This is a genomic window from Candidatus Kinetoplastibacterium oncopeltii TCC290E, assembly GCF_000340865.1.
Classification (GTDB): domain Bacteria; phylum Pseudomonadota; class Gammaproteobacteria; order Burkholderiales; family Burkholderiaceae_B; genus Kinetoplastidibacterium; species Kinetoplastidibacterium stringomonadis.
In genome coordinates this window covers 749,730-807,400 of the sequence record NC_020299.1, presented here as the reverse complement: position 1 = coordinate 807,400, position 57,671 = coordinate 749,730, and the positions used below count along the sequence as shown (strand labels likewise).

The following is a 57,671-nucleotide window of genomic DNA, read 5'->3' as shown; positions in this document are numbered from 1 at the left end:
ATAATTTCAATAAATCCAAATCAAAAATGTTAAAAGACTTACCAATTATAGCTATAGCTACTGCGCATGGACCTGGTGGAATAGGAATAATAAGGATTTCCGGAAAAGAATTATTACCGTTGATGTTAAATCTTTTTAAAAAAGAACTTGAAGAAAGGATAGTACATTATCTGACTCTTAGAGACATTGATCAAGAAATTATCGATAAAGTAATAGTAATTTTTTTCAAATCACCCAGATCATTTACTGGTGAAGATGTACTCGAAATCCAATGTCATGGTGGTATGGTTATTCAACATCAAATTCTTGACACATGTATAATAAAAGGAAAAAATATTGGAGTCAGATTAGCTGATCCAGGAGAGTTCACTAGAAGAGCATTTTTAAATGGGAAGATTGATTTAATACAAGCAGAAGCAATATCTGATTTGATTAACTCCTCTTCTATAGCTGCAGCAAAAAGTGCTATAAAAACCTTATCCGGGTCATTGTCTTCTATAATAAAAGACATATCTAACGAGATTATAGATCTCAGAGTTTTGATAGAGGCAAATTTAGATTTTCCAGAAGAGGATATTAGCAATCTTCAAAAAAAAGATATAAGTATTTCGCTAGAATCAATAAAACTAAAGCTAAATAAATTAATATCTAAAGTAAAAGATAATCTTATACTAAAAAATGGTATAAATGTAGTTTTAGCAGGGCAGCCTAATGCAGGAAAATCAAGTCTATTGAATGCTTTATCTGAAGAAGAAATAGCAATAGTTACTCCATTAGCAGGAACTACTAGAGATAAAGTTTCCAACACTATCTACATAAAAGGAATACTAGTAAATATTACAGATACTGCTGGAATAAGAAATAGCAATGACATAATAGAAAAGAAAGGAATAGAGAAATCTTTGGATGCAATAAATAGTGCTGATATAGTATTGCATGTTATAGATTCAAGTAAAAGAAACGAGACCATGGAATTATATATAAATAAAAAAATTCCAAATAATACAAACATTATAAAGATATATAATAAATCAGACATTTTGGACAAAAAAAATCAAAATTGTTGTGATGGAATTTTAGTATCGTCAAAAAACGGCAATGGGTTAGATTTGATAAAAAAAGAAATATTAAAAAAAATAGAATCCAAGTCGTCAAACGAAGATGCTTTTTCAACTAGAGAAAGACATTACCATGCTATACAAGAATCAATAGAACACATAGAAATAGCAATATCTTACACACAAGAAAATTTTTTATTAGACATTTTAGCTGAAGAATTAAGGTTATCTCATCTGAATTTATGCGATATAACAGGACAATTCACTTCAGAAGACATGTTAGAAAAAATATTTTCTAGCTTCTGTATAGGAAAATAATTATTGTTAATAACATACGGAAAAAATATGAATAACTCAATAAAAAACAGCAAACTATTTTTTTATCCAAAAAGTATCATGAAATAAAACAGGCTTATTACAAAAGTTATCAATACATGCAACATATTGAATATTAATGATAATGAGAGGTTATGCACATAAAAACCTCTCTCTAATTATCATAATCATTTAAATAAACAATTAAATAATAAAAGATAATTAATGAATAATCCTTTTAATTTTGACGTAATAATCGTAGGAGGTGGGCATGCTGGAACAGAAGCTGCTTTATCTTCTGCAAGATCTGGTTCTGTTACTTTACTCATAACAGGAAACTTAGATACATTAGGACAAATGTCTTGTAATCCATCAATAGGAGGAATTGGTAAAGGTCATTTAGTAAAAGAAATAGATGCTCTTGGTGGATCTATGGCTTTATCTGCAGATTATGCCGGAATTCACTTTAAGATATTGAATTTATCAAAAGGTCCTGCTGTTAGATCTACTAGAGCTCAAATAGATAGATTTTTGTATCGTCAAATTGTTAGGAAAAAACTAGAAAATCAAGCGAATCTTTATATTATTCAGGAAACAGTAAATAGTATTTTAATAAAAAATAACAATATTTGTGGCGTTAAAACTAGCCTTGGAATAAGCATAAAAGCCAAATCCGTTGTGTTAACAACAGGTACTTTTCTTAATGGTATTATCCATATGGGAGAAAGTAGTTTTTCTGGAGGCAGATCTGGAGATCAAGCTGTAATATCTCTAGCTGAAAATCTAAAGGATCTTGGACTTCCACAAGGAAGATTAAAAACAGGCACTCCTCCTCGTATAGATGGAAGAACTATTGACTTTAATATGCTTCAGATTCAAGAAGGAGATTATCCTTTACCAATATTCTCGTTTATAGGAGATAGTAGCATGCATCCTAAGCAGCTACCATGTTGGATTACAAGGACAAACTCAATATCTCATGAAATAGTTAGAGATGCATTTTCCAGATCACCTTTATATAATGGATCAATCGAGTCTAGAGGTCCAAGATATTGTCCTTCTATCGAAGATAAAGTTACTAGATTTTCTGATAAAGATTCTCACCAAATTTTTCTAGAACCAGAGGGTTTGCATACTAATGAGTTTTATCCTAATGGCATATCTACAAGTTTACCTTTTGATGTTCAGGTAAATTTAGTTCGTTCTCTTCCTGGTTTGCATAATGCTCATATATTAAGATATGGATACGCAATTGAGTATGATTATTTTGACCCTAAGTTTTTAAAAGCTACACTAGAGACAAAGAATATAGAAGGTTTGTATTTGGCTGGTCAAATCAATGGAACTACTGGTTACGAGGAAGCAGCAGCACAAGGTTTATTAGCAGGATTAAATGCATCAAGAAGATGCTTGGATTTAGAACAATGGTCCCCTCATAGAAGTGACTCATATATAGGTGTAATGATTGACGATTTAATAACAAGAGGCACTACTGAGCCATATAGGATGTTTACATCCCGTGCAGAGTATCGCTTAACTCTAAGAGAGGATAATGCGGATTTAAGGCTTACTGAGCTTGGTAGAAATCTAGGTATTGTAGATGATAATAGATGGAATCTTTTTAATAAAAAACGTGATTCGATAAATCAAGAATTACAAAGATTAAAAAATACATCATTAAATTTTAATTCCTTAATTAAACATTACGACTATAATACATTAGGAAAAAATCTTGATAAGGATTTATGTATTTTCGATATATTGAAAAGACCAGGAATCAAATACAAAGATCTGATGTCTATTAAGGATTCAGGTTGTTATTTAGTAGGACCTGGCGTTTCTTACGATGATATTTTGTCAGATCAAATTGATATTCATATAAAATATTCTGGGTACATTTCTAAACAATTAGATGAAATAAAGAAAATGTCTGATAATGATTCCTATAAGATACCTAATAATATCGATTATCTTTCTATGGGTAATTTATCAATCGAGGTTAGGCAAAAGCTGAACGAATACAAACCTGAAACAATAGGTCAAGCTAGTAGAATTCCTGGCGTTACTCCAGCATCGGTATCTGTTCTGTTTGTTTATGTTAAAAAACTGAAGAGCTCAAATAATGGATCTATATAAAAATAAAGTCTTAGATGAATTTTTATCTGATGCTTGTTCTATTCTTAATATTAAAATATCTACTGATCAGAAAATATTATTGAGTAATTATTTATCAATGATTCAAAAATGGAACAGATACTCAAACATAACATCTATGAATGATTATGAATATATGCTAATACATCATATTATAGATAGTCTGTCTGTTCTGCCTTTTTTAGATTTTTTCTATAAAAAAAAAATAACAATTTGTGATGTTGGTTCTGGAGCTGGTCTTCCTGGAATTGTTTTGGCTATAATGCGACCAGATTGGAGTGTTATTTGTGTAGATTCTGTTTTTAAAAAAACATCTTTCATGAGGCATGTTGCGAGCACTAATTTATTATCAAATATTTTAATTTATCACTCTAGGATAGAAAATCTTAAGTCTCTAGAATGTGATATTGCAATATCAAGAGCTTTTTCTTCTTTGTCCAAGTTCACTGAGACTTCAGGTTTTCATGTTAAAGAAGATGGTATGTTATGTTCAATGAAAGGAATAGTTCCAAAAAAGGAAATTGATGATTTTTCATCTATGAAAGATTGGTGTATTAGTAGAATGGAGAAACTTATTATTCCTGGAATTTGTTCTCAACGTTGTTTAGTCATAATAAGAAGATTAAATAATAAGAAAATTTAGTTATTTAATTTAAAGATTATTAATCTCAGTCGTATTCTGTGAGTTGATTATAAATATAATGTTGTATAATTGCTTATCTATTTATTGTGATTTCATATTAATTTGTTATTTTTGTCACTATAGTTTGACTTTTAGAAAGAAATTCTTCACAATTTCAGATACTGTATAGGAGGGGTGCCCGAGTGGTTAAAGGGGGCAGACTGTAAATCTGTTGGCCTTGCGCCTACGTTGGTTCGAATCCAACCTCCTCCACCATGTTTATGTCGATATGGTTACCTATGAATCTTTAAATCTATATTTTTAGATTATTGTTGGTGAATGCGCGTATCTGTGCGGGTGTAGCTCAATGGTAGAGCAGAAGCCTTCCAAGCTTACGATGAGGGTTCGATTCCCTTCACCCGCTCCATAATGCCCATGTGGCTCAGTGGTAGAGCACTCCCTTGGTAAGGGAGAGGTCACGCGTTCGATCCGCGTCATGGGCACCAATATAATTTTTGGTACTACTTAACTTCACTTTTATTTTGGGGTTGTATATGGCGAAAAGCAAGTTTGAACGTAGCAAGCCGCATGTAAATGTAGGTACGATTGGTCACGTTGATCATGGTAAAACAACTTTAACAGCTGCTATTACTACGGTTTTGGCTACTAAATTTGGTGGAGAAGCACGAGCTTATGCTCAGATTGATGCGGCTCCAGAAGAAAAGGCTAGGGGTATTACTATAAATACCGCTCATGTCGAATATGAAACATCAGCACGTCATTATGCTCACGTTGATTGTCCTGGGCATGCTGATTATGTCAAGAATATGATAACTGGTGCTGCACAGATGGATGGTGCTATATTAGTTGTTTCTGCTGCTGATGGTCCAATGCCTCAAACCAGAGAGCATATATTATTATCTCGTCAGGTCGGTGTACCTTATATTGTTGTTTTTCTTAATAAAGCAGATATGGTCGATGATGAGGAGCTCTTAGAACTTGTTGAAATGGAAGTTCGAGAGTTATTATCGAAATATGATTTTCCTGGTGATGATACTCCTATCATAAAAGGTTCTGCAAAGTTAGCTTTAGAAGGCGATAAGGGCGAGCTTGGAGAGCAGGCAATTTTAGCTCTAGCAGATGCTTTAGATACTTACATCCCAACTCCAGAACGAGCTATAGATGGAGCGTTTTTATTACCTGTAGAAGATGTATTTTCAATTTCTGGACGTGGAACTGTTGTTACTGGTCGCATAGAGCGTGGAGTAGTAAAAGTAGGCGAAGAAATAGAGATAATAGGTATCAAGCCTACAGTAAAAACTATATGTACTGGTGTTGAAATGTTTCGTAAAATGCTTGATCAAGGTCAAGCAGGCGATAATGTAGGTATCTTGCTTAGAGGAACTAAGAGAGAGGATGTAGAAAGAGGTCAAGTACTAGCCAAGCCAGGATCTATTACTCCACATACGGAATTTACTGCTGAAGTATATGTTTTATCTAAAGAAGAAGGTGGCAGACATACTCCGTTTTTCAAGGGATATCGTCCTCAATTTTACTTTAGAACTACAGATGTAACAGGAACTATAGAATTACCAGAAGATAAAGAAATGGTATTACCTGGTGATAATGTTGCTATGAAAGTAAAATTATTATCACCTATAGCAATGGAAGAAGGATTACGTTTTGCCATACGTGAAGGTGGTAGGACTGTTGGCGCTGGTGTAGTATCTAAGATTATTGCTTGAAAATATAAATAACTCAGGCTCTTTCTAAAATGTTAGAGCTGAATTTTTAGTTGTATAAATTATTTATCTATTTGGATATAGGGGTATAGCTCAATTGGCAGAGCGTCGGTCTCCAAAACCGAAGGTTGTAGGTTCAATTCCTACTGCCCCTGCCATTATATAATATCCTTTTGAAGTTTTAAAATGTCTATATCGAATGTGGATAACTGTTTTAGTTATTTTGATAAAGTTAAATTTTTTTTAGCTTTATTTTTATTTTTTTTGGGATTAGTTTCGCTTTTTTGGTTTTCAGAAAGATCTATAACTTTTAGAATAATTGGTTTCTCTATTATTTCTTGTTTGTCTTTTGTATTGTTTATTTTTAATGAGATAAGCAGAAGTTTTTTTTCGTTTGGTAAAGAATCTTTTTCTGAGTTAAAGAGAGTTAGCTGGCCAGATCGTAAATCAGCTGTAAGAATGACAGGTACTGTATGTGTTTTTGCAGTTTTAATAAGTGTTTTTATTTGCTTGATTGATAAAATTATAGATTTTTTTCTTTATGGTGTTTTGTTAGGCTGGAGATAAGAGCATTTAATGGATAATAAGCGTTGGTATGTTGTTCATGTTTCTTCTGGTATGGAGAAAAATGTTTTAAAAACGATAAATGATAGAATTGATCAATCTGGATTGAGTTCATTTTTTGGTAAAATTTTGATCCCATCAGAGGAAGTTATTGACATAAAAAATGGGCAAAAATCTATTAGTGAACGTCGTATTTTTCCAGGATATGTTCTTATAGAAATGGAATTGACTGATGAAACATGGCATTTAATAAAAAGCACCAATAGGGTAACTGGTTTTCTAGGTAGTTCTGGAAATAAGCCTACACCTCTTTATAAAGGTGAAGTAGAAAAAATATTATCTCAGATTGAAGAAGGATTTGAAAAACCTCGTCCTAAAATCTTGTTTGAGGTAGGTGAAACTGTTAGAGTAAAAGACGGTCCTTTCGCAGATTTCAATGGCAATGTTGAAGAAATCAATTACGAAAAAAATAAAATTAGAGTTTCTGTTACTATATTTGGCAGGTCAACGCCGATAGAGTTGGATTTTGGACAAGTCGAAAAAACTTAATTTATTGATTTTGTTTTTTGGGGAGCTTTTCGAGCGTTATTACCCTTTGGGAGAATTTTGTGGCAAAGAAAATTGTTGGTTTTGTTAAACTTCAAGTGCCTGCTGGGAAGGCTAATCCTTCACCACCGATAGGTCCTGCTTTGGGTCAGCGTGGTTTGAATATAATGGAGTTTTGTAAGTCTTTTAATGCGAAGACTCAAGGTTTAGAGCCAGGATTACCAATTCCAGTTGTTATCACAGCTTTTGCTGATAAAAGTTTTACGTTTATATTAAAAACCCCACCAGCTTCTATTTTGATCAAAAAAGCTGCTGGAGTACAAAAAGGATCAGCTAAGCCTCACGTCGATAAAGTTGGTATTTTGACTCGTGCTCAGGCTGAAGAGATTGCAAAGATGAAAGAGCCTGATTTGACTGCTTCAAATATAGATGCAGCTGTACGTACTATTGCTGGTAGTGCACGTAGTATGGGTATTAAAGTTGAAGGAGTTTAATAATGGCATCTTATAAACGTGCTAAAATAATCAATAGTAAGTTAGATCGTTCTAAATACTATCCTATAGAAGATGCTGTTTCTTTAATAAAAGAAACAGCTAATGCTAAATTTGATGAATCTGTAGATGTTGCCATAAAACTTGGCATCGATCCTAAAAAGTCTGATCAATTAGTGCGTGGATCTGTAGTATTGCCTGAAGGTACTGGCAAGATTGTTCGTGTTGCGGTATTTGCTCAAGGAGAGAAAGCTGACTCTGCTAGACAAGCTGGTGCTGATGTGGTTGGTTTAGATGATCTTGCTGATTCAATTAAGGCTGGCCAAATGAATTTTGATGTTGTTATTGCATCACCAGACACTATGAGAATTGTTGGTACCCTAGGCCAAATCCTAGGGCCTAGAGGATTAATGCCTAATCCAAAAGTTGGTACTGTAACTGCTGATGTAGCTGAAGCTGTTAGAAAGGTTAAAGCAGGTCAAGTGCAATTTCGCACAGACAAGTCTGGTATAATACATTCTGTCATAGGTCGCGCTTCTTTTTCTGTTCAACAATTATATTCAAATCTGGTTGCACTAATGAGTTCGTTGCAGAAAAATAGGCCTGTTACAGCAAAAGGCATTTATTTGCGCAAATTATCCATTTCTTCGACTATGGGAATAGGAGTTAAAGTGGACATTGCTTCGGTAAATTATGATTTATTTAAATAAAGTGCTTTGGGCGCTATGTTTTGTATTTACAAGACATTTCTGTCAAAGATCGTTGGAGCAGAAATTTGCTTAATATTGTTTTAATTCCAACGTAGACGGCGTTCTGAGAGATTCTTGTTTTTTGATGAACTCAGTTAGACGCCGATTCCGGGTGACGTGAAAGATTATTTCATTTTTCTTAAACGTTTTTTTTATGGAGTATCCGTGAGTCTTAATCGTCAAGAAAAAGCGATAGTTATTGAAGAGATAACCGCAAAAATAGGTGATGCACAGTCAATAGTTGTTGCTGAATATCGTGGTCTTGATGTCGCTTCTGTTTATTTGTTGCGTAAATCTGCTCGTGATGCTGGTGTATATTTAAAAGTTTTAAAAAATTCACTTGCTCGTAGAGTTATTGCAGATTCAAGATTTAAGTCTTTATCAGATAAACTGGTAGGTCCATTAATTTACTGTATTAGTTATGATCCTGTAGCTGCTGCTAAGGTTTTGGCTAGCTTTGCAAAAAATAATGACAAATTGGTCATTAAAGCTGGTGCTTTATCTAGCTGTTTATTGGATTATGATGACATAATGGAATTAGCTATTATTCCTTCACGTGAAGATTTAATAGCTAGATTAATGGCAACAATGCAAGCACCAGTTGCTAAACTTGTGCGTACTGTTAATGAGGTTCCTACATCTTTTGTCAGAGTGCTGTCGGCTATTCATGACCAAAAGAATTTATCTTCTTAATATTTTTGCTTATTCATTAGCAAGACAATTTTGTCTAGCTTATAATTTTGGAGTTCTTTAAATGTCTTTAAATAAAAATGAAATTCTAGAAGCTGTCGCTAATATGACAGTATTAGATCTTTCTGAGCTTATTAAAGCTATGGAAGAAAAATTTGGTGTTTCTGCTGCAGCAGCTGTTGCAGTTGCCGCACCAGCTGGTGGTAATGCTGCTGCAGTTGAAGAGCAAACAGAATTTAATGTAATGCTTTTAGAAGCAGGAGCTAACAAGGTTAGTGTTATTAAAGCTGTTCGTGAATTAACAGGTTTAGGGTTAAAAGAGGCTAAAGATTTAGTTGATGGTGCACCTAAAGCAGTTAAGGAAGGTGTTTCTAAGTCTGATGCTGAAAGTATCAAGAAAAAACTTGATGATGCCGGCGCAAAATCTGAAATAAAGTAATTAGCTATAACGCTACCCGGAGTTGGTATGTAACTATCTCCGGGTTTTTGCGTTTCCAGGAGATTTTTGTTTCTAAGAGTTTCCTGGAAACGTGTTAACCTAGAACCGTGGTGGACGGTTCATGCAACTTCGAGTCGGAGTGTTCATGCCTTATTCGTATACCGAAAAAAAGCGTATTCGTAAAAGTTTTGCTAAGCGTGAAGATGTACAAAAAATCCCATGCCTTCTTGCTACTCAATTGAAATCTTATCAATCATTTTTGCAGGCTGGTGTTAATCCATCTATGCGTTCTGTTGATGGGTTACAAGCAGCTTTTTTGTCAATTTTCCCAATAATCAGCCATAATGGATCAGCTTTCCTAGAGTTTGTTAGTTATTCTCTAAGTGATCCTATGTTTGATGTAAAAGAGTGTCAGCAGCGTGGTTTATCTTATGCTTCTCCTTTAAGGGCGAAATTACGTTTAGTTCTAATAGATAAAGATTCAAATAAATCTAATGTAAAGGAAGTGAAGGAACAGGAAGTTTATATGGGAGAAATCCCTCTTATGACATCTGCAGGTTCTTTCATTATTAACGGCACTGAGCGGGTTGTGGTTTCTCAATTACATAGATCCCCCGGAGTATTTTTTGAACATGACAAAGGTAAAACTCACAGCTCAGGAAAATTATTATTTTCAGCTAGAATTATACCCTATCGTGGTTCATGGTTAGATTTTGAGTTTGATCCTAAAGATATATTATTTTTTAGAATAGACCGTAGAAGGAAGATGCCTGTAACAATTTTACTTAAGGCAATTGGTTTCCTAGATGAATTTATACTTTCTTATTTCTTTGATTTTGATACTTTTGAGTTAAAAAGCAGTGGTGCTATCTTAGAATTTGTCCCTGAAAGATGGAAGGGTGAAGTTGCTAGCTTTGATATTGTTGATAAAGAAGGTAATATTATATTAGAAAAGGATAAAAGAATTAGTTCCAGAGGTATAAAACTAATTTCTCAATCTAATATAAATACAATTACCGTATCGGATGATTTTTTGCTTGGCAGAATTATTGCAGAGAATATTATTGATTCTGAGACTGGCGAGATTTTGATTCGTGCTAATGAGGAGATATCAGAACAAACTTTAGAGACTTTAAGGAATTCTTGTATCGAAAATATTAAGACCTTGTATATAAATGATTTAGATAGAGGTGCTTATATTTCTCAGACTCTTAGAATAGACGAAACTGTTGATCAGATGTCTGCTAGAATAGCCATATATCGTATGATGAGACCAGGTGAGCCTCCCACGGAAGAAGCTGTTGAGTCTTTATTCGATCGGTTATTTTTCAGTGATAATACATATGATTTATCTCGTGTCGGAAGAATGAAGATAAATAGTAGGCTTGGCCGTGAAGATTCAATTGATAAAACTATCTTAACTGGTGAAGATATTCTTGACATTATAAAGTTATTGGTCAATTTGCGCAATGGAAACGGAAACATAGATGATATAGATCATCTTGGAAATCGTAGAGTTAGATGTGTAGGAGAGCTAACCGAAAATCAATTTAGATCTGGTTTGGTAAGAGTTGAGAGAGCGGTTAAGGAAAGACTAGGCCAAGCAGAGGTTGATAATTTAATGCCTCACGATTTGATAAATTCTAAACCAATTTCTGCTGCTATAAAAGAATTCTTTGGTTCAAGTCAGTTATCTCAATTTATGGATCAAACGAATCCTTTATCTGAGGTTACACACAAGCGTCGTGTTTCTGCTCTAGGCCCTGGTGGCTTAACAAGAGATAGAGCTGGATTTGAGGTGCGTGATGTCCATCCAACACATTACGGCAGAGTTTGCCCAATAGAAACTCCTGAAGGTCCTAATATTGGTCTTATAAACTCAATGTCTTTATATGCCCGTTTAAATGAATATGGTTTTTTGGAAACTCCATACAGAAAAGTTGTTAGTGGCAAGGTTAGTGATCAAATTGATTATCTATCAGCTATAGAAGAGAGTAATTATGTTATTGCTCAAGCGAATGCTGAATTAGATGATAATGGTGTTTTTATAGATGAACTCGTTGCCTGTAGAGAGTCTGGAGAAACTTTGTTAACAGCTCCAAGCAACGTTCATTATATGGATGTTGCTCCTTCTCAAATAGTATCTGTTGCTGCTTCCTTAATTCCTTTCTTAGAACATGATGATGCTAATAGGGCCCTCATGGGTGCAAATATGCAGAGGCAAGCTGTTCCTTGTTTATCTCCAGAAAAACCTATTGTTGGTACTGGCCTTGAACGTATAGTCGCTGTTGATTCCGGAACGATTGTTCAAGCTTTAAGAGGTGGTGTAGTTGATTATGTTGATGCCGAGCGTATAGTTATCAGAGTTAATGATGCAGAAAATATAGCTGGAGAGGTAGGCGTTGACATATATAATCTAATTAAATATACAAGATCAAATCAAAATACAAATATAAACCAACGTCCTATAGTAAAACTCGGTGATAATGTTGCAAAAGGCGATGTTCTAGCTGACGGTGCCTCAACAGATCTAGGTGAACTAGCTTTAGGTCAGAATATGCTGATTGCATTCATGCCATGGAATGGTTATAACTTTGAAGATTCTATACTTATTTCTGAAAAAGTTGTTTCTGATGATAGATATACCTCAGTTCATATAGAAGAATTAACTATTGTTGCTAGAGACACTAAGCTTGGTCCAGAAGATATTACTAGAGATATCAGCAATCTTTCTGAAGTTCAATTAAATAGATTAGATGATTCCGGTATTATCTGTATAGGAGCTGAAGTAGGTCCTGATGACGTTTTAGTTGGTAAGGTGACTCCAAAGGGAGAAACTCAATTAACACCAGAAGAAAAATTACTTAGAGCTATCTTTGGGGAAAAAGCATCTGATGTAAAAGACACTTCTTTGAGAGTTCCATCTGGTATGAGCGGTACTGTAATAGATGTTAGAGTTTTTACCAGAGAGGGTGTTATAAGAGATAATCGTGCTCAATCTATTATTGATGATGATCTTAAAAAATATCGTCAAGATCTAAATGATCGTTTACGCATAGTTGAGAAAGATCTATTCGATAGGGTTGAAAAAATATTATTGAATCGTGTGGCTAATGGTGGACCTTTAAAATTATCAAAAGGATCATTGATTACTAAAGATTATCTTCATTCTCTCGATCATTGGCACTGGTTTGATATTCGTCTTGAATCAGAAGAGTTTGCTAGTATCTTAGAGCAAGCAAAATACTCTCTTGAACAGGAAAGGAAACAGTTCGATTCTTTGTTTGAGGACAAAAGAAAAAAATTAACACAAGGAGATGAGCTACCTCCTGGTGTACTTAAGATGGTAAAGGTATATCTAGCAGTGAAACGCAGATTGCAACCTGGTGATAAAATGGCTGGTAGACATGGTAATAAAGGTGTTGTTTCTAGAATCGTTCCTGTTGAGGATATGCCTTACATGGCAGATGGAACACCAGTTGACATTGTTTTAAATCCTTTAGGTGTCCCGTCTAGGATGAATGTAGGACAAGTTTTAGAGGTTCATTTAGGATGGGCTGCTAAAGGAATAGGATCTCGTATTAGTGATGTCATAAATCTTGAATCAAAACAGCAAGTTTCAAAAATTAGAGATTATTTGTGCAAGATTTATAAATCTAATACTGTTTCTATAGACAGCTTGACAGACAATGAAGTATTGGAACTAGCTAATAACTTAAGGTCAGGTTTACCTGTTGCTACTCCTGTTTTTGATGGTGTAGATGAAAAAGAAATTCAAGAGCTACTAAATATAGCTTATCCAGATAACATTGCTGACAAGATGCAATTGACTAAGTCTAGAGCACAGTCTTGGTTGTTTGACGGTAGAACTGGAGAGAAATTTGAACGACCTGTTACTGTTGGATATATGTATTATTTAAAATTACATCATTTAGTTGATGATAAGATGCATGCAAGATCAATAGGTCCTTATTCTTTAGTCACCCAACAGCCTTTAGGTGGTAAAGCACAATTTGGCGGTCAGCGTTTCGGTGAAATGGAGGTTTGGGCTTTGGAAGCTTACGGTGCTGCTTATACATTACAGGAAATGTTGACAGTAAAATCTGATGATATTTCAGGAAGAACTAAGGTTTACGAAAGTATAGTGAAAGGAGATCATTTAATCGAGGCAGGAATGCCTGAATCCTTTAATGTTCTTGTTAAAGAAATTCGTTCTTTAGGTTTGGATATAGATTTGGAGCGTAACTAATGAAGGCTCTTATTGATCTTTTTAAACAGGTTTCTCCGGATGAGCAGTTTGATTCTATAAAAGTCAGTCTTGCTTCGCCAGAGAAGATTCGTTCCTGGTCATATGGAGAAGTTCGTAAGCCAGAAACTATAAATTATCGTACTTTTAAGCCAGAAAGAGATGGTTTATTTTGCTCAAAGATATTTGGGCCTATAAAAGATTATGAATGTTTATGCGGTAAATATAAGCGCCTAAAGCATAGAGGTGTTATTTGCGAGAAATGTGGAGTTGAGGTAACTGCATCGAAAGTTCGTAGGGAAAGAATGGGGCACATAGAGCTAGCTAGCCCAGTTGCACATATTTGGTTCCTAAAAAGTTTGCCGTCCAGATTAGGTATAGTACTGGACATGACACTACGTGATATAGAAAGGGTTCTATATTTTGAAGCTTGGTGTGTTATTGATGCAGGCATGACATCTCTAAAACGTTGTCAGATTATGACTGACGACGATTTTTTAGCAAAAACAGAAGAATATGGTGATGAATTTAAGGCTTTAATGGGGGCTGAAGCTGTACGCGAATTGTTGCGTACTATGGATATCAACCGAGAAATTGAAGTTCTTAGAAGTGAGATTAAAAACACTAATTCTGAGGCTAAAGTAAAGAAAATATCCAAAAGATTAAAAGTAATGGAAGGATTCCATAGGTCTGGTATAAAAGCAGAATGGATGATCATGGAGGTCTTGCCTGTATTACCACCTGATTTAAGGCCCCTTGTTCCGCTAGATGGTGGACGTTTCGCTACTTCTGATTTAAATGATTTATATCGTCGTGTTATAAATCGCAATAATCGTTTGAAAAGATTGATAGAGCTCAAGGCTCCTGAAATTATTCTTAGAAATGAAAAAAGAATGCTTCAAGAAGCAGTTGATTCTTTACTTGACAATGGTCGCAGAGGTAAAGCAATGACTGGTGTTAATAAGCGCCAGTTAAAATCCTTAGCAGATATGATTAAAGGTAAGGGTGGTAGGTTCCGCCAAAATCTATTAGGCAAGAGAGTAGATTACTCGGGTCGTTCTGTCATAGTAGTTGGTCCTCAGCTTAAATTGCATCAATGTGGTATACCTAAGCTAATGGCTTTGGAATTATTTAAACCTTTTATATTCAATAAACTTGAGATAATGGGACTTTCTAACACTATCAAGGCTTCTAAAAAGATGGTTGATAGTCAAGATCCAGTAGTATGGGATATCCTAGAAGAGGTAATTAGAGAGCACCCAGTTATGTTAAATAGAGCTCCAACTCTACATAGATTAGGGATTCAGGCTTTTGAGCCAGTTCTTATAGAAGGAAAGGCTATACAGTTGCACCCATTAGTATGTGCAGCTTTTAATGCTGATTTTGACGGGGATCAAATGGCTGTGCATGTGCCTTTATCTTTGGAAGCGCAATTAGAAGCTCGTACTCTTATGTTATCTTCTAATAATATATTGTTTCCTGCCAACGGTGAGCCATCTATAGTACCTTCTCAGGATATAGTGTTAGGTTTATATTATGCCACTCGTGAACGTATAAATGGTTTAGGTGAGCATATGTGTTTTTCTGATGTTTCAGAAGTTCAGAGAGCTTATCATAATAATGAAGTTGAGTTACAGAGTCTTGTTTCAGTTAGAATCACGGAATATGAGCATGGCAATGAAGATAATTTTTTTCCAGTTGTTCGTCGCTATGAAACTACTGTTGGTAGAGCACTGCTTTCAGAAACATTGCCCAAGGGTTTATCATTTTCTGTTTTAAACAAAACGTTGAAAAAGAAAGAAATTTCCCGTTTAATAAATTATTCTTTTAGGCGTTGTGGATTAAGAGCTACTGTGATTTTCGCTGACAAGCTTATGCAAGCTGGATTTTCCTTGGCTACTAGAGCTGGTATATCCATTGCTATGGAAGATATGTTAATTCCAAAAGCAAAGGTAAATATTCTTTCGGAAGCAAATCAGGAAGTGAAAGAGATAGATAAGCAGTATTCATCAGGGCTAGTAACTTCTCAAGAAAGGTATAATAATGTTGTGGATATATGGGGTAAAGCTAGTGATAGAGTAGGCAAGGCTATGATGGAATATATAGCTACTGAAACAGTAATAGATAGAAATGGAAACATTACCACTCAGGAATCTTTTAATTCTATTTATATGATGGCTGATTCTGGTGCTAGAGGATCTGCAGCGCAGATACGTCAGTTGGCTGGTATGAGAGGATTAATGGCGAAACCTGATGGATCTATAATTGAAACACCAATTAGTGCTAATTTTCGGGAAGGATTAAACGTTTTACAGTACTTTATTTCAACACATGGTGCTCGTAAAGGTTTGGCTGATACTGCTTTAAAAACAGCAAATTCTGGATATTTGACTCGTCGTTTAGTAGATGTTACTCAGGATTTAGTAATTACTGAATATGATTGTGGAACTTCTCACGGTTATAACATGAAGGCTCTTATTGAGGGTGGTGAGGTAATAGAGTCATTGCATGATAGAATACTAGGACGTGTTACTGCATCAGATATTGTTAATCCTGATACTAGAGATATTGTTATTCCTGTTGGTACTCTGTTAGATGAGAGTTTAGTAGAAAAAATAGATTCTCTAGGTATAGATGAAGTACGAATAAGAACTCCTTTGACATGTGAAACAAGGCGTGGTCTATGTGCTTCTTGTTATGGTAGAGATTTAGGTAGAGGTACTCCTGTTGATATAGGAGAAGCGGTTGGTGTTATAGCAGCTCAATCTATTGGAGAACCAGGAACTCAGCTGACCATGAGAACTTTTCATATTGGTGGTGCAGCCTCTCGCTCAGCTTTAGCTAGTTTTGTAGAAACAAAATCAAATGGTATTGTAGGTTTTATGGGTACCATGAGATATGTTACTAACCCTAAAGGTGAGCGCATTGCAATTTCTCGTTCAGGAGAATTGGCAGTTTTTGATGAAAACTCTCGAGAACGTGAAAGACATAAAATACCTTATGGAGCTATTTTATTAGTTGGAGATGGGGAAAATATTAAAGCTGGAATGAGACTATCATCATGGGATCCTTTGACCAGACCTATAGTATCTGAATATTCAGGAGTAGTTAAATTTGAGAATATAGAAGAAGGCGTTACTGTTGCTAAGCAAGTTGATGATTTAACAGGACTATCTACTTTAGTTGTAATAACACCTAAAACTCGTGGAAATAAGATTATGATGCGTCCGCAGATTAAACTTATTAATGAGTCTGGAGATGAAGTTAAAATAGCAGGTACGGATCATGCTGTAAATATAGCTTTTCCTATTGGTGCCCTTATTACTGTTCGTGATGGACAATCTGTATCGATAGGAGAAATATTAGCAAGAATACCTCAAGAATCACAGAAGATACGTGATATAACTGGTGGTTTGCCACGTGTTGCTGAATTATTTGAAGCTAGATCTCCAAAAGATTCAGGTATGCTTGCTGAGGTAACAGGAACAGTGTCGTTTGGAAAAGAAACAAAAGGTAAGCAAAGGCTTATTATTACTGATCTAGACGGTGTTTCTCATGAATTCTTAATTTCTAAAGAAAAACAAATATTGGTGCATGATGGTCAAGTAGTAAACAAAGGTGAAGTTATAGTAGATGGTCCTGCAGATCCACATGATATACTAAGATTACAAGGTGTAGAGAGTCTTGTTTCTTATATAGTAAATGAAGTTCAAGATGTTTATCGTTTACAAGGTGTAAAAATAAATGATAAACACATAGAAGTAATTGTTCGTCAGATGTTACGTAGAGTCTTAATCTCTAACCCAGGTGATACTAAATTTATTCCTGGAGAGCAGGTAGAGAGGTCAGAGCTATTAAATGAGAATGATCGCGTTACTTCTAAAGGAGAAATGCATGCAACGTATGATAATATTTTATTGGGAATTACAAAGGCTTCTCTGTCTACGGATTCTTTTATATCAGCAGCATCGTTTCAAGAGACTACACGTGTATTAACAGAAGCTGCAATTATGGGTAAGCGTGATGATTTAAGGGGTCTTAAAGAAAATGTTATTGTGGGCCGCTTGATTCCAGCTGGTACTGGTTTATCGTGTCATAATGCACGTAAGGCTAAGAACAGCCATTCTGACGAGTTGGATAAATCTCCATCTAGAGATTCTATCGATCCTTTTGAGAATGCTATTTTTTAATGATTTTTATGTCTGATTGTATACTGTATGTTTTCTACTTTGACAATCAGACATAACGAAGGTATCATCCTCATTTATATTTTGTTTTTATGATTGTGGTTAATTTGTCGATGCTATTGCTGTATTAGCATTGTTTTTTATTTTTATTATTTGCAGGTTTACTATATCAATATACCAGGTATTAATTGGGTTATTTTTGTTTTAGTTACCTGTGTTACTATTTTTGTCTGTAGAAGCATAAATAATTGTTAAACAGAAATGTAATATAAAGGGATTTTATAGTATATGCCTACTATCAGCCAGCTTGTGCGTAAACCGCGCGAGGTCAGCGTTATCAAGAATAAAAGTCCGGCCTTGGAAAATTGTCCTCAACGTAGAGGAGTATGCACTCGTGTTTACACGACGACTCCTAAGAAACCTAACTCAGCAATGCGTAAAGTTGCTAAAGTTCGCCTAACCAATGGTTATGAAGTTATTTCGTATATTGGTGGTGAAGGACATAATTTGCAGGAACATTCGGTGGTTTTAGTCCGTGGTGGTCGTGTAAAGGATCTTCCGGGTGTTAGGTACCATATTGTTCGAGGCTCACTTGATTTGCAAGGTGTTAAGAATCGTAAACAAGCTCGTTCCAAATATGGAGCAAAACGTTCTAAAAAATCGTAATGTTATAATGAAAATTATACATAGTGTATCCACTTTTTGTTAAGTGGTATGTAAGTGGCTGTTTTTTTAAGCAGCTTTGACTTTAATAGTTCAACTGAATTACACAAGGAAGTTAGTAAATGTCACGTCGTAGAGAAATTCCCAAAAGAGAAATTTTACCAGATCCTAAATTTGGCAGCATAGAACTAGCTAAATTTATTAACATCGTTATGTTAAGTGGTAAAAAAGCTGTTGCTGAACGTATTGTTTACGGTGCATTAGATCATATTAGCAATAAAACAGGGAAAACTCCTTTAGAAATATTTAGTCTTGCTATTAATAATGTAAAACCTATCGTAGAAGTAAAAAGTCGTCGTGTTGGTGGTGCGAATTATCAAGTTCCTATTGAAGTTAGGCCTGTTCGTAGATTAGCTTTATCTATGCGTTGGGTTCGTGAAGCAGCCAAAAAACGTGGTGAAAAATCTATGGATCTTCGTTTAGCAGGAGAATTAATGGACGCTTCTGAATCTAGGGGATCTGCCATGAAGAAAAGAGAAGATACTCATAAAATGGCAGAAGCTAATAAAGCATTTAGCCATTTCCGTTGGTAGTTAGGAGTAATATAACAATGTCTCGTAAAACTCCGGTAGAATACTACCGCAATATAGGTATTTCTGCTCATATAGATGCAGGTAAAACTACTACCACAGAGAGAATCTTATTTTATACTGGTGTTAACCATAAGATTGGTGAAGTCCATGATGGTGCTGCTACTATGGATTGGATGGAGCAAGAACAAGAGCGTGGTATAACTATTACTTCTGCTGCGACTACCGCTTTCTGGAAAGGGATGGCTAACAATTATCCAGAGCATAGAATAAATATAATTGATACTCCAGGTCATGTGGATTTTACTATAGAAGTAGAACGTTCAATGAGGGTATTGGATGGTGCTTGTATGGTTTACTGTGCTGTTGGTGGAGTTCAGCCTCAATCAGAAACTGTATGGCGTCAGGCAAATAAATATAAAGTTCCACGACTTGCATTTGTTAATAAAATGGATAGGACCGGCGCTAATTTCTTTAAAGTTTATGATCAGCTTAAATTACGTTTGAGAGCTAATCCTGTTCCTATAGTTATACCTATTGGATCTGAAGATAAATTTATGGGTGTAGTCGATCTTGTAAAAATGAAAGCCATCATATGGGATGAGCAAAGTCAGGGTACAAAATTTAATTATCAAGAAATATCTTCAGAATTAAAAGATCAAGCGGAAAAATGGAGAGAAAATCTATTAGAAGTTGCTGCTGAATTTTCAGAAGAATTTATGAACAAGTATCTGGAAACTGGTAATTTGGATGAATCAGATATTAATTCAGCTATAAGGGCTAGGACTATTGCTTGCGAAATTCAACCTATGCTTTGTGGATCAGCTTTTAAAAATAAAGGCGTACAAAGAATGTTGGATGCTGTTATTGATTATCTTCCTTCTCCTGTAGATATACCACCTGTTTCTGGTATGGATGATGATGGTAACGAGGTTCTTCGTAAAGCTGATGATAAAGAAAAATTATCCGCATTAGCTTTTAAATTAATGAGCGATCCCTTTGTTGGTCAGTTAACATTTATTAGAGTCTACTCAGGGATTTTAAAATCTGGTGATACCATTTTTAATCCGATAAAAGGAAAGAAAGAGCGTATTGGCAGATTACTACAGATGCATGCTAACAATAGAGAAGAAATTAAAGAAGTTTTATCTGGTGATATTGCAGCAGTTGTTGGTCTTAAAGAGGTTACAACAGGCGAAACTCTTTGTGATATGGATTCACATATTACATTAGAAAAAATGATATTTCCTGAGCCAGTAATATCACAAGCAGTAGAGCCGAAGTCTAAGAGCGATCAAGAAAGAATGGGTATGGCTTTATCACGCTTAGCTCAAGAAGATCCTTCTTTCAGAGTTCGCAGTGATGAAGAATCTGGTCAAACTATAATATCTGGAATGGGAGAGTTGCATTTAGAAATTCTAGTAGATCGAATGAAGAGAGAGTTTAATGTAGAGGCTAATGTCGGTAGACCGCAAGTTGCTTATAGAGAGACTATTCGAAAAATTTGCGAGGAAGCCGAAGGTAAATTCATTAAACAGTCTGGTGGTAGAGGTCAATATGGTCACGTAGTATTAAAAGTCGAACCATTATTACCAGGAGAAGGATATCAGTTTGTTGATGCTATCAAGGGTGGTGTTGTTCCAAGAGAATATATCCCTGCTGTTGATAAAGGTATTCAAGAAACTCTGCCGTCTGGTGTATTGGCTGGTTATCCTATAGTAGATGTTAAAGTAACATTATTTTTTGGATCTTACCACGATGTTGATTCTAATGAGAATGCATTCAAGATGGCTGGCTCCATGGCATTTAAAGAAGGCTTGAGGAGAGCTAGTCCAGTATTGCTGGAACCTATGATGGCTGTAGAAGTTGAGACTCCAGAAGATTATGCTGGTACTGTTATGGGTGATTTATCTTCCCGTAGAGGAATAGTTCAAGGTATGGATGACATCATGGGTGGTGGCAAAATAATAAAAGCGGAAGTTCCTTTGGCCGAAATGTTTGGTTATGCTACAAGTCTTCGTTCCTTAACTCAAGGGCGAGCTACATATACAATGGAGTTTAAGCATTATTCAGAAGCACCAAAGAACGTAGCGGATGATGTTATTGCAGCAAGATCAAAGTAAAATATATTGATGATATCATTCTTGTGTCTATTTTTAGAATGATGTTTATTTGAATTCAAGAAAGTTTAAGGAAGGGACATATGGCGAAAAGCAAGTTTGAACGTAGCAAGCCGCATGTAAATGTAGGTACGATTGGTCACGTTGATCATGGTAAAACAACTTTAACAGCTGCTATTACTACGGTTTTGGCTACTAAATTTGGTGGAGAAGCACGAGCTTATGCTCAGATTGATGCGGCTCCAGAAGAAAAGGCTAGGGGTATTACTATAAATACCGCTCATGTCGAATATGAAACATCAGCACGTCATTATGCTCACGTTGATTGTCCTGGGCATGCTGATTATGTCAAGAATATGATAACTGGTGCTGCACAGATGGATGGTGCTATATTAGTTGTTTCTGCTGCTGATGGTCCAATGCCTCAAACCAGAGAGCATATATTATTATCTCGTCAGGTCGGTGTACCTTATATTGTTGTTTTTCTTAATAAAGCAGATATGGTCGATGATGAGGAGCTCTTAGAACTTGTTGAAATGGAAGTTCGAGAGTTATTATCGAAATATGATTTTCCTGGTGATGATACTCCTATCATAAAAGGTTCTGCAAAGTTAGCTTTAGAAGGCGATAAGGGCGAGCTTGGAGAGCAGGCAATTTTAGCTCTAGCAGATGCTTTAGATACTTACATCCCAACTCCAGAACGAGCTATAGATGGAGCGTTTTTATTACCTGTAGAAGATGTATTTTCAATTTCTGGACGTGGAACTGTTGTTACTGGTCGCATAGAGCGTGGAGTAGTAAAAGTAGGCGAAGAAATAGAGATAATAGGTATCAAGCCTACAGTAAAAACTATATGTACTGGTGTTGAAATGTTTCGTAAAATGCTTGATCAAGGTCAAGCAGGCGATAATGTAGGTATCTTGCTTAGAGGAACTAAGAGAGAGGATGTAGAAAGAGGTCAAGTACTAGCCAAGCCAGGATCTATTACTCCACATACGGAATTTACTGCTGAAGTATATGTTTTATCTAAAGAAGAAGGTGGCAGACATACTCCGTTTTTCAAGGGATATCGTCCTCAATTTTACTTTAGAACTACAGATGTAACAGGAACTATAGAATTACCAGAAGATAAAGAAATGGTATTACCTGGTGATAATGTTGCTATGAAAGTAAAATTATTATCACCTATAGCAATGGAAGAAGGATTACGTTTTGCCATACGTGAAGGTGGTAGGACTGTTGGCGCTGGTGTAGTATCTAAGATTATTGCTTGAAAATATAAATAACGAAGGCTTTTAGCCTTCGTTTTTCGTTCTTTAGGAAGATTTATGAAAAACCAAAAGATTCGTATTCGCTTGAAAGCTTTTGACTACAAGTTAATCGATCAATCTGCTGCAGAAATAGTTGATACAGCAAAACGCACTGGTGCTATTGTTAGAGGACCAGTTCCTTTGCCAACCAGAATTCGTCGTTACGATTTATTGCGATCTCCACATGTTAACAAAACTTCTCGTGATCAATTCGAGGTTCGTACTCACCAACGTTTGATGGATATAGTTGAACCTACAGATAAGACTGTAGATGCATTAATGAGATTAGATTTGCCGGCTGGGGTAGATGTAGAGATTGCTTTGCAATAATTTTTCATGATATCTTATCATGTTGTGTTTTCTTATGCATGTATGTAATTGCTTATATATAATTTAACATGATAGAATCATATGCTTAAACAAATATAGATTGTTCATTATCTATGTTTGTTTTTGTTTATGTTTTTTTATTAAAACGTAGTACATCGGCCAATCGTAGCCGAAATGGAGATAATAATGTTGAATTCGACGTCTACGTCCTATAGATTAGGAATGTTAGGTCGCAAGGTTGGCATGACAAGAATTTTTACGGATGAAGGTGAATCTATCCCCGTAACAGTTCTTGATGTGTCAAATAATCGTATTGCACAAATAAAGTCAGTAGAAAAAGATGGTTACGCTGCTGTGCAGTTGGCATATGGTGTTGGAAAACCATCACGTATCAACAAACCATTGGCAGGTCATTACTCAAATGCTGGTATTGAATCAGGTAGATTGTTAAAAGAATTTCGTCTGAATCCCGTTGATTCTTTAGATTTTACTGTTGGCTCTGTTTTAGACATAAACTCAATTTTTGAGGTTGGGCAAGAAGTTGATGTTTCCGGGACAACTATAGGCAAGGGTTTTGCTGGAGCAATAAAACGCCATAATTTTAGTTCGCAAAGAGCGTCTCATGGTAATTCTCGTTCGCATAGAGCTCCTGGTTCTATAGGTCAGGCTCAAGATCCAGGTAGAGTATTTCCTGGAAAGAAAATGCCTGGACATTTAGGCTCTGTCTCTTGCACTATTCAAAATTTAGAAATAATTAGAATAGATTCAGCTAGAAACCTAATAATAGTTAGAGGAGCTGTTCCTGGTTATTCTGATTCTGAAATAGTTGTTCTTCCAGCTATAAAAAAAATCTTAAAGAAGAGGGGCTAGAAAATGGATATAAAGCTCCTTGATAATCAAGATCAGACTTCTATAATGAATGTTTCTGATCTGGTTTTTGGTAGCGAAGTAAATGAATCGCTGATTCATCAAATAGTAGTTGCATTTCAAGCAAATGCAAGATCTGGCAATAGAGCTCAAAAAGATCGTGCAGGCGTTAAACATAGTACCAAAAAACCTTGGCGTCAGAAAGGTACAGGTCGCGCAAGAGCAGGTATGACCTCTTCTCCTTTATGGCGAGGAGGTGGTCGTATATTTCCTAACTCTCCAGAGGAAAATTTTTCTCAAAAGATTAATAAAAAAATGTATAGAGCTGGAATCAGATCTATACTATCTCAATTGGTTAAAGAAGATCGTATATTAGCAATTGATTCTTTAAAGCTGGATTCTCCAAAGACCAAAGAAGCTGTCTTAAGAATTAAAAATTTTGGCTCTGAGTCAATATTAATAATATTAGACGAGATTGATGAAAATATTTATCTGGCTACTCGTAATTTACCACATGTAGCTATTATAGAACCGCGCTATATAGATCCATTATCGTTGATTCATTATAAAAAGATAGTGATTGCGAAATCAGTTGTTAATCAACTAGAGGAGATGTTTGGATGAATGCGGAACGCTTAATGCAAGTTATTTTAGCTCCAGTAGTTACAGAGAAAACAACAAATATTGCTGATAAATATAGACAAGTTACTTTTAGAGTTTTGTCAGATGCTACGAAAATAGAAGTTAAGGCAGCTGTAGAGCTACTTTTTAATGTAAAAGTAGATTCTGTAAGCATATTTAATAGAAAAGGCAAAGTTAAACGTTTCGGTCGTTTTATTGGCCATCGTCGTAATGAAAAGAAAGCTTATGTATCCCTTAGCGATGGTCATGAGATTAACTTTGCAGAGGTGGTATAAATGGCTATTTTAAAGGTAAAGCCTACTTCTCCAGGTAGAAGAGGGTTAGTAAAATTAGTAAACCCAGATCTTCACAAGGGTGATCCTTTTTTTCCTTTGTTGGAAAAAAAGAATCGCATCTCCGGTAGAAATAACAATGGTCGTATCACAGTTAGGCATAAAGGTGGAGGTCATAAAAAACACTATAGAATAGTAGATTTTTGTCGTAGTAAAGATGGAATATCTGCTAAAGTAGAGCGTTTTGAATATGATCCTAATCGTAGTGCACATATAGCACTTTTATGCTACGCCGATGGTGAACGACGTTATATAATATCTCCTAGAGGTCTCAGTATTGGTGACGTTTTAATGTCTGGTATTGAGTCTCCAATTCGTATAGGTAATACTTTGCCTATACGAAATATACCTGTTGGATCAACTATACATTGTATAGAGATGCGTGCCGGTAAAGGTGCTCAGCTGGCTAGATCAGCAGGATCATCAGCAGTTTTGCTTGCTAGGGAAGGTGTTTATGCTCAGATTCGTTTGAGATCTGGAGAAGTTCGTAACATTCATATAGATTGTCGCGCAACTTTGGGTGAAGTAGGAAACGAAGAGCATAGTCTTCGTCAGATAGGTAAGGCAGGAGCAATGCGCTGGCGTGGTGTTCGTCCTACGGTTCGAGGTGTTGCCATGAACCCGGTAGATCATCCGCATGGTGGAGGAGAGGGTCGTACTGGTGAGGCTAGAGAACCTGTAAGTCCATGGGGTACTCCAGCTAAGGGGTATAAAACTCGTCGCAATAAAAGGACTGATAATATGATAGTCCAAAAACGTAAGCGTAAATAATAAGAGGCGAACGAAAATGTCACGTTCTATCAAAAAAGGACCTTTTGTCGATCTTCATCTTATGAAAAAGATAGAGGCAGCCTTTGCAAATAAGGATAAAAAACCAATTAAAACATGGTCTCGTAGGTCAACTATTCTTCCTGATTTTATTGGGTTAACAATTGCAGTTCACAACGGTCGTCAGCAAGTGCCAGTTTATATAAACGAAAATATGGTTGGTCATAAATTAGGTGAATTTGCTGCTACTAGGACATTTAAAGGACATGCTGCAGACAAGAAGGCGAAGAGGTAATTAAATGGTAACTACTGCTGTTATCCGTGGAATTCATATGTCAGCTCAAAAGGTTAGATTGGTTGCTGATTTAATAAGAAATAAATCTGTTGCTCAGGCGGTTAATATATTAACATTTTCGCCTAAAAAAGCCGCTTCTGTTATTAAAAAAGCTGTCGAGTCTGCAATTGCTAATGCTGAGCACAATAATGGTGCTGATGTAGATGAGTTATATGTTAAAGAAATTTTTATTGACAAGGCTCAGTCTATGAAACGTTTTTCTGCTCGCGCTAAAGGTCGTGGAAACCGAATTGAAAAACAAACTTGTCATATTACCGTTAAGGTAGAATCCTAGGGAGAGAGGGTAATATATGGGTCAGAAAATTTGTCCTACAGGGTTTCGTTTATCAGTCTCCAGGAATTGGTCATCGCGTTGGTACGCTGAAGACCGTGATTTCAGTAATATGCTGGCTGGTGATATACGAATTCGTGAATATTTAAAGAAAAAACTTAAAGGAGCTTCTGTTAGCAGAGTGCTAATAGAGAGGCCAGCCAAGAATGCTCGTGTAACTATTTATTCAGCTCGTCCTGGAGTGGTTATAGGTAAACGAGGAGAAGATATAGAAATTTTAAAATCTGATCTTCAAAGGTTGGCTGGTGTTCCTGTACACGTTAATATAGAGGAAGTAAGAAAACCAGAAATTGATGCCCAACTTATTGCTGACTCCATAGCGCAACAGTTGGAGAAACGTATCATGTTTCGTAGAGCCATGAAACGAGCAATGCAAAATGCTATGAGATTAGGAGCAAAAGGCATTAAAATAATGAGTTCAGGAAGGTTAAATGGTATAGAGATAGCACGTACAGAGTGGTATCGTGAAGGTAGAGTACCATTACATACAATCAAGGCTAATATTGATTATGCAACTTCTGAAGCCCGTACAACTTATGGTGTTATAGGTGTAAAGGTTTGGATATATAAAGGTGATATATCATTTGCTAATGAAATATTGCCTAATGATGTTAAGTCTTTAAAAGAGGAAGATAATCGTAAGCCTAGACGTTCTTCGAAAGGAGATAGGGTAGATAAATCATCTCGTAATCGCGGTTCTGGAAAAACTAATCATCGTACTCAACAAAATAATAACGTTGCTTCTTCAGAAAATGAGGTAGGTTAATTATGTTACAACCGGCTCGTAGAAAATATCGTAAAGAACATAAAGGTAGAAATACTGGTCTTGCTACTAATGGAGCAAATGTATCCTTTGGTGAATTTGGACTTAAAGCTACTGGCAGAGGAAGACTGACAGCTAGACAAATAGAATCTGCTAGACGCGCTATTAATAGACATATTAAACGTGGTGGTAGGGTTTGGATTCGTATTTTTCCTGATAAGCCAATTTCTCAGAAACCAGCAGAAGTTCGTATGGGAAATGGTAAGGGTAATCCTGAATATTGGGTATCAGAAATTCAGCCAGGAAAGGTATTATATGAAATGGAAGGTGTTAGCGAAGAACTAGCAAGAGAAGCTTTCCGTTTAGCGGCATCTAAACTACCACTTTCCACTGTTTTTGTATCTCGTCGTATAGGTGCTTAAAGGAACGTTTATGAAAGCTAGTGAGCTTCGTTTAAAAAATAAAACTGATCTTAAGATTGAGCTTGAAAGTCTATTGAAGGCTCAATTTAGGTTACGTATGCAAGTAGCTACAAAGCAACTTGATAATACTAGTCAGATATGTAAAGTACGTAGGGATATAGCTCGTATACGTACTATATTGACAGAGGAAAGAAGAAATGGATAATTCTGTTGCAATTCAGAATACTAAACGTCAACGGACATTAATTGGAAAAGTTATTAGCAATAAAATGGAAAAGTCTGTTGTCGTTGTAGTTGAGAGAAGAGTAAAACATAATATTCTTGGAAAGATAGTAACTCGTTCTGTAAAGTATAAAGCTCATGATACCGATAATAAGTATAATGAGGGAGATACTGTAGAAATAAAGGAATGTAGACCAATTTCGCGCACTAAATCTTGGCTTGTTGTGCGTTTAATTGATGCTGCAAAAGTTATCTAGTGTCCAAATTTAGGTTTACTGTTTTTTAGTTAGTTGATTCTTGTGTTCTTTATAAAAACATGAGAGAATACCGGGAGATGTTTCTCTTATCTTAATGATGGAGAGACATTATTATGTTAAGATTTCAACCCATATCTGTTTGGCTAATACGCCATAACAGAAGAACGGGGCCAAAACTGACAACCATTAAATTAAGTTGTTAAGTTGGGATAGGAAAAATCATGATCCAAATGCAAACCACGCTAGATGTGGCTGATAATACTGGTGCACGTCATGTTATGTGCATCAAAGTTCTTGGCGGATCTAAGCGACGTTATGCCGGAATCGGCGATATTATTAAAGTAAGTGTTAAAGACGCAGCCCCACGTGGACGTGTAAAAAAGGGTGAAGTATATAACGCTGTTGTTGTTCGTACAGCGAAAGGTGTACGTAGAAAAGATGGAGCGTTACTGCGATTTGATAGTAATGCAGCTGTATTGTTAAATGCAAAGTTAGAACCAATCGGTACTCGTATCTTTGGACCAGTCACGCGTGAGCTACGTAATGAAAGGTTTATGAAGATCGTGTCCTTGGCTCCTGAAGTTTTGTAGGGAAGCTTTAATGAATAAAATTCGTAAAGGGGATGAGGTTATTATTCTTACTGGTCGTGATAAAAAGCGTCGTGGAATAGTTTCAGCAGTCGTAGGAAAGGAGCACCTGTTGGTGGATGGAATAAATGTTGTGAAAAAACATTTAAAAGCTAATCCAATGAGCAATAATCCAGGAGGTATTACCAGCAAGTCTATGCCTATACACATATCTAATGTAGCTTTATTTAATAAGATTACAGGAAAAGGAGAGCGTGTTCTTATTAAGGAATTAGATGGGATAAAGACTAGAGTATTCCGCTCCGATGGTTCTTCTGTAGATAATAAAGCGTAAGGAGCGAAGTATGTCTCGTTTGCAAGATTCGTATAAAAATACAGTTATAGATAGTTTAAAGTCCAGATTCGGCTATAAGAGTATAATGGAAGTACCACGTCTATCTAAGATTACTCTTAATATGGGTGTGTCTGAGGCTGTTTCTGATAAAAAAATTGTTGATCATGCTGCATCTGATTTAACAAAAATATCTGGACAAAAGGTTGTTGTGACCAAGACTCGTAAAGCTATAGCTGGTTTCAAGATTAGAGAAAATTATCCAATAGGTTGTATGGTTACTCTACGTGGTGAACGCATGTATGAGTTTTTGGATCGTTTAGTTTCTGTTGCTTTGCCTAGAGTTCGCGATTTTAGAGGTGTCTCTGGTCGTGCTTTTGATGGTCATGGCAATTATAATATAGGTGTTAAAGAACAGATCATTTTCCCCGAGGTCGAGTATGATAAAGTCGATACTTTGCGTGGAATGAATATTAGCATCACTACTACAGCGAAGACTGATGAAGAAGCGAAAGCTTTATTAACAGCCTTCGGATTTCCTTTTCGTAATTAATGGGATTACAAAGTGGCTAAATTGTCCCTGATAAATCGTGATATTAAACGTACCAAACTGGTTAATAAATTCGCTGTTAAACGTGCTCAACTGAAATCTACGATTGATGATCAATCAAAAGGAGATGAAGAGAGATATCAAGCTAGATTACAGCTGCAGCAGTTACCGCGCAATTCTAATCCCACAAGACAGCGTAATCGTTGTATTGTAACGGGACGTCCGCGCGGTGTTTTCCGTAAGTTTGGATTAGCTCGACACAAATTGCGAGAAATGGCAATGAGGGGAGAGATTCCTGGAATGATTAAGGCTAGCTGGTAGGAGAAATAGCATGAGCATGAGCGATCCAATTGCTGATATGTTGACTCGTATCCGTAATGCGCAGCAAACTGATAAAGTAAAGGTTATCATTCCATCTTCAAATATAAAAATAGCAATTGCTACTGTTTTGAAGGAAGAGGGATATATAGATAGTTTTGAAATTAAAGGTGTTGCTAATAAACCAGAAATAGAAATTATTCTCAAATATTATGCTGGACGTCCAGTTATAGAGAGGATTGATAGAGTTTCTCGTCCTGGTTTAAGAGTTTATAAAAAAAGTTCTAGTATTCCACAAGTAATGAACGGCTTGGGGATAGCTATAGTTTCTACTTCACACGGTGTTATGACAGACCGTAAAGCCAAAGCTAATGGTATTGGTGGTGAAGTTTTATGTTATGTGGCTTAAGGAGAAATTCTAATGTCACGAATTGCTAAATATCCGATTGATTTGCCTGGTGAAGTTAAGGCAATAATTGAAGGTAATCAAATTACAATAAATGGCCCTCTAGGTTCTTTAAAACAGTTCCTTGTTGATGATGTAAAAGTGGAGCTTATTGATAATAAAATAGTTTTTTCAATTGTAAGAATTTCAGAACAATCAAAAGCTATGGTAGGAACTTTACGTGCGCTTATATCTAATATGGTTATAGGAGTTAGTAAAGGTTTTGAAAGAAAATTAATGTTGGTCGGTGTTGGATTTAGGGCTTCTGTACAGGGAACTATAGTTAAGTTACAACTTGGTTTTTCTCATGATATTTTCCATCAGCTTCCATCTGGTATTGTTGCAGAAAGTTCTATTCCTACAGAGCTAGTTATAAAAGGTATAGATAAGCAATCTGTCGGTCAAGTTGCAGCAGAAATTAGATCATATCGTCCACCTGAGCCTTATAAAGGTAAAGGAGTGCGTTATGCTGATGAGAAAGTAGTGCTTAAAGAAGCTAAGAAAAAGTAATTTAGGCAAAAGAGGAAGGTATGAATAAAAGAAATTCTAGGTTGCGCCGTGCAATTCCAACTCGGCGAAAAATTAGTAGACTAGAGGTCAATCGTCTATCGGTATTTAGATCTAATTTGCATATTTACGCCAATATTTTCTCGCCAGAAGGTGATAGAGTTCTAGTTAGTGCTTCAACTCTAGAACCTGAAGTTAGGTTATTATTGAGCGAGAAGACAACTAATGGTGGGAATAAGATAGCTGCTGCTATAGTTGGAGCACGCATTGCAGAAAAAGCTAAATGTGCTGGTATAGACTCCGTAGCTTTTGATCGTTCCGGTTTTCATTATCACGGCAGAGTTAAAGTTTTAGCTGAAGCTGCTCGTGAGGCTGGATTAAAATTTTGATCGAGGATTTTATAAATGGCCAAAATACAAGGCAAGAATAACACGGAAAAAGATAACGAAGATGGCTTACGCGAGAAAATGATAGCCGTTAATCGTGTTAGTAAAGTTGTTAAGGGTGGACGCACTATGAGTTTTGCTGCTCTTACCGTGGTTGGTGATGGTGATGGCCGTATAGGTATGGGAAAAGGAAAGGCTAGGGAAGTTCCAGTTTCTGTCCAGAAAGCAATGGAGCAAGCTCGTCGTAACATGTTTAAAGTTTCTTTAAAAAGCGGCACATTGCAGCATGCTGTTGTTGGTAAGCATGGAGCTTCTAAAGTTATTATTTCTCCAGCTGCTGAAGGTTCAGGTGTAATAGCTGGTGGCCCTATGCGTGCTATTTTTGAAGTAATGGGTATCCGTAATGTTGTTGCGAAAAGTTTGGGATCTAGTAATCCATATAACCTAGTCAGGGCAACTTTTAATGGATTGCGTAATTCTATGACTCCCTCTGAAGTTGCTGCTAAAAGAGGTAAAAGTATAGAGGAAATATTAGGATAGTTCTTATGACTCATGATCAATTGAAGATTAGACTTTTACGTTCTACTATTGGAACTAATAAATCTCATAGAGAGACAGTTAGAGGTTTAGGGCTTCGTAGAATAAATAGTATAAGCATTTTAAATAACACACCTGAGGTTAGAGGAATGCTTAGAAAAGTAAAATATCTTATTGATGTTTCGCATGTTTAGGAAATCTCTATGTTAGAAATAAGATTGAATTCAATAAATCCTGCAGAAGGCAGTAAATTTTCTAGACGCCGTGTTGGCAGAGGAATAGGTTCTGGTTTAGGAAAAACAGCAGGTCGTGGCCATAAAGGACAGAAATCTCGTTCAGGAGGTTTTCATAAAGTTGGCTTCGAGGGTGGTCAAATGCCATTACAAAGACGATTGCCAAAAAGGGGTTTTAGAAAATTTGATGATCATTTGTATGCACAGATTAACCTATCAGATTTGCAGTCCTTACCAGTTGATGAAATTGATTTACAAGTATTGAAAAGTAGCTCCTTAGTTAAGGGAGAAGTAAAGTTTGTAAAAGTTATAAAATCAGGAAGTTTGTCACGCAAATTAGTATTGAAAGGTATTGCGGCAACAGCTGGTGCTTTTTCTGCTATAGAAGCTGCTGGCGGATCGGTAATAGTTTAAGGGGTATTTATAAAAGTGACTAGATGGCAATCATCGCAGAAAAGCAACTCTGGCTATTATGACTTGAAACGTAGAATTATTTTTCTTGTTCTTGCTATTGTAGTTTATCGCGTCGGTACTCATATTCCTGTTCCTGGAGTCAATCCTTATGTTTTGGCTGATTTATTTCAACAAAATCAGGGTGGGATAATAGGTTTATTCAATATGTTTTCAGGGGGAGCATTAGTTCGTTTTTCCGTGTTTTCATTAGGAATTATGCCTTATATTTCGGCTTCCATAGTAGTCCAGTTAATGAGTATGATATTTCCTTACTTAGAGTCTTTAAAAAAAGAGGGAGAGTCTGGTCGTAGAAAAATATCTCAATATACTAGATATGGTGCTGTTTTGGTTGCTTCCATACAAGCTTTTGGTGTTTGTCTTGTATTGCAGTCTCAACATGGGCTAATTATTGATAATAGTCTGTTTTACATGGCAACTAGGATACTAACTTTAGTTACAGGTACCATGTTTGTAATGTGGTTGGGTGAACAGATAACTGAACGTGGGATTGGTAATGGCATATCTATAATTATATTTGCCGGAATTGTTTCAGAGCTTCCATCTTCTTTATTTATGTTATTAGATATGGTTCGTGTTAATTCTATGTCTGTTCCATCAGCTCTTTTTATACTAAGCATAGTGTTTTTAGTAACAGCGTTAGTTGTATTTGTTGAAATGGGACAGAGAAAGATTCCTATAAATTATGCACAGCGTCAAATTGGTAACAAGTTGTATAGAGGACAAAGTTCACATTTGCCATTAAAATTAAATATGGCAGGTGTTATTCCCCCTATATTTGCTTCTTCTTTGATGTTGCTGCCAGGAACAATAGCAAGTTGGTTTTCTGGTGCTAGAGAAATTAGTTGGTTGTCTAATTTAGCTATTGCTATTTCACCTAGACAGCCTTTGTACATAGCTTTATACTCATTGTTTATTTTGTTCTTCTGTTTTTTCTACACTGCTCTTGTTTTTAATAGTAGAGAAACTGCAGATAATCTTAAAAAAAGCGGTGCATTAATCCCTGGAATTCGTCCAGGAGAACAGACATCTCGTTATATTGATAAAATTCTTGTGCGTTTAACGTTGATTGGAGCTATGTATGTTGTATTAGTGTGCCTTGTTCCAGAATTTTTAGTAACGAAATGGAATGTGCCTTTTAATTTTGGAGGTACTTCTTTATTAATTATCGTTGTTGTAACGATGGATTTTATGACACAGATTCAATCTTGTGTAATGTCCTATCAATATGATTCCCTACTTAAGAAATCTAATTTTAAGAGTTAAGGAAATGAAAAATTTTTATTGTTTTAAGTAGAAGATAATGTCTAAGGACGATGTCATACAAATGCAGGGAGAAATTTTAGAAAATCTTCCTAATGCAAATTTTCGTGTAAAGCTTGAAAATGGTCATGTGGTTCTTGGTCATATATCTGGTAAAATGCGTATGCACTATATCAGGATATTACCAGGAGACAAAGTAACTGTTGAGCTTACACCTTACGATCTTACTAGGGCTAGAATTATTTTCCGTGCTAAGTAAGTCAAAAATTATTACGGAAAGTTAGGAGTTAACGATGAAAGTAATGGCATCAGTTAAGCGAGTTTGCCGAAATTGTAAGATTATTAAACGTCACGGAGTAGTACGAATTATTTGTACTGATCCGCGTCATAAGCAACGTCAAGGATAGCATTTTTGTTATTCTTGGCTATAATTGATTTATTCAAGGAACAGTCATGGCCCGTATTGCTGGCATAAATATCCCGCCACAACAGCATGCTGAGATTGGTTTAACCGCAATTTTTGGGATTGGACGATCTCGTGCTTGTAAGATTTGTGAAGCATCAAAGATTTCTCCTTCTAAGAAAATAAAGGACATGACCGATGCTGAACTAGAGCGTATTCGTGAGCAAGTTGGATTATTTACGGTAGAAGGAGACCTTCGTCGTGAGATTCAGTTTTCAATTAAACGGTTAATCGATTTGGGCACTTATCGAGGAATGCGTCATAAACGTGGATTGCCTGTACGCGGACAACGAACTCGTACAAATGCACGTACTCGTAAAGGACCACGTAGAGCAGCTGCTTCTCTGAAAAAGTAGTAATTGAGGAATTTAGAATATGGCGAAATCTCCAGCAAGTGGCGCTTCTCGCGTCAGAAAAAAAGTAAAGAAAAATGTTTCAGATGGTATAGTGCATGTTCATGCTTCTTTTAATAATACCATTGTTACAATAACAGACCGTCAAGGTAACGCTTTGTCTTGGGCGACTTCAGGATCATCTGGATTTAAAGGATCCAGAAAATCTACTCCTTTTGCAGCACAGGTAGCAGCTGAAGCTGCTGGTCGTGCGGCTATTGAGTTCGGGATTAAAACTCTTGAAGTAAGAATAAAAGGACCAGGTCCGGGTCGCGAATCTTCTGTAAGGGCTTTAAATGCTCTTGGAATTAAGATTTCTAGTATCTCCGACATAACACCTATTCCACATAACGGATGTCGTCCTCCGAAGCGTCGTCGTATTTAAGGATAAAATAATATCATGGCACGTTATATTGGACCAAAATGTAAACTCTCACGCCGTGAGGGTACTGATCTCTTTCTCAAGAGTGCTCGTAGATCGTTTGATTCAAAATGCAAATCAGAATCAAAACCAGGTCAACATGGTCGAACATCTGGATCTAGAATCTCAGATTATGGTCTTCAAATGAGAGAGAAGCAAAAACTGAAAAGAATGTATGGTATTTTAGAAAAACAGTTTCGTAGGTATTTCGAAGAGTCAGAAAGACGTAAAGGCAATACTGGAGAAATATTAATTCAATTGCTCGAATCTCGATTAGACAATGTTGTCTATAGGCTGGGTTTTGGTTCGACTAGGGCAGAAGCTCGCCAGTTAATTAGTCATCGTGCAATTGAAGTTAATGGTCACATTGTAGATATAGCTTCATTATCAGTAAAATCTGGTGATATAATATCTGTTCGAGAGAAATCTAAGAACCAAGATAGAATCAAAGAAGCTATAAAATTAGCTGTCAGTATCGGCATACCTCAGTGGCTAGATCTCGATTCTGAGAAGCAACTTGGAACGTTCAAAACTATTCCTGATCGTTCTGATGTTGCTCGTGATATAAATGAATCTATGGTTGTAGAATTATATTCTCGTTAAGTTATTTAACTTTTAGTTCATTTATCTTTATTATTATTTTTTCAGCCTTATCGGTGTAACGAACTGAGGGTATTGAATAGGAAGTATGTATGTCTAATCAGGATTTTTTAAAACCAAGAGTTGTAGAGGTTGAGCCTATATCCCATAATAGGGCAAAAATTATTATGGAGCCATTTGAGCGTGGTTATGGGCATACACTCGGAAACGCTTTGCGTCGCATCTTATTATCTTCTATGGAAGGATATGCTCCAACAGAAGTTCAAATAAGCGGTGTCGTTCATGAATATTCGACGATTCCTGGAGTAAGAGAAGATCTTATCGATATATTAATGAATTTAAAAAACGTTATTTTTAAATTACATGGTCGTGATGAGGTAAATTTATCTATTAATAAGAAAGGTCCTGCTGCAGTTTTAGCAAAAGACATAGAACTACCACATGACGTTGAGATAATAAATCCTGATCATTTGATTTGTAATCTTACAGATTCAGGTCAATTAGATATGCATTTTAAGGTAAGCAAGGGTCGTGGATATATTCCTGGAAATATTCGTTCTTCTTCAGCTAGTGATAAGAAAGTCTCTATTGGTAAGATAATTTTAGATGCATCTTATAGTCCTGTACGTAGAGTTAGCTATAGTGTAGAAAGCGCTCGAGTAGAACAGAGGACTGATCTTGATAAATTGGTTATAGATATTGAAACCAATGGAGTTTTGACTCCTGAAGAATCTGTTAGACAGGCTGCTTGTATCTTAATGGATCAAGTATCTGTATTTGCATCTTTACAAGGAGCTCAAGAGTCTAATGAATCTCAGTCTTCTAGGAATACTCCAGGGATTGACCCTGTTTTACTGAAACCAGTAGATGATTTAGAATTAACTGTTCGTTCTGCTAATTGCTTAAAAGCAGAAAATATTTATTATATTGGTGATTTAATTCAGAGGACTGAAACAGAACTTCTGAAAACTCCTAATCTAGGTCGTAAATCATTGAATGAGATTAAAGAAGTATTGGCTACACGTGGTTTAACTCTTGGTATGAAATTAGATAATTGGCCACCTGTAGAAGTAGAATAACGTAATTGCATTGATAGTTTCCGTAAGATTAGGCTCATCTGATCTACTGTAGACTATCTAAGTTAAAATAATATGTTGAGCTTCGTATTTTAGACTAAGCTCTTTGGATACTGTAAAGGAAATTATTATGCGTCATGGTCATGGTTTACGCAAACTAAATCGCACAAGCAGCCATCGTCTCGCTATGTTTCGTAATATGGCTGTTTCTCTTATTCATCATGAGGCAATCAAGACTACTTTGCCAAAAGCTAAAGAATTGCGTCATGTTATAGAGCCTCTAATTACATTAGGCAAGAGTCCAACTCTTGCAAACAAAAGATTGGCATTTGCTAGATTGCGTGATCGAGATGCCGTAGTTAAATTGTTTTCAGAAATAGGGCCAAGATTTTCTAATAGACCAGGAGGTTATACTAGAATTTTGAAAACAGGTTTTCGTAATGGTGATAACGCTCCTATGGCTTTTATGGAAATGGTAGAAAGAGTAGTTTCTGAAAAAGAAATAATTGATTAACTGATTTGTATTCCATAATAATTATGTGGATTGCAGTAGATATTATTAATTATTTATATAAGAAAGCATGACTATATAATTACAAAAAATATAGTCATGCTAATTGTTGACAGAATTAATTACTTTGTTATATTTTATTTTGACTTTCTTAATAGTTCAGCAGCTTCTAATGCAAAATATGTTAATATGCCATCTGCTCCTGCTCTTCTAAAGCAGATAAGTGATTCTAATATGATTTCATCATTTCTTATCCAGCCATTTAATGAAGCAGCTTTTATCATAGAATATTCTCCGCTAACTTGATAAGCAAATGTTGGCATTCTAAATTTTTCTTTAATTTTAGCTAATACATCTAGATATGGCATTCCAGGTTTAACTATTAACATGTCAGCTCCTTCATTAATATCAGCTGCTGCCTCTCTAATAGCTTCGTTTATGTTACTTGGATTTATTTGATAGCTATTTTTATTTCCTTTTTTTAAATTATTTGTAGACCTTATAGCGTCCCTAAATGGTCCATAGAAGGCACTGGAATATTTAGCAGAATAGGCCATTATTATGGTATTTTTATATAAATTAGCTTCTAGTTCTTGCCTTATCACACCTATTCTACCATCCATCATGTCACTAGGAGCTACAATGTCTACTCCTACGCTAGCATGTAAAAGAGATTGCTTTGTAAGCATTTCAATAGTTTCATCGTTCAATACATATCCATTATTATTCAATATACCATCTTGGCCGTGTATTGTATAAGGATCTAATGCAACATCAGTCATGATACCTAATTCTGGAAAACGTTTTTTAATTTCAACTACTGTTCTAGGTATTAATCCATTAGCATTAATAGATTCAATTCCATTATTTGTTTTTAATTTAGAATCTATAACAGGAAATAATGCTATCGTAGGTATTTCTAGTTCTATACATTTTTCAGCTATTTGCAATATCTCATCAATAGAATAAACATATATTCCCGGCATTGATGATACTTGTTCTTTTATTTTATGTCCTTCTACTACAAATAAAGGAAATATTAAGTTATTAGTAGACAAACTACTTTCTGTTAGCATTCTAAGTACAAAATCACTTTTCCTTAGACGTCTCATCCTTGATTTTGGATATGATGGAGAAAAAATTTGTGAATTCATATCTATGTCCTATTTTATAATTAATTTCTTTATAATATCAGACGCATCTGATATTCCTATTTTTTTAGTAGCAGAAAATTCTACTATGTTTGTAACATTTTTAAATTCCATTAACTTTTCAATAGTTATTTTTTTACTTATAACACGTTCTGTATAGCTCAGCTTATCAGCTTTGGTAAGCATTATTATTATAGGTTTTGAAGTTACCAAATGAAGAAAATCATTGTCTAATGATGTAATGCCCCTACGCATGTCTATTAATAGTATTATTCCTACCAATGATTTTCTGTATTGAACGTATTTAGGTAAATTGTCCTCAAAATCAATTTTTTCCTGGTTTGATAGATTTGCATAACCATATCCAGGAAGATCAACTAAGTATCCAATAGTTTTATCATATTTTTGTTCAACAATGTTGAACATATTTATAAGACGAGTACGCCCAGGTGTTTTGCTCGAAAAAGCTAACTTTTTTTTATTTGTTATTTTATTGATTGCTGTAGATTTACCAACATTGGATCTTCCTACGAAACAGACTTCAGGTAGTCCATCTTTTGGTAAGGTATCGAGTGTTTTAGCAGAAGAATGGAAATATATATTATGTAGTATAGACACTTTGATTAGATAATTGCCTTAATATGATAGGTTGATATTATTAACAACTCAACAATACATTACTAATTATAAGACTTTTTGTTGAGTTGTATTAGCTTAAGATATGGTTGATTCTAATCTCAATAAATCATCTATTGTTTCTCGCCTTTTGATTATATAGTAATCTGATTCATCAACCATTACTTCTGCTGCTCGTCCTCTAGTATTATAATTACTTGCCATAGTCATGCAGTATGCTCCAACCGACTCAATCGCTAAAAGTTCACCCTCTTGCAATTCATTAAGGTATCTATTCTTAGCTAACCAATCAGAACTTTCACATATAGGACCAACAACATCGTACTCTTTTTTTATCCCATCTCTCTCTACTACAGTAACAATCTCATGATACGAATGATATAGTGCTGGTCTTATAATATCATTCATTGCTGCATCTACTATAGCGAAATTACGATCTTCAGATTCTTTTAGATATTGTATTTTTGTTACTAATATACCAGCGTTGCCTATCAAAGATCTACCAGGCTCAAGGATAACTTGTAGATGTCCTAAATTGTTATCTTCTAATTTATCAAAAACTTTATCGACAAGTTCTTTAGGTGATATACAAGACTCTTCCTTGTATTGGATACCTATCCCACCACCTATATCAATATGTTTTATCTGTATTCCAGAAGCATTAATTTTATTAATCAGTAATATAATTTTTTCTAAAGAATCTATGAAAGGTTTAATTTCAGTAAGCTGCGATCCTATGTGGCAATCTATACCAACTATCTCTAGATTTGGAAGTTTAATTGCTGTTTGATAGCAATCATAAGCTGTATTGATTGATACTCCGAATTTATTTTCTTTTAATCCAGTAGATATGTATGGATGAGTATTAGCATCTACGTCCGGATTTACTCTTAAAGATATGGGTGCTACAATACCAACTTTTTTTGCTATCTTTGATATATTTTGAAGTTCTGCTTCAGATTCAACATTGAAGCATTTAATCCCAGCCTTTATTGCTTTCTCTATTTCCCATGATTGTTTACCCACACCAGAAAAAACAATTTTTTTAGGATCTGCTTTAATAGCAAGTACCCTTTCTAATTCTCCACCTGAGACTATGTCGAAACCAGAACCAAGTTTTGAAAACTCTTTTAAAACAGCTAAATTAGAATTTGCTTTCATTCCATAACATATTAAACAATTTCTATTTTTGATTGCTTGATAATAACTATCCCAAGCTTCCTTCATAGCTTTTTTAGAATAAATATATAGTGGTGTTTCTAGTTTTTCTACAATAGAGTTCACAGAAATATTTTCTACGAACAAAAGATTATTTTTGAATTTAAAGTTATGATTCTTCATAATGTACAATTATTCTTTAAGTGTGTATTCTTATAGTAGCTTTTATTTGTAAGCATACTTATGTCGTAAATCTTGTTTTTATAAATTGGATCTTTTGAATTAAGTTGACATTTATATCCACATGAGCTAAGTGTACTACAAGTTAATATAACAGTGATTAATATAATGGTAAATTTCTTTTTATTAAGCATATATAAGGAAACAAATTAGTTTGACGTGGCATAATAGTTTTTGCTATTTTATATTTAATATTATTTATAATAAAGATTATGAAAGATTCTGATTTTAGTATTTTGATTGATAAGTTACTAGAAGATGTAGAAGATAGAATCAATGATCTATTTTCATCTGAAGTTGATACGGCCAAGAGTGGTAATGTATTAAGCATCAAATTTGATAATGGATGCAATATGGTTATAAACAGTCAGAACAGTATACAAGAGTTATGGTTCGCTGTAAGTAATATCGGTGGATTCCATTATAAATATAATAATGGTAAATGGATAGACAATCGTAATGGTTTAAATTTTACAGATCTATTATCAAAGTGTTGCACAGATATTATCGGTAGAGAAGTTATTTTAGAGTTTTAATCTTCAAATTTGTTTCGTATAACATTTTTTAAATCTTCATTGTAAAACTCTTCTGATGGTCTAATTTCCGATACAGCTATATCAGGTGGGAATTCTTTTAAATATAACTCATTATTATGCAAAATAATCCCATCTGGAATTTCTTCTTTTTCTTGCTCAGAGTAGTCTTTTATCACATCTTTCATGTAGTTAATCCATACCGGCATTGCTATATTGCTACCTGTTTCATTTAACCCTAGAGATTTTGGCTGATCAAATCCTACCCATGCTGTTGCTACTATATCTTTTATATATCCAGAGAACCATGCATCTACTGAATCATTTGTTGTTCCGGTTTTACCTGCTATATCATAACGATTTAGTGCTTTTTGGGCTTTAGAGGCTGTGCCATACTTTACAACACCTTTTAGTATATCATTCATTATATATGCCACTCTGGAATCTATAGCTTGATTATCTTGATTAGACACAATTTTATTGTGTTGCATGATAGTTCTGCCATAGCTATCAGTTACTTTCTCTATTAAATATGGTGGTATCAAATGTCCTTCATTAGCAAATATACCAAAAGCACTTGTTAATTGTAATGGTGTTACTAGTCCTGTGCCTAGTGCTAGTGATATGACAGCAGGTTGACGTGATTTATCGAAACCAAATTTCTCTAGATAATTTCTAGCATATTCAGGTCCTATATTTTGTAATATTCTTATAGATACCATATTTTTTGATTTATACAGACCATTGCGCATAGAAACCATGTCTTTTTCATACCTATGACCATAATTTTTTGGGTTCCATGCTTTTGATCCCGTTTGTTCCGCTGTCATATTTAATGGAAGATCAGAAATTCTTGTCGCAGGCGATATTCCTTTTTCTATTGCTGATGCATATATGAATGGTTTAATACTAGAACCAGGCTGTCTCCATGCTTGTGTTACCCTATTAAAGTTACCTCTATAGAAATCAAAACCACCTACTAGTGAGAGTATCCTACCATCTTTTGGTGATATAGAGACAAAAGCAGCTTGTAGGGTTGGCATATTTATAATTCGTAATTCTTCTCCTTTGTCTTTATATATATGTATTACTGAACCACGTCTTATTTCTTTTGATAAGTCACTGTTATTTATTTTAATAATAGCCTTGTCTTTCTTTACTGCCGTTATATATTTATCATGAGTTGATAAAACTAATGCTGCAAAGATCTCGTCACTGTCATTATACTTATCAAATATTTCAGTTATCCTATTTTCAGATAAAATTGATGACACTTCTAATTCTATTGGTATATCTATTTGTTCCTCAGGACCCAAGTATTTTGTTTTTGTATAATCAATTACTACTTTTCTTACAGCTTTATAAGCAGAATCTTGATCTTTTGACCTTATTGTGGTGTATACATTAATTCCTTTAGAATATAGATCGCTCTTGAAGTTTTTAAATAGCAGTTGTCTAACTAATTCGGCAATGTATTCACCATGAATTTCATAAATATGTTGTTTTTTACATGCATTGTATAGCTTTATGTTGGTATCAATTGCTTCTTGGTATTCATATGTTGTTATGTATCCTAGAGACATCATCCTTTTTAAAACATAACTTTGTCGCAACTTTGTCCTTTTGAAATTTGAAATAGGATTAAAAATTGACGGAGCTTTAGGTATCCCAGCAAGCATTGCAGATTCTGCTAGGTTAATTTCTGATAATGGTTTGTTAAAGTATACTAAGGAGGCAGCAGCAAAACCATAAGCACGATTACCAAGATATATTTGATTCATATAGAGTTCTAGTATTTTATTTTTTGTTAATTCAGATTCTATTTTTAAAGTTAGCATTAATTCATATAGTTTTCTTGAGTATGTTTTTTCTGATGATAGATAGAAATTACGAGCTAATTGCATTGTTATAGTGCTAGCTCCTTGAGTTTTTGACATGTTTTTCAAATTTGTTAATCCAGCCCTAATTATCCCAATCCAATCTATTCCCCCATGTTTATAGAATCTATCGTCTTCTGCTGCCAATATTGACAATTTCATTATGTTTGGTATATTTTGGAAGCTTAGTAGGCTTCTACGTTCTTCTCCAAATTCGCCAATTAATATATTATCTGAGCTGTAAATTCTCAAAGGTATTCTTGGTTTATAGTCTATCATTGCGCTAAGATCAGGCAATTTCCTCCAAGCTAAGAACATAAGTATACAAATTATAAAGATGATAGAAGCAAGTATGCTTATAGCTAGAACTATGGTATTCATCAAAAATCTTGGCAATATATATCTTTGTTTCATTATAAATATCGATAGTTTTAAACAGTTTGATTTATTAGAAAATATTAGAAACTTATTTAATTCATTTTAATTTTGTTCTTTATAAGTAATAATTAACTTATGATTAATTTAAGGAAATTATCTGAAATGGCTGATTTAGAGAGTATATTACCTGAATCTAGAAATCAAAATATGGAATTTGTAAATATTACAAAGGAAAATCTACCCTATGATACACCAATTTTTTTAATTGGAATGATGGGTTCTGGCAAAACCACTATAGGAAGAAATATTTCTAATATTTTAGATAGAAAATTCATTGATTTAGATTTTGCTATAGAAACTCGCTGCGGAGTAAGTATAACAACTATATTTGAAATAGAAGGAGAGCAAGGTTTTAGGAAGAGAGAGGAGGTAGTTTTATCAGAATGTTCTAATGAAACTAATACGGTACTAGCAACAGGAGGAGGTTCTGTACTTTCTCATTATAATAGAGAAATTTTAAAGAAAAGAGGTATCGTTGTATATTTTCAAGCATCAATTGATGACTTATTTCAGCGTACTAGTTTGGATTCTAACAGACCACTTTTAGCCAATACAAGTAAACCTTATGAAAAATTGAGAGATATATTGAGGCAAAGAGATCCAATTTACAAAGAAGTTGCTGATATCATCATAAATACCAGTGACACTAGTATTTATGCTTTAGTTAATAATTTAGTATCTATTTTAAAAACATACGAGAAATTTAAATGAATGTGGTTAATGTAAATATTACAAATGGATCTTACCCGATTAATATTGAATCTGGCAGATTGGATTATTTAGATCAGAGCATACCTGAAGATGCAACTTCTATTGCTATAGTTACCAACTCTACTGTTGGTGGCTTATATGGTAAGCGTGTTAGAGATGTATTGTTAAGAACAGGCAAAAATGTTTTCTATGTCGAATTACCTGATGGAGAAAAATATAAAGATTGGATTACATTGAATAAAATATTTGATTCTTTATTAAACTTCAAACTAGACAGAAAAGCTGTGTTATTGGCATTAGGTGGAGGAGTTATTGGCGATATAACCGGTTTTGCTGCATCATTATATATGCGTGGTATTCGTTTTATCCAAGTTCCTACTACAATATTAGCGCAAGTAGACTCTTCGGTTGGGGGCAAAACAGCTATAAATCATCCTATAGGGAAGAATATGATAGGATCATTTTATCAGCCTATTTCTGTAGAAATAGATACAGATGTTTTGACTACTCTTTCTCCTAGAGAAATTTCTGCAGGATTAGCAGAGGTAGTTAAATATGGCCTTATATTAGATTCTAGTTTTTGGGAATGGTGTGAGAATAATGTTAATAATCTACTTAGTTTGGATGATGTTGCTATAGAGTATGCGATTAAACGTTCTTGTGAATTAAAATCATATATTGTTGGTAAAGATGAAAAAGAGTCTGGTATTAGAGCTATACTTAACCTCGGTCATACTTTCGGTCATGCGATAGAATCTGGTCTTGGTTATGGTAAATGGCTGCATGGTGAAGCCGTAGGTTGCGGCTTAGTACAGGCGGCAGAATTATCAGGATATTCTACAGGGTTTAAAGAAACTGATATTGCCCGTGTAAGGTATATGATTTCATCTATTGGATGTCCCTTTAAAGCTCCAAATTTTGGTTTAAGTAGATGGCTTGAACTAATGTTGTTAGATAAAAAGAACGAGAATGGCGAAATACGTTTTGTGCTTATGAAGAACATAGGGGAAACAGTTATTCAAAACGTGTCTCACGATGCTATAGAATATGTTATAGCTAAAACAGTTACCAGCAAGATTTGATCTGAAAAGTATCATATAAGTTGATAATGTAGTATAGGTATGGTTTTATTTATTTTGAATTAATCTTTCTATGTCTATGCTACCTTATCATTTTAATTAATATTTAAATTATTTAGATGATCGTTTATGATAAATACACTCCGGTATAGCTATCTTTAGAGCTAGATATAGTCTCTATAGTCCCTTGTGCTACAACTGATCCTCCATTTACTCCTCCTCCAGGGCCAATGTCTATAACCCAGTCTGCAGTCTTGATTATATCTATATTATGTTCTACCACTATAACAGTATTGTTACAAGCTATTAAGTTTCTTATTATATTTAACAAAAATTTAATATCATGATCATGTAGTCCAATAGTTGGCTCATCTAAAATATATAGTGTTCTTCCTTGTGTTTGTTTTGATAATTCTATGGAAATTTGAACTCGTTGAGATTCTCCACCAGATAGTGAATTAATATTATGGCCTAGTGATAAATATGATAAACCAAGTTTAATTAGCATATCTATCTTATTAGTTATTCTAGGTATATTTTTAAAGAAAGTCTTTGCTTCTCCTATTGTTAGATTTAGAACATCGCTAATATTTAGTCCACCGTAGTATATCTCCAGAGTTTCTCTGTTATATTTACTACCTTTGCATTCTTCACAGACTACGTATACGTCAGGCATAAAATGCATTTCTACTTTACTAATGCCTGCTCCTTTACATAATTCGCATCTACCGCCTTTCATATTGAAGCTAAATCTATTTAGAGTGTATCCTCTTATTTTAGATTCTATGGTTTTAGAAAAAAGCTCTCTAATTGTAGTAAAGATCCCGCAATATGTTGCAATATTACTATTAGTTGTACCATTACTATTAATGCTATTCTGATCTATTTTTATTATATAATCAAAAAACTCAGCTCCACGAAGTGCTTCATATCTATCAGAAAATTCTTTATAACCAGATAAGTTATTTGTTACTCCATATTGAATTATGTCGTTTACTAGAGTTGATTTTCCGGATCCAGATACCCCAGTAATACAAGTTAGATATCCTATTGGTATATGTACATCTATGTATTTTAAGTTATTGAATTTTGCTTTTTCTATTATTAGCCATTTAGTTTTATTGTTTACACATTTATTAGAAACTTTTTTGTAATCATTGTTGTTTAAATAGAATCCAGTTAATGAGTTATGGTTATCGATTATTTGTTTTGGTGTTCCTTGGGCTGTTACAAATCCACCATTTTTACCTCCCTCCGGACCCATATCTATAATCCAGTCTGCTGATGATATAATTTCTTTATCGTGCTCTATAATGATTATACTGTTACCTAAATCTCTTAGGTTTTTTAATGCTTCTATAAGTATTTTTGTATCATGTTTATGTAGTCCTTGTGATGGTTCATCAAGTATGTAAGTTATACCGATTAAACCTGAGCATATTTGACTAGAGAGTTTGATTCTCTGTGCCTCTCCACCAGAAATTGTATTTATACTTCTTCCTAATGATAAATATCCTAATCCCATTTTTATCAAAAAAGATAAGCGAGGGAGTATACGCTTTAATATCGGATGAGATATGAGGTTTTCTTGTTTTTCTAGCTTTTTAAAAAATAGCAAACAATCATCTATAGACATTGATTCAATTTCAGTTATTGAAAGACCACTATCTTTTTTGTTTGATTCATTATTATTATATAATATGACATGTCGAGCTTCTAAGCACAATTTAGCACCGTTGCATTCTAAACATGGCCTTATTTTTAGACATTTATTTAATAACGACTTCAAATAACTTGATTTGCTTTCTCTAAATAAATTCTCTAGAAAAGTAATTATCTCTTCTGATGAAATATTTATGTTTCTTTTTAATCCACAAGATTCTTTTATTCGACTTAGAACTAGATCTTTTTTATTTATATTAATAGAGTCAAATAATTTTTCATTATTCAACCCATATATTTCATGAAATTCATCAATATTAATGCCAGTTTTTAAGCAAAATATTTCTAATATTTCTGATAAATTATTATTTTCGACAATAGATTTGTCGAAGTAATATTCGATACCTATACCCTTGCATTTTTTACAATATCCTTTACTGCTATTAAAATTAAACAAACTTGGCTCAAGTATATTTATAAAATAATTGCAAATTGGGCATGAATGAACTGTTGAGAAAATTTTATCTTTCCCATCACTTAAATTCTTTATTAATACATGACCTATGCCTAACTTAGTTGCTATTTCGAAACTAGATGATAAGCGATCTTTATTGTTTTCTTTAATTTTTAGTCGGTCTATAACCACATATATCTTGCTAGTACAAGCTAATTTTTTATTAGTTATAGCTTCTTCTATTTCCATTAATTGATTATCTATATATAATCTTAAGAATCCTTGTGACAATAAGTTTTTACATATTGTTTCCAGTGATGCATAGTCATTTTTTGTGACAGGGGATAATATCAATATATCACTGTTTATAGGTAAGGACATTGTCCAATCAGTTATTTGGCTAATAGTTTTGACTATCAATGGTTGATTATGTTCCGGACAAAAAGGTACACCAATTTTTGCAAATAATAATCTTATGTAATCATTTATTTCTGTTACTGTACCAACAGTATTTCTTGTGTTCTTGTAGTTTGTTTTTTGTTTGATTGCAATGGCTGGTGATAATCCTTCTATTAAATCAACATCAGGCTGTTTTAGCATATGGACAAATTGTCTAAAACTAGTTGGCATGTTCTCTATGTATTTTCTTTGACTTTCTGAATATATAGTATCAAATACTAGTGAAGATTTTCCAGATCCTGATACTCCAGTGACAACTACTAATTTATAGTGAGGAATGTCAATGTTTATATTTTTTAAATTATTAGTACGTGCACCTTGTATATGAATATAACTCATTATAAAATTTTCACTGAAGGTAAATATTATATTCTATCCCTAAATAAAATATCAGGATATTTGATTTATTAAGATTAGGGAATTTATTTTTAAGTTAATTCATATGTTAGATGATATCTAGTGATATAAACAATGTATTCTAGTTGCTATTAAATACTACCAAAATTTATTTAATTTAATAATAGTTAGAAGCAAATCTTATTAATAACTTGGAGTGATTATAGTGGCATCTGTTAATAAAGTTATACTTTTAGGAAATTTAGGACGTGATCCTGAGTTGAGATATACACCTGAAGGTTCTGCGATCTGTAACTTGTCTATAGCGACAACATCTCAGTGGAAAGATAGAAATAGTGGAGAAAGGAAAGAAGAGACTGAATGGCATAGAGTTGTTTTATATAATAGATTAGCAGAAATAGCAGGAGAATTTTTAAAAAAAGGAAAACCTGTATACTTGGAAGGAAAGCTAAAAACAAGGAAATGGCAGGATAAAGATACTGGATCTGATAGATATATAACTGAAATAGTTGTTGATCAAATGCAGATGTTAGGTAACAAGGATACAGTTGTCACTGAAACTACGGGAAACATCTCTCGTCAAACAGGAAATATTTCTAATAATGAAAGTAATGCTATGAAAATCTCAGAAATGGAAGATGATATTCCATTTTAATATTTGCAAATCTAATACTAATGAAAATGTTACAATATAATTTATAAGAAAAGATTAAATATGACTAATTCTCAGCAAAATCGAAAAAACATACCTTTCATTAAAGAATCCAAAGGAAAAAGAAAGTTAGTAATGTTGACAGCATATACTTCTTCAATTGCTAATCATATTGATCCTTATGTGGATATTATATTGGTTGGCGATTCATTAGGAATGGTCATATATGGTTTTAGCGATACATTGTCAGTATCATTGGATATGATGATAGCACATGGAGCTGCTGTATCTAGAAGTTCTAAAAATGCTTGTGTTATCGTTGATATGCCATTTGGATCTTATCAAGAATCAAAATCACAAGCATTTAGAAATGCAGCCCGTATTTTGTCAGAGACTAAAGCTAGTGGAGTTAAACTAGAAGGTGGGGAAGAAATGGCAGAAACAATCTATTTTCTGAACAAAAGAGGTATACCAGTAATGGGTCATATAGGATTAATGCCTCAAAAATTTAATATTTCTGGAGGATTTAAAGCTATTGGACCAAATCAACATGTTATCGATAACATAGTGTCAGAAGCTATTGCATTAGAGCAATCTGGAGCATTTGCTTTAGTATTAGAATGTGTCGCTGAGTCTATAGGTAAAAAAGTGACAGAGGCAGTAAATATTCCTGTAATTGGTATAGGAGCATCTTCAGATTGCGATGGTCAAGTTCTTGTAGTGGATGATATACTAGGTATGAATACCAGTTTCTCTTTAAAATTTGTAAAAACCTATGCAAATTTAGGAGAAAATATACAACATGCAGCCAAATGTTTTGCTGAGGAAGTCCGTGCTGGCGTATTCCCTGATAAAGAAAATTATTTCTTTTCTAAAAGATAGAAATGACTATGTTGTAAATATAGTTCCTGTCAGTGAACAGGATAATAGAATTATACCGACCCAGATATTTTGAATAAATAGGTAAAAATTTTTTTTCTGATTTTTTGGTTGGAAATTAAATATCTGCCAGATGAAGTGAAAAAAAATAATTGCTATACCATAATAATAGCTAAAATTTAGCTTTAAATTGTGACCTGCTAGAATCCAAAATATTATTGCCAGTATGTAAAATAAAGATATAAAGATTTTTCCATTATCTGAGAACAAAACGGCTGTTGATTTTAATCCTATAGCTTCATCACAGTCTGCATCTACATATGCATATATACTGTCATAACCTATTTGCCAAAATATTGCTCCTAGCCACAATAAAAAAGCATTTAAAGTAACAAAGTGAGTTACTTCTGACCATGCAATCAATATTCCCCAATTGAAGCATATTCCAAGAATGATTTGTGGCCAGTAAGTAAATCTCTTACATAAAGGATATATTATAACTATTGGAATCAATATTATACTTAGCAATTTGCTGGTTGAATTTATAAAAAGTAACAGCGATGAGCATGTTAATAGTTGTACCAAAAGAAAGGTGATTGCTTTTTTTTGAGTTATACTTCCAGTAGCTAAAGGTCTGAGACATGTTCTGGTAACTTTTTTATCAAATTCTTGATCACAAATATCGTTAAATGTACATCCTATGCTTCTCATTAATATTGCTCCGATGGAAAAAATAATGATATTTCTGATAGAAGGTATTCCATCGGAGCATATTATAAGAGCACTGAAACATGGTAGTATAGTTAGCCATATACCTATGGGTCTATCTAAACGACAAAGTATAATGAAAGGTAGCCAATTTCTTGGTAGCATGATATTAAAAAAACTATTCGCATTGATATCATTAAGATTTTTGTCATTTTTCATGTTTTAGTTTATAGATTTTCTTTTATTAATTGACCAAGTATAGATACACCTTGTTTTATTTTCTCTTCCGGTACAGTTGCAAAACTTAAACGTATAGTATTGTTTTGTCCATATCCAGGTGCTATATAGAAAGGTCTGCCAGTTACAAAAGCAACGTTTCTATTTACTGCTTTTTTTAAAAGTTCTGTACTATCTATATATTCTGGTAAATTGATCCATAAAAACATACCCCCTTCTGGTTTTGTCCATTTTGTCTCAGCAGGAAATTCTTTTTGAATAGCTTCAAGCATACAATTACATTGAGTTTTATAAATATTCCTTACTTTAGGTAAATGTTGTTCAAGAAATCCATCCTTAACAACTTCGTATACAGCCATTTGAGTTAAAGTACAAGTGTGAAGGTCAGCTGCTTGTTTCGCTTGAACCAATTTTTTTATGATGCTTGTAGGTGCTATAACGTAACCTAATCTTAATCCTGGAGCTAAAACTTTAGAAAAAGTACCTAATCTAATAACATTACCTCCAAGTTTATTAGACAGAGAAAGCAGGCTAGGTTTAGGTGTTCCGTTATATCTTAACTCACCATAAGGATCATCTTCTATAATAGGAATATTTAAATTAGCCATTATGCTTACTAGTTTCTGTCGTCTTTCCAAATTTAAAGTTCTTCCAGTAGGATTTTGAAAATTAGGCAGGGCATATATAAAACGTGCATTCTTTGCGACTTGAGGAGTTATAGAATCTGGAACAAGACCACCGTCATCTGTTAATACAGGCATATAGTTGGGCTGATAAACACTAAATGCTTGTAAAGCTCCTAGATAACTTGGATTTTCTACAAGTATTTTATCTCCATCATCAACCATTATTTTGCTTATTAAGTCTAAAGCTTGCTGAGATCCAGAGACCATTAATATTTGATCACTAGTTATATTAGCTCCTTCTTTATTCATTTCTTCAGCAATCCAATTACGCAAAGGGGAAAAACCTTCCGTTGTTCCATATTGAAGAGCAACTTTACCACTATCACGTAATACTTTATCAAAAGCTAACCTTATTACATCAACAGGGAATCCGCTAGGAGCTGGCAATCCACCTGCGAACGAAATTATTTCAGCTTTTTCTGTAACTTTAAGTATTTCACGAATAGCAGAACTTGTTAGTTGTTGAGCACGTTTCGAAAAATGAAATTCGTGTTCTATTGATTTATCCATAGATGATTCTCATACAGATTTAAAAAATTAAAATTTAGACATAGCAATATAACATTACAACATTATCATGTTACATACTAAAACATATGACATAGTGTCATTTCGAATTGGGTTCACTATCATGTAGTGTTTTATGATCTTTAGTTTTTCTTGTAGGAAATTATAAATACCTGTTATATAAAAGTATTATATAGATAATATTATATGTTTTGTGTAAACTAAATTCCATGTTTAATTTATGATTGTGATTTTATTGTGTAAAATCTAAACAATCTGTAGGTTATAATATAAATTAATCTGTTAAAATACTGATGTTTTGAATTTGATTTTTTAGATATTTAAGCTGTAATTTTAGTAAAATTTTTTCATAAAACATGATAATTTTAGTTATAGTAGAGGGTTTTATTTTTCTATGAAACATACCACTCAGATCATATAGTCAGTCATAGCATTTTTAATAAAAGTTTCTGCTTGATCCTCTTTGCCTATTAGTATAATCTGAATTTTAATCACTGAGTTTTTATCTCAGCAATGCTTTAAGAGTGATAATAATGTTCAAAAAATATTTCATTACTGGTTTATTAGTATGGGTGCCTATAGTTATAACTTTATGGTTATTAGGAATATTAGTCGGCATAATTGAAACCTTTGTTCCAGAATGTTTATCATCAAAATACTTATTTAGTTATGATATACCAGGATTTCAGTTAATCATAGTTATGGTTGTTATATGGACAAGTGGTATAATGACTGCAAATTTAATAGGGCGTACTTTATTGGATTATTGGAATACTATTCTAGGTAAAATACCATTGGTCCGTTCTATATATAACTCTGTAAAACAGGTTAGTGACACAGTTTTGTCATCAGATAGCCAATCTTTTAGACAAGCTGTTCTAATTGAGTATCCTAGACAAGGATGTTGGACTATAGCTTTCCTTACTGGAACTCCAGACAATAACATTGTATCTTGTTTACCATTCGATGACTATGTTAGCGTATATGTTCCTACTACTCCGAATCCAACATCTGGTTTCTTCTTGATCATAGGAAAGGATCGTATTAAGTCTCTGGATATGAATGTAGACACAGCTCTGAAATATATTGTTTCAATGGGTATTGTGTCATCTCATAAAATTAAATAATAATATCTTAAATTATTATTTAAAGTATTGATGTTATAGTACACCTTTATTTATTATTAAATGGAGTAATTCCAATGCGTACCTGCTATGTTGGACAGGTTTGTAGTAAACATTTAGGACAAAAAGTCACTTTATATGGATGGGTACATCGCCGTCGCGATCATGGGGGCGTAATCTTTATAGATTTACGTGATCGAACCGGTTTGGTACAAGTTGTCTTTAGCCCAAATGAACAAGTATTTAGAATTGCAGAAACCATTCGTAATGAATTCTGCATAGGTATCACAGGTTTTGTTCAATCACGCCCAGAAGGGACAGTTAATGTTGATATGTCTACCGGTAATTTGGAAGTTTTATGTAATGAAGTTACAGTATTCAATACTGCAATATCACTGCCATTTCAATTAGATGATACTAACATATCAGAGAATACAAGATTACTCAATCGTGTGTTAGATTTGCGAAGAGTCAAGATGCAAAAAAACTTGATGACTAGGTATAGTGTTTCTTCTTCAGCACGCAGCTTCTTAGACAAAATGGGTTTTATTGAAATAGAAACTCCTACATTAACAAAAAGTACTCCAGAAGGAGCTCGTGATTATCTAGTTCCGTCTCGCGTTCATGAGGGACATTTTTTTGCTTTACCTCAATCACCACAACTTTTTAAGCAGATGTTGATGATTTCTGGTTTTGATAGATATTATCAAATTACAAAATGTTTCCGAGATGAAGATTTAAGATCAGATAGACAACCAGAGTTTACTCAGATTGATTGTGAACTATCATTTCTAGAAGAAGTAGAGATACGAAACATATTCGAGGAGATGATTAAGTTTATTTTTAAAAAAGTTAAGGATGTGAGCTTACCAGAAACTTTTCCAGTAATGTCTTGGAAAGAGGCAATGCATAATTATGGTTCTGATAAACCAGATCTAAGAGTAAATCTTAAACTTATAGATGTTACTGATATAGTAGCTAATTCCGATTTAAAAATTTTTTCTGATGCAGCTAACAGTATTGATAGTAGAGTAGCTGCATTAAAAATACCTGGTGGTGTTACTTTTTCTAGAAAAGAAATTGATGATTATACAAAATTTGTAGGAATTTATGGTGCTAAAGGTTTGGCATATATAAAGGTTAATAAAGTAGATGATGGACGTGATGGATTGCAATCACCCATATTAAAAAATATAAATGATTCGATTTTATTCAATTTAATTAAACGTATTGAGGCATCAGATGGAGACATCATATTTTTCGGAGCAGATAAGAAGAAAATAGTTAATGATTCCTTAGGATCGTTGAGGGCAAAAATAGGAACTAGTGAGTTTGGAAAAGCCACAGGGATATTTTCAGAAGGATGGAAGCCATTATGGGTAATCGACTTTCCTATGTTCGAATTTGATGATAAAAATAATAGATACTCTGCTGTACACCATCCTTTTACAAGCATAAAAGATGGTCATGATACTTTTCTTGACAATGAAGAGTATGACAAGGTTATCTCTAAAGCTTATGATATGGTATTAAATGGATGGGAGATAGGAGGTGGTTCTATAAGAATATCTAATACTGATCTGCAAGGTAAAATATTCAAAGCTTTAGGTATTGACGAAAAAAAATCAATAGAGCAGTTTGGATTTTTGTTAGATGCTTTGAGATATGGAGCCCCTCCTCATGGAGGTATAGCTTTTGGTCTTGATAGAATTGTTGCTTTGCTAACTAATTCTGATTCCATAAGAGATGTTATAGCATTTCCTAAAACTCAAAGAGCTCAATGTTTACTTACTGAAGCGCCCTCTATTGTTGATGAAGAGCAATTAAAGGAGTTGCATATTAAATTGAGGTAAATATTAACGATTAATATCCAGAAAGTGTAATTTGTAGTGGCTGAGATATTATTTTTATGTTTTTGAGATTTATATTCTCTATTTTATATTTGAACAACTATTTAAAATATTTATAGAGAATGAAGGTTAAGTTCTTGTTCTAAATTAAATAATATCTTGCTATTAATATTTCCAAAAATTTAAAAAATGTTCAAAAATAATATATTATCCGGATTGGAATTGATAATATTGTTTTGTGCTATAATTTTAATTAATCAATGATTTCTGTTGCTTAATTTATATATGCATTGTGTAACTTAATATTATTTTGATGATTTACTTTTATTTGGAAATACAATTTTTATATTTGATATAAAAAATACAGGACATTTTTTCTACATAGAAGAGTGAGTTTTTGATAAACTGCAAATAAATATAAATTACCTATTACTTTAGCTGATTCCTCAAGGTTATACCAAAAACCCTTTATCATAATAATATTTAAATTAATAGCCAATTTGTCATTCAAAATTAATTTTTGACATATATGAGACAATATATCATATATAAAAAGGTGCAAAATTATAGAAATGGTAAGTATTTATCTTTATTGATAACTCGTTATTAAGAATAATTTGATATTATTGCAAACATTTAAAAATTGATAATATTTATAGTTTCAGGTAATTTTGCTACATTAAATTATCATACACGTCTTGCCGATATCGATATTACTGTAACTATAGTTGCTTATTGATGAAGAAAAATTAATAGTTATGGAAGATTATCTGCTATTTTTTTTAAAAAAATAGCTCTAATGGAATTAGTTTTTGAAGCTTGGATAAATTTTCAAAGAAGATCGATATCTAAGAAGATATAAATCTTCTATTATTTGTTTAGCATTGCTATGATAGCTAATCCATCTAGAACTGGTCTATTTTCATATATTATGTCTACTTTTTTCTCACTTTTGAATTCTATCTCATTAATTAGTTGCCTAGTTTCTTTCTCTATTTCTGGCCACACTCCACCAGTCACATATATTATTGGAAATTGGTGATATTTTTTAAATGTTATTATGCATTGTCTTGCTAATGCTCCTGATTGTGCTGAGGAAACTCCTGAGTTTATAGAGTTAATAGTATCCAATGGAAATTCAGATGATTCTCCACTAGACATTGGTAAATTAGCTGTTCCATTTGTAAGTGATTGCCTCATCATAAAAGATCCAGGAAGTATAATACCTCCTATAAAAACATTTTCTGGGCTTATTATATCTATAGTAGTAGCTGTGCCAAAACTTGCTACTATTAATGGGGGATGAATTTTACTCTGTTTTTCAACAATTCCTATCATTGCAGCCCATCTATCTGCTCCTAATTGATTAGGGTTCTTATACTTGTTTACTAATATAGATGTTCTTTTTTTAGCGACTACCCATTTGATCTTACAATCAATATTATTTAGCTCTTTTTCTATTATATTTTCGCGATGTTTACCAGCTACGTTTACACCTAATGCATAATTCGGTTTTTTAGGCAAACATAATAGCCATTGATTAAGAGATTTGATATTTAAATTATCAAATATTGCAGCGTGTGGTTCTCTATTGATAGAGCCATTTTTATTTAAAAACCAGCCTACTTTTATTCTACTATTTCCAGAGTCGATTAATATTATCATATTAAAATTTAACAGAGACGTTACCAAGATGTACAACATGAGTATCATTGAGAGTCTTTACAACTAAATGTCCTTTGCTGTTTATGCCGTATGCTATGCCATTTAGTTTGGAATCATGGCTCTCGATTGTAACAGTTCTACCATATAAAACGTCTATTTTGTGAAATTTTCTAATAATTGATGACAATTCATATTTTTCTAATAAAATTAGAGATCTTAACCAAGATAAAGCTAATGATTTTATTATATTTATAAAATCATTGCTAGATATTGGGCTATCAACAATCTGTTTCCAGCTGGTTATATCTTGGTCTATTCTTTCTGATAATTTATCATTATTATCTATATTTATTCCTATGCCTATAACTATATGATTATTTTTGATTATTTCTATCAAGATTCCAGATAGTTTTTTATTTTTCCAATATATATCATTTGGCCATTTCAAACCTATATCTTTTTTATTAGATAATTTTTGCAATGATTCACATGTGGCTATACCTATGATTATAGGCAATATACTTAAATCCTTAGTAGATTTAGACAGATTGAAAGCACAAGAGAACATTAGTGTTGATTCACAGTCATCTATCCAAATTTTACCATTTCTTCCTCTACCATTGTATTGGTGTCTTGCTCCTAATAAACAAGGTAATTTGGAATTATTATCTCTTGTAAGTGAAATCAAGTCTGAATTAGTAGACCCTGTCGATTCTTTCCAAGATATTTTTTTGAAGCTTTTAAGATATTCTTTTAATTGCTCAACTATACTATTGACAGTCAAATTTTTGTAGCTATCTATCATATAAAAACTATAACCTTGCTATAAATAATAATATTTTATACAACATACTTTATGTTTGACCATAAAATATAATATTAATTGTCCATTTATAATTAATATTATAAGATACTTTATATTCATTGATGTATAATACCTAATTTAAACCTTCATATTTCTTTGTTATTTTTATGTGCTCAAGAATGGAGAAAATTTGTTTTCATGGCGGTTCTGGTAATATAGATTGTGTCATAGAATGGCCCTTAGATAAGATTGTAGGATTAGCTCTTGTGTTGCATCCTCATCCATTATACGGTGGTTCTCGTGACAATAAAATAGTGACTACTATCGCACGTGAATGTATAAATAGAGGACTGGTATCTATTAGACCAAACTTTAGAGGTGTTGGTGAATCTGATGGTGTTTTTGATAATGCTATTGGAGAAACAGAAGACATGACAGTTCTATTGTCTCAGATAATGATATCTTATCCAGAGCTGGCTGAACTCCCTATAATGCTAGCTGGTTTTTCATTTGGTTCAGCTGTAGCAGCACAAATTTATTCTTCTCTATTACATAATAATAATTATTGTCTATATAAGTCTTTAATTATAATTGGTTCTGCTATACATCGTTTTGAATTTAAAAAAGTTTCTTTGCCGGAAAATAGCTTAATAATCCATGGGGAAGATGATGAAGTAGTTCCTTTCAATGAGTTATTAGAATGGATTAGACCAAAGTCTTTGCCAATTGTTATGGTTCCATCTTGTACTCATTTTTTTCATGGAAAGCTGCTAATATTAAGACGAATAATAGCAGCTTATCTTAGTATTAATGTGTCGTCATCTTGCTAATTATTTTATAATATCAGCATGGTTTTCGTTAATTATATACCCGGTTGGTTTATAAATATGCTTTATAGGCGCAACATGTTGAATCT

At 33.9% G+C, this 57,671-nt stretch carries 62 protein-coding genes and 4 tRNA genes; 57 read left to right on the top strand and 9 right to left on the bottom strand.

Features of this window, described 5'->3' with window-relative positions; translation table 11 throughout:
* Window positions 1–26 precede the first annotated feature (26 nt).
* From mnmE to rplQ, 49 genes are all read left to right on the top strand, one after another.
* Window positions 27–1,376 carry a tRNA uridine-5-carboxymethylaminomethyl(34) synthesis GTPase MnmE gene (mnmE, locus tag CONE_RS03735; protein WP_015397400.1) on the top strand — a complete coding sequence of 450 codons (1,350 nt, stop codon included), beginning with the start codon at window positions 27–29 and terminating at the stop codon, window positions 1,374–1,376.
* Between the two features lie 222 nt (window positions 1,377–1,598).
* Entirely contained in the window at window positions 1,599–3,509 is a 1,911-nt protein-coding gene (gene mnmG, locus CONE_RS03730) for a tRNA uridine-5-carboxymethylaminomethyl(34) synthesis enzyme MnmG (RefSeq protein ID WP_015397399.1), read from the top strand.
* On the top strand, window positions 3,496–4,170 hold the full coding sequence (rsmG, locus tag CONE_RS03725; RefSeq protein ID WP_015397398.1) for a 16S rRNA (guanine(527)-N(7))-methyltransferase RsmG: 675 nt from the start codon (window positions 3,496–3,498) through the stop codon (window positions 4,168–4,170). The genes mnmG and rsmG overlap by 14 nt, the downstream gene beginning before the upstream one ends.
* Window positions 4,171–4,338: 168 nt before the next feature.
* A tRNA-Tyr gene (locus tag CONE_RS03720) sits at window positions 4,339–4,425 on the top strand.
* A 77-nt stretch (window positions 4,426–4,502) separates the two neighbouring features.
* Window positions 4,503–4,576: transfer RNA gene (locus CONE_RS03715), tRNA-Gly, on the top strand.
* 4 nt (window positions 4,577–4,580) lie between these two features.
* Window positions 4,581–4,655 (top strand) — tRNA-Thr (locus CONE_RS03710).
* 48 nt (window positions 4,656–4,703) lie between these two features.
* Complete coding sequence (tuf, locus tag CONE_RS03705) at window positions 4,704–5,894, top strand: elongation factor Tu (protein WP_015397386.1); 1,191 nt, start codon at window positions 4,704–4,706, stop codon at window positions 5,892–5,894.
* 79 nt (window positions 5,895–5,973) lie between these two features.
* Window positions 5,974–6,049, top strand: a tRNA-Trp gene (locus CONE_RS03700).
* Between the two features lie 28 nt (window positions 6,050–6,077).
* Complete coding sequence (gene secE / locus CONE_RS03695; protein WP_015397397.1) at window positions 6,078–6,458, top strand: preprotein translocase subunit SecE; 381 nt, start codon at window positions 6,078–6,080, stop codon at window positions 6,456–6,458.
* 9 nt (window positions 6,459–6,467) lie between these two features.
* Window positions 6,468–7,004, top strand: coding sequence for a transcription termination/antitermination protein NusG (nusG, locus tag CONE_RS03690; protein ID WP_015397396.1), 537 nt, complete (start codon window positions 6,468–6,470; stop codon window positions 7,002–7,004).
* Window positions 7,005–7,063: 59 nt separating this feature from the next.
* On the top strand, window positions 7,064–7,495 hold the full coding sequence (gene rplK / locus CONE_RS03685; protein ID WP_015397395.1) for a 50S ribosomal protein L11: 432 nt from the start codon (window positions 7,064–7,066) through the stop codon (window positions 7,493–7,495).
* A 2-nt stretch (window positions 7,496–7,497) separates the two neighbouring features.
* Complete coding sequence (gene rplA, locus CONE_RS03680; RefSeq protein ID WP_015397394.1) at window positions 7,498–8,202, top strand: 50S ribosomal protein L1; 705 nt, start codon at window positions 7,498–7,500, stop codon at window positions 8,200–8,202.
* Window positions 8,203–8,406: 204 nt separating this feature from the next.
* Window positions 8,407–8,934 carry a 50S ribosomal protein L10 gene (rplJ, locus tag CONE_RS03675; protein WP_015397393.1) on the top strand — a complete coding sequence of 176 codons (528 nt, stop codon included), beginning with the start codon at window positions 8,407–8,409 and terminating at the stop codon, window positions 8,932–8,934.
* A 61-nt stretch (window positions 8,935–8,995) separates the two neighbouring features.
* Window positions 8,996–9,370: a 50S ribosomal protein L7/L12 gene (rplL, locus tag CONE_RS03670; RefSeq protein WP_015397392.1), complete on the top strand. Its 375-nt coding sequence runs from the start codon at window positions 8,996–8,998 to the stop codon at window positions 9,368–9,370.
* 145 nt (window positions 9,371–9,515) lie between these two features.
* Window positions 9,516–13,619, top strand: coding sequence for a DNA-directed RNA polymerase subunit beta (gene rpoB, locus CONE_RS03665; RefSeq protein ID WP_041862218.1), 4,104 nt, complete (start codon window positions 9,516–9,518; stop codon window positions 13,617–13,619).
* Window positions 13,619–17,806: a DNA-directed RNA polymerase subunit beta' gene (rpoC, locus tag CONE_RS03660; RefSeq protein WP_015397390.1), complete on the top strand. Its 4,188-nt coding sequence runs from the start codon at window positions 13,619–13,621 to the stop codon at window positions 17,804–17,806. The genes rpoB and rpoC overlap by 1 nt, the downstream gene beginning before the upstream one ends.
* A gap of 285 nt (window positions 17,807–18,091) precedes the next feature.
* On the top strand, window positions 18,092–18,469 hold the full coding sequence (gene rpsL, locus CONE_RS03655; protein ID WP_015397389.1) for a 30S ribosomal protein S12: 378 nt from the start codon (window positions 18,092–18,094) through the stop codon (window positions 18,467–18,469).
* A gap of 119 nt (window positions 18,470–18,588) precedes the next feature.
* Window positions 18,589–19,059, top strand: a complete 471-nt coding sequence (gene rpsG / locus CONE_RS03650) for a 30S ribosomal protein S7 (protein WP_015397388.1) — start codon at window positions 18,589–18,591, stop codon at window positions 19,057–19,059.
* A gap of 17 nt (window positions 19,060–19,076) precedes the next feature.
* Window positions 19,077–21,179, top strand: a complete 2,103-nt coding sequence (fusA, locus tag CONE_RS03645) for an elongation factor G (RefSeq protein WP_015397387.1) — start codon at window positions 19,077–19,079, stop codon at window positions 21,177–21,179.
* An 80-nt stretch (window positions 21,180–21,259) separates the two neighbouring features.
* Window positions 21,260–22,450 (top strand): elongation factor Tu, encoded by a 1,191-nt coding sequence (gene tuf, locus CONE_RS03640; protein ID WP_015397386.1) that lies wholly within the window; start codon window positions 21,260–21,262, stop codon window positions 22,448–22,450.
* Window positions 22,451–22,504: 54 nt separating this feature from the next.
* A complete protein-coding gene (rpsJ, locus tag CONE_RS03635) occupies window positions 22,505–22,816 on the top strand; it encodes a 30S ribosomal protein S10 (protein WP_015389917.1) in 312 nt (103 codons plus the stop codon).
* A 174-nt stretch (window positions 22,817–22,990) separates the two neighbouring features.
* On the top strand, window positions 22,991–23,686 hold the full coding sequence (gene rplC, locus CONE_RS03630; RefSeq protein ID WP_015397385.1) for a 50S ribosomal protein L3: 696 nt from the start codon (window positions 22,991–22,993) through the stop codon (window positions 23,684–23,686).
* A gap of 3 nt (window positions 23,687–23,689) precedes the next feature.
* Window positions 23,690–24,307, top strand: a complete 618-nt coding sequence (gene rplD / locus CONE_RS03625) for a 50S ribosomal protein L4 (protein ID WP_015397384.1) — start codon at window positions 23,690–23,692, stop codon at window positions 24,305–24,307.
* Window positions 24,304–24,600 (top strand): 50S ribosomal protein L23, encoded by a 297-nt coding sequence (gene rplW / locus CONE_RS03620; RefSeq protein ID WP_015397383.1) that lies wholly within the window; start codon window positions 24,304–24,306, stop codon window positions 24,598–24,600. Before rplD ends, rplW begins: the two co-directional genes overlap by 4 nt.
* Window positions 24,601–25,428, top strand: coding sequence for a 50S ribosomal protein L2 (gene rplB, locus CONE_RS03615; RefSeq protein ID WP_015397382.1), 828 nt, complete (start codon window positions 24,601–24,603; stop codon window positions 25,426–25,428).
* A 16-nt stretch (window positions 25,429–25,444) separates the two neighbouring features.
* On the top strand, window positions 25,445–25,720 hold the full coding sequence (rpsS, locus tag CONE_RS03610; protein WP_015389912.1) for a 30S ribosomal protein S19: 276 nt from the start codon (window positions 25,445–25,447) through the stop codon (window positions 25,718–25,720).
* 4 nt (window positions 25,721–25,724) lie between these two features.
* Window positions 25,725–26,054, top strand: coding sequence for a 50S ribosomal protein L22 (gene rplV / locus CONE_RS03605; protein ID WP_015397381.1), 330 nt, complete (start codon window positions 25,725–25,727; stop codon window positions 26,052–26,054).
* A gap of 16 nt (window positions 26,055–26,070) precedes the next feature.
* On the top strand, window positions 26,071–26,877 hold the full coding sequence (gene rpsC, locus CONE_RS03600; RefSeq protein WP_015397380.1) for a 30S ribosomal protein S3: 807 nt from the start codon (window positions 26,071–26,073) through the stop codon (window positions 26,875–26,877).
* Window positions 26,878–26,879: 2 nt separating this feature from the next.
* The gene (gene rplP, locus CONE_RS03595; RefSeq protein ID WP_015397379.1) at window positions 26,880–27,296 is read left to right on the top strand and encodes a 50S ribosomal protein L16; all 417 of its coding nucleotides are present in this window, start codon (window positions 26,880–26,882) and stop codon (window positions 27,294–27,296) included.
* A 10-nt stretch (window positions 27,297–27,306) separates the two neighbouring features.
* Window positions 27,307–27,501, top strand: coding sequence for a 50S ribosomal protein L29 (gene rpmC / locus CONE_RS03590; RefSeq protein WP_015397378.1), 195 nt, complete (start codon window positions 27,307–27,309; stop codon window positions 27,499–27,501).
* Complete coding sequence (rpsQ, locus tag CONE_RS03585) at window positions 27,494–27,775, top strand: 30S ribosomal protein S17 (protein ID WP_015397377.1); 282 nt, start codon at window positions 27,494–27,496, stop codon at window positions 27,773–27,775. The genes rpmC and rpsQ overlap by 8 nt, the downstream gene beginning before the upstream one ends.
* A gap of 221 nt (window positions 27,776–27,996) precedes the next feature.
* Window positions 27,997–28,365, top strand: a complete 369-nt coding sequence (rplN, locus tag CONE_RS03580) for a 50S ribosomal protein L14 (protein WP_015390116.1) — start codon at window positions 27,997–27,999, stop codon at window positions 28,363–28,365.
* 10 nt (window positions 28,366–28,375) lie between these two features.
* Window positions 28,376–28,696: a 50S ribosomal protein L24 gene (gene rplX / locus CONE_RS03575; RefSeq protein WP_015397376.1), complete on the top strand. Its 321-nt coding sequence runs from the start codon at window positions 28,376–28,378 to the stop codon at window positions 28,694–28,696.
* Window positions 28,697–28,706: 10 nt separating this feature from the next.
* Complete coding sequence (gene rplE / locus CONE_RS03570; protein ID WP_015397375.1) at window positions 28,707–29,246, top strand: 50S ribosomal protein L5; 540 nt, start codon at window positions 28,707–28,709, stop codon at window positions 29,244–29,246.
* 12 nt (window positions 29,247–29,258) lie between these two features.
* The gene (rpsN, locus tag CONE_RS03565) at window positions 29,259–29,564 is read left to right on the top strand and encodes a 30S ribosomal protein S14 (protein ID WP_015397374.1); all 306 of its coding nucleotides are present in this window, start codon (window positions 29,259–29,261) and stop codon (window positions 29,562–29,564) included.
* Window positions 29,565–29,574: 10 nt separating this feature from the next.
* Window positions 29,575–29,970, top strand: coding sequence for a 30S ribosomal protein S8 (gene rpsH / locus CONE_RS03560; protein ID WP_015397373.1), 396 nt, complete (start codon window positions 29,575–29,577; stop codon window positions 29,968–29,970).
* A gap of 12 nt (window positions 29,971–29,982) precedes the next feature.
* Window positions 29,983–30,516, top strand: a complete 534-nt coding sequence (gene rplF, locus CONE_RS03555; RefSeq protein ID WP_015397372.1) for a 50S ribosomal protein L6 — start codon at window positions 29,983–29,985, stop codon at window positions 30,514–30,516.
* Between the two features lie 20 nt (window positions 30,517–30,536).
* A complete protein-coding gene (gene rplR / locus CONE_RS03550) occupies window positions 30,537–30,902 on the top strand; it encodes a 50S ribosomal protein L18 (RefSeq protein WP_015397371.1) in 366 nt (121 codons plus the stop codon).
* A gap of 15 nt (window positions 30,903–30,917) precedes the next feature.
* Window positions 30,918–31,439 (top strand): 30S ribosomal protein S5, encoded by a 522-nt coding sequence (gene rpsE / locus CONE_RS03545; RefSeq protein WP_015397370.1) that lies wholly within the window; start codon window positions 30,918–30,920, stop codon window positions 31,437–31,439.
* 5 nt (window positions 31,440–31,444) lie between these two features.
* Entirely contained in the window at window positions 31,445–31,630 is a 186-nt protein-coding gene (gene rpmD / locus CONE_RS03540) for a 50S ribosomal protein L30 (protein ID WP_015397369.1), read from the top strand.
* Between the two features lie 9 nt (window positions 31,631–31,639).
* Window positions 31,640–32,083 (top strand): 50S ribosomal protein L15, encoded by a 444-nt coding sequence (gene rplO / locus CONE_RS03535; protein ID WP_015397368.1) that lies wholly within the window; start codon window positions 31,640–31,642, stop codon window positions 32,081–32,083.
* Window positions 32,084–32,098: 15 nt separating this feature from the next.
* Entirely contained in the window at window positions 32,099–33,406 is a 1,308-nt protein-coding gene (gene secY, locus CONE_RS03530; protein WP_015397367.1) for a preprotein translocase subunit SecY, read from the top strand.
* A 37-nt stretch (window positions 33,407–33,443) separates the two neighbouring features.
* Window positions 33,444–33,662, top strand: coding sequence for a translation initiation factor IF-1 (gene infA, locus CONE_RS03525; RefSeq protein ID WP_015389896.1), 219 nt, complete (start codon window positions 33,444–33,446; stop codon window positions 33,660–33,662).
* A gap of 34 nt (window positions 33,663–33,696) precedes the next feature.
* The gene (gene rpmJ, locus CONE_RS03815) at window positions 33,697–33,810 is read left to right on the top strand and encodes a 50S ribosomal protein L36 (protein ID WP_081583118.1); all 114 of its coding nucleotides are present in this window, start codon (window positions 33,697–33,699) and stop codon (window positions 33,808–33,810) included.
* A 46-nt stretch (window positions 33,811–33,856) separates the two neighbouring features.
* The gene (rpsM, locus tag CONE_RS03520; protein ID WP_015389895.1) at window positions 33,857–34,222 is read left to right on the top strand and encodes a 30S ribosomal protein S13; all 366 of its coding nucleotides are present in this window, start codon (window positions 33,857–33,859) and stop codon (window positions 34,220–34,222) included.
* Between the two features lie 19 nt (window positions 34,223–34,241).
* Window positions 34,242–34,643, top strand: a complete 402-nt coding sequence (gene rpsK / locus CONE_RS03515; protein ID WP_015397366.1) for a 30S ribosomal protein S11 — start codon at window positions 34,242–34,244, stop codon at window positions 34,641–34,643.
* A gap of 15 nt (window positions 34,644–34,658) precedes the next feature.
* Window positions 34,659–35,282 carry a 30S ribosomal protein S4 gene (gene rpsD / locus CONE_RS03510; protein ID WP_015397365.1) on the top strand — a complete coding sequence of 208 codons (624 nt, stop codon included), beginning with the start codon at window positions 34,659–34,661 and terminating at the stop codon, window positions 35,280–35,282.
* Window positions 35,283–35,371: 89 nt separating this feature from the next.
* Entirely contained in the window at window positions 35,372–36,358 is a 987-nt protein-coding gene (locus CONE_RS03505; protein WP_015397364.1) for a DNA-directed RNA polymerase subunit alpha, read from the top strand.
* A gap of 127 nt (window positions 36,359–36,485) precedes the next feature.
* Window positions 36,486–36,869: a 50S ribosomal protein L17 gene (rplQ, locus tag CONE_RS03500; RefSeq protein WP_041862217.1), complete on the top strand. Its 384-nt coding sequence runs from the start codon at window positions 36,486–36,488 to the stop codon at window positions 36,867–36,869.
* 134 nt (window positions 36,870–37,003) lie between these two features.
* Here rplQ and hemB read toward each other — a convergent pair whose 3' ends face one another.
* From hemB to lysA, 3 genes are all read right to left on the bottom strand, one after another.
* Complete coding sequence (gene hemB / locus CONE_RS03495) at window positions 37,004–38,020, bottom strand: porphobilinogen synthase (RefSeq protein WP_015397362.1); 1,017 nt, start codon at window positions 38,018–38,020, stop codon at window positions 37,004–37,006.
* A 9-nt stretch (window positions 38,021–38,029) separates the two neighbouring features.
* Window positions 38,030–38,635, bottom strand: a complete 606-nt coding sequence (gene yihA / locus CONE_RS03490) for a ribosome biogenesis GTP-binding protein YihA/YsxC (protein ID WP_015397361.1) — start codon at window positions 38,633–38,635, stop codon at window positions 38,030–38,032.
* A 96-nt stretch (window positions 38,636–38,731) separates the two neighbouring features.
* Complete coding sequence (lysA, locus tag CONE_RS03485; protein ID WP_015397360.1) at window positions 38,732–39,994, bottom strand: diaminopimelate decarboxylase; 1,263 nt, start codon at window positions 39,992–39,994, stop codon at window positions 38,732–38,734.
* 269 nt (window positions 39,995–40,263) lie between these two features.
* Here lysA and cyaY point away from each other — a divergent pair, with 269 nt between their 5' ends.
* Complete coding sequence (cyaY, locus tag CONE_RS03480) at window positions 40,264–40,587, top strand: iron donor protein CyaY (RefSeq protein WP_015397358.1); 324 nt, start codon at window positions 40,264–40,266, stop codon at window positions 40,585–40,587.
* Here cyaY and CONE_RS03475 read toward each other — a convergent pair.
* Window positions 40,584–42,875 carry a penicillin-binding protein 1A gene (locus tag CONE_RS03475; protein ID WP_015397357.1) on the bottom strand — a complete coding sequence of 764 codons (2,292 nt, stop codon included), beginning with the start codon at window positions 42,873–42,875 and terminating at the stop codon, window positions 40,584–40,586. The two genes, cyaY and CONE_RS03475, sit on opposite strands and share 4 nt — an antisense overlap.
* A 99-nt stretch (window positions 42,876–42,974) precedes the next feature.
* On the opposite strand from CONE_RS03475, the gene CONE_RS03470 reads away from it, so the two are divergent.
* The gene (locus CONE_RS03470; RefSeq protein WP_015397356.1) at window positions 42,975–43,610 is read left to right on the top strand and encodes a shikimate kinase; all 636 of its coding nucleotides are present in this window, start codon (window positions 42,975–42,977) and stop codon (window positions 43,608–43,610) included.
* Window positions 43,607–44,692: a 3-dehydroquinate synthase gene (gene aroB / locus CONE_RS03465; protein WP_015397355.1), complete on the top strand. Its 1,086-nt coding sequence runs from the start codon at window positions 43,607–43,609 to the stop codon at window positions 44,690–44,692. Before CONE_RS03470 ends, aroB begins: the two co-directional genes overlap by 4 nt.
* A 124-nt stretch (window positions 44,693–44,816) precedes the next feature.
* Here aroB and uvrA read toward each other — a convergent pair whose 3' ends face one another.
* A complete protein-coding gene (uvrA, locus tag CONE_RS03460; protein WP_015397354.1) occupies window positions 44,817–47,603 on the bottom strand; it encodes an excinuclease ABC subunit UvrA in 2,787 nt (928 codons plus the stop codon).
* Between the two features lie 223 nt (window positions 47,604–47,826).
* Here uvrA and ssb point away from each other — a divergent pair, with 223 nt between their 5' ends.
* Window positions 47,827–48,276, top strand: coding sequence for a single-stranded DNA-binding protein (gene ssb, locus CONE_RS03455; protein ID WP_015397353.1), 450 nt, complete (start codon window positions 47,827–47,829; stop codon window positions 48,274–48,276).
* 60 nt (window positions 48,277–48,336) lie between these two features.
* Window positions 48,337–49,155, top strand: a complete 819-nt coding sequence (gene panB, locus CONE_RS03450) for a 3-methyl-2-oxobutanoate hydroxymethyltransferase (RefSeq protein ID WP_015397352.1) — start codon at window positions 48,337–48,339, stop codon at window positions 49,153–49,155.
* A gap of 6 nt (window positions 49,156–49,161) precedes the next feature.
* Here panB and ubiA read toward each other — a convergent pair whose 3' ends face one another.
* Both ubiA and CONE_RS03440 read right to left on the bottom strand, forming a co-directional pair.
* Window positions 49,162–50,079, bottom strand: a complete 918-nt coding sequence (gene ubiA, locus CONE_RS03445) for a 4-hydroxybenzoate octaprenyltransferase (protein ID WP_015397351.1) — start codon at window positions 50,077–50,079, stop codon at window positions 49,162–49,164.
* Between the two features lie 8 nt (window positions 50,080–50,087).
* The gene (locus CONE_RS03440) at window positions 50,088–51,293 is read right to left on the bottom strand and encodes an aminotransferase-like domain-containing protein (RefSeq protein ID WP_015397350.1); all 1,206 of its coding nucleotides are present in this window, start codon (window positions 51,291–51,293) and stop codon (window positions 50,088–50,090) included.
* Window positions 51,294–51,844: 551 nt separating this feature from the next.
* Between CONE_RS03440 and CONE_RS03435 the strand changes: the two genes are divergently transcribed.
* Window positions 51,845–52,438 carry a DUF502 domain-containing protein gene (locus CONE_RS03435; RefSeq protein ID WP_015397349.1) on the top strand — a complete coding sequence of 198 codons (594 nt, stop codon included), beginning with the start codon at window positions 51,845–51,847 and terminating at the stop codon, window positions 52,436–52,438.
* Window positions 52,439–52,512: 74 nt separating this feature from the next.
* Window positions 52,513–54,288, top strand: a complete 1,776-nt coding sequence (gene aspS / locus CONE_RS03430) for an aspartate--tRNA ligase (protein ID WP_015397348.1) — start codon at window positions 52,513–52,515, stop codon at window positions 54,286–54,288.
* Between the two features lie 867 nt (window positions 54,289–55,155).
* Here the strand turns inward: aspS and CONE_RS03425 are convergent.
* Both CONE_RS03425 and CONE_RS03420 read right to left on the bottom strand, forming a co-directional pair.
* Window positions 55,156–55,950, bottom strand: coding sequence for a type III pantothenate kinase (locus CONE_RS03425; RefSeq protein ID WP_015397347.1), 795 nt, complete (start codon window positions 55,948–55,950; stop codon window positions 55,156–55,158).
* A 1-nt stretch (window position 55,951) separates the two neighbouring features.
* Complete coding sequence (locus CONE_RS03420; protein WP_015397346.1) at window positions 55,952–56,755, bottom strand: biotin--[acetyl-CoA-carboxylase] ligase; 804 nt, start codon at window positions 56,753–56,755, stop codon at window positions 55,952–55,954.
* 167 nt (window positions 56,756–56,922) lie between these two features.
* Between CONE_RS03420 and CONE_RS03415 the strand changes: the two genes are divergently transcribed.
* The gene (locus CONE_RS03415) at window positions 56,923–57,585 is read left to right on the top strand and encodes an alpha/beta hydrolase (RefSeq protein ID WP_015397345.1); all 663 of its coding nucleotides are present in this window, start codon (window positions 56,923–56,925) and stop codon (window positions 57,583–57,585) included.
* Window positions 57,586–57,671: the final 86 nt, after the last annotated feature.

Excerpts from the sequence above, each read along its gene's own strand:
- mnmE (WP_015397400.1), top strand. The coding sequence starts at position 27 with ATGTTAAAAGACTTACCAATTATAGCTATAGCTACTGCGCATGGACCT.
- mnmG (WP_015397399.1), top strand. The coding sequence starts at position 1,599 with ATGAATAATCCTTTTAATTTTGACGTAATAATCGTAGGAGGTGGGCAT.
- rsmG (WP_015397398.1), top strand. The coding sequence starts at position 3,496 with ATGGATCTATATAAAAATAAAGTCTTAGATGAATTTTTATCTGATGCT.
- tuf (WP_015397386.1), top strand. The coding sequence starts at position 4,704 with ATGGCGAAAAGCAAGTTTGAACGTAGCAAGCCGCATGTAAATGTAGGT.
- secE (WP_015397397.1), top strand. The coding sequence starts at position 6,078 with ATGTCTATATCGAATGTGGATAACTGTTTTAGTTATTTTGATAAAGTT.
- nusG (WP_015397396.1), top strand. The coding sequence starts at position 6,468 with ATGGATAATAAGCGTTGGTATGTTGTTCATGTTTCTTCTGGTATGGAG.
- rplA (WP_015397394.1), top strand. The coding sequence starts at position 7,498 with ATGGCATCTTATAAACGTGCTAAAATAATCAATAGTAAGTTAGATCGT.
- rplL (WP_015397392.1), top strand. The coding sequence starts at position 8,996 with ATGTCTTTAAATAAAAATGAAATTCTAGAAGCTGTCGCTAATATGACA.
- rpoB (WP_041862218.1), top strand. The coding sequence starts at position 9,516 with ATGCCTTATTCGTATACCGAAAAAAAGCGTATTCGTAAAAGTTTTGCT.
- rpoC (WP_015397390.1), top strand. The coding sequence starts at position 13,619 with ATGAAGGCTCTTATTGATCTTTTTAAACAGGTTTCTCCGGATGAGCAG.
- rpsL (WP_015397389.1), top strand. The coding sequence starts at position 18,092 with ATGCCTACTATCAGCCAGCTTGTGCGTAAACCGCGCGAGGTCAGCGTT.
- rpsG (WP_015397388.1), top strand. The coding sequence starts at position 18,589 with ATGTCACGTCGTAGAGAAATTCCCAAAAGAGAAATTTTACCAGATCCT.
- fusA (WP_015397387.1), top strand. The coding sequence starts at position 19,077 with ATGTCTCGTAAAACTCCGGTAGAATACTACCGCAATATAGGTATTTCT.
- tuf (WP_015397386.1), top strand. The coding sequence starts at position 21,260 with ATGGCGAAAAGCAAGTTTGAACGTAGCAAGCCGCATGTAAATGTAGGT.
- rpsJ (WP_015389917.1), top strand. The coding sequence starts at position 22,505 with ATGAAAAACCAAAAGATTCGTATTCGCTTGAAAGCTTTTGACTACAAG.
- rplC (WP_015397385.1), top strand. The coding sequence starts at position 22,991 with ATGGAGATAATAATGTTGAATTCGACGTCTACGTCCTATAGATTAGGA.
- rplD (WP_015397384.1), top strand. The coding sequence starts at position 23,690 with ATGGATATAAAGCTCCTTGATAATCAAGATCAGACTTCTATAATGAAT.
- rplW (WP_015397383.1), top strand. The coding sequence starts at position 24,304 with ATGAATGCGGAACGCTTAATGCAAGTTATTTTAGCTCCAGTAGTTACA.
- rplB (WP_015397382.1), top strand. The coding sequence starts at position 24,601 with ATGGCTATTTTAAAGGTAAAGCCTACTTCTCCAGGTAGAAGAGGGTTA.
- rpsS (WP_015389912.1), top strand. The coding sequence starts at position 25,445 with ATGTCACGTTCTATCAAAAAAGGACCTTTTGTCGATCTTCATCTTATG.
- rplV (WP_015397381.1), top strand. The coding sequence starts at position 25,725 with ATGGTAACTACTGCTGTTATCCGTGGAATTCATATGTCAGCTCAAAAG.
- rpsC (WP_015397380.1), top strand. The coding sequence starts at position 26,071 with ATGGGTCAGAAAATTTGTCCTACAGGGTTTCGTTTATCAGTCTCCAGG.
- rplP (WP_015397379.1), top strand. The coding sequence starts at position 26,880 with ATGTTACAACCGGCTCGTAGAAAATATCGTAAAGAACATAAAGGTAGA.
- rpmC (WP_015397378.1), top strand. The coding sequence starts at position 27,307 with ATGAAAGCTAGTGAGCTTCGTTTAAAAAATAAAACTGATCTTAAGATT.
- rpsQ (WP_015397377.1), top strand. The coding sequence starts at position 27,494 with ATGGATAATTCTGTTGCAATTCAGAATACTAAACGTCAACGGACATTA.
- rplN (WP_015390116.1), top strand. The coding sequence starts at position 27,997 with ATGATCCAAATGCAAACCACGCTAGATGTGGCTGATAATACTGGTGCA.
- rplX (WP_015397376.1), top strand. The coding sequence starts at position 28,376 with ATGAATAAAATTCGTAAAGGGGATGAGGTTATTATTCTTACTGGTCGT.
- rplE (WP_015397375.1), top strand. The coding sequence starts at position 28,707 with ATGTCTCGTTTGCAAGATTCGTATAAAAATACAGTTATAGATAGTTTA.
- rpsH (WP_015397373.1), top strand. The coding sequence starts at position 29,575 with ATGAGCATGAGCGATCCAATTGCTGATATGTTGACTCGTATCCGTAAT.
- rplF (WP_015397372.1), top strand. The coding sequence starts at position 29,983 with ATGTCACGAATTGCTAAATATCCGATTGATTTGCCTGGTGAAGTTAAG.
- rplR (WP_015397371.1), top strand. The coding sequence starts at position 30,537 with ATGAATAAAAGAAATTCTAGGTTGCGCCGTGCAATTCCAACTCGGCGA.
- rpsE (WP_015397370.1), top strand. The coding sequence starts at position 30,918 with ATGGCCAAAATACAAGGCAAGAATAACACGGAAAAAGATAACGAAGAT.
- rpmD (WP_015397369.1), top strand. The coding sequence starts at position 31,445 with ATGACTCATGATCAATTGAAGATTAGACTTTTACGTTCTACTATTGGA.
- rplO (WP_015397368.1), top strand. The coding sequence starts at position 31,640 with ATGTTAGAAATAAGATTGAATTCAATAAATCCTGCAGAAGGCAGTAAA.
- infA (WP_015389896.1), top strand. The coding sequence starts at position 33,444 with ATGTCTAAGGACGATGTCATACAAATGCAGGGAGAAATTTTAGAAAAT.
- rpmJ (WP_081583118.1), top strand. The coding sequence starts at position 33,697 with ATGAAAGTAATGGCATCAGTTAAGCGAGTTTGCCGAAATTGTAAGATT.
- rpsM (WP_015389895.1), top strand. The coding sequence starts at position 33,857 with ATGGCCCGTATTGCTGGCATAAATATCCCGCCACAACAGCATGCTGAG.
- rpsK (WP_015397366.1), top strand. The coding sequence starts at position 34,242 with ATGGCGAAATCTCCAGCAAGTGGCGCTTCTCGCGTCAGAAAAAAAGTA.
- rpsD (WP_015397365.1), top strand. The coding sequence starts at position 34,659 with ATGGCACGTTATATTGGACCAAAATGTAAACTCTCACGCCGTGAGGGT.
- CONE_RS03505 (WP_015397364.1), top strand. The coding sequence starts at position 35,372 with ATGTCTAATCAGGATTTTTTAAAACCAAGAGTTGTAGAGGTTGAGCCT.
- rplQ (WP_041862217.1), top strand. The coding sequence starts at position 36,486 with ATGCGTCATGGTCATGGTTTACGCAAACTAAATCGCACAAGCAGCCAT.
- hemB (WP_015397362.1), bottom strand. The coding sequence starts at position 38,020 with ATGAATTCACAAATTTTTTCTCCATCATATCCAAAATCAAGGATGAGA.
- lysA (WP_015397360.1), bottom strand. The coding sequence starts at position 39,994 with ATGAAGAATCATAACTTTAAATTCAAAAATAATCTTTTGTTCGTAGAA.
- cyaY (WP_015397358.1), top strand. The coding sequence starts at position 40,264 with ATGAAAGATTCTGATTTTAGTATTTTGATTGATAAGTTACTAGAAGAT.
- CONE_RS03475 (WP_015397357.1), bottom strand. The coding sequence starts at position 42,875 with ATGAAACAAAGATATATATTGCCAAGATTTTTGATGAATACCATAGTT.
- CONE_RS03470 (WP_015397356.1), top strand. The coding sequence starts at position 42,975 with ATGATTAATTTAAGGAAATTATCTGAAATGGCTGATTTAGAGAGTATA.
- aroB (WP_015397355.1), top strand. The coding sequence starts at position 43,607 with ATGAATGTGGTTAATGTAAATATTACAAATGGATCTTACCCGATTAAT.
- uvrA (WP_015397354.1), bottom strand. The coding sequence starts at position 47,603 with ATGAGTTATATTCATATACAAGGTGCACGTACTAATAATTTAAAAAAT.
- panB (WP_015397352.1), top strand. The coding sequence starts at position 48,337 with ATGACTAATTCTCAGCAAAATCGAAAAAACATACCTTTCATTAAAGAA.
- ubiA (WP_015397351.1), bottom strand. The coding sequence starts at position 50,079 with ATGAAAAATGACAAAAATCTTAATGATATCAATGCGAATAGTTTTTTT.
- CONE_RS03440 (WP_015397350.1), bottom strand. The coding sequence starts at position 51,293 with ATGGATAAATCAATAGAACACGAATTTCATTTTTCGAAACGTGCTCAA.
- CONE_RS03435 (WP_015397349.1), top strand. The coding sequence starts at position 51,845 with ATGTTCAAAAAATATTTCATTACTGGTTTATTAGTATGGGTGCCTATA.
- aspS (WP_015397348.1), top strand. The coding sequence starts at position 52,513 with ATGCGTACCTGCTATGTTGGACAGGTTTGTAGTAAACATTTAGGACAA.
- CONE_RS03425 (WP_015397347.1), bottom strand. The coding sequence starts at position 55,950 with ATGATAATATTAATCGACTCTGGAAATAGTAGAATAAAAGTAGGCTGG.
- CONE_RS03420 (WP_015397346.1), bottom strand. The coding sequence starts at position 56,755 with ATGATAGATAGCTACAAAAATTTGACTGTCAATAGTATAGTTGAGCAA.
- CONE_RS03415 (WP_015397345.1), top strand. The coding sequence starts at position 56,923 with ATGTGCTCAAGAATGGAGAAAATTTGTTTTCATGGCGGTTCTGGTAAT.